The organism is Coprococcus sp. AM14-16 (assembly GCF_003434675.1).
Classification (GTDB): domain Bacteria; phylum Bacillota; class Clostridia; order Lachnospirales; family Lachnospiraceae; genus Coprococcus; species Coprococcus aceti.
In genome coordinates this window covers 902,370-959,449 of sequence record NZ_QTLL01000002.1, presented here as the reverse complement: position 1 = coordinate 959,449, position 57,080 = coordinate 902,370, and the positions used below count along the sequence as shown (strand labels likewise).

39 protein-coding genes and 3 pseudogenes (1 of these 42 only partly in view) are annotated in these 57,080 nt (G+C 40.1%); 5 read left to right on the top strand and 37 right to left on the bottom strand.

Annotated features, from left to right (window positions below; all coding sequences use genetic code 11):
* Positions 1-168: 168 nt before the first annotated feature.
* The 17 genes and pseudogenes from DW159_RS10250 to malQ all read right to left on the bottom strand — a co-directional run.
* The gene (locus DW159_RS10250; RefSeq protein ID WP_117550521.1) at positions 169-789 is read right to left on the bottom strand and encodes an alpha/beta fold hydrolase; all 621 of its coding nucleotides are present in this window, start codon (positions 787-789) and stop codon (positions 169-171) included.
* Between the two features lie 172 nt (positions 790-961).
* Entirely contained in the window at positions 962-1,330 is a 369-nt protein-coding gene (locus DW159_RS14145) for an AAA family ATPase (RefSeq protein ID WP_330410621.1), read from the bottom strand.
* Between the two features lie 50 nt (positions 1,331-1,380).
* Positions 1,381-1,842: an NUDIX hydrolase gene (locus DW159_RS10240; protein ID WP_117550519.1), complete on the bottom strand. Its 462-nt coding sequence runs from the start codon at positions 1,840-1,842 to the stop codon at positions 1,381-1,383.
* A gap of 198 nt (positions 1,843-2,040) precedes the next feature.
* A complete protein-coding gene (locus DW159_RS10235) occupies positions 2,041-4,005 on the bottom strand; it encodes an oleate hydratase (protein ID WP_117550517.1) in 1,965 nt (654 codons plus the stop codon).
* Between the two features lie 150 nt (positions 4,006-4,155).
* Positions 4,156-6,006, bottom strand: a complete 1,851-nt coding sequence (locus tag DW159_RS10230) for a GGDEF domain-containing protein (RefSeq protein WP_117550513.1) — start codon at positions 6,004-6,006, stop codon at positions 4,156-4,158.
* 61 nt (positions 6,007-6,067) lie between these two features.
* Positions 6,068-6,628 carry a TetR/AcrR family transcriptional regulator gene (locus tag DW159_RS10225; protein ID WP_117550511.1) on the bottom strand — a complete coding sequence of 187 codons (561 nt, stop codon included), beginning with the start codon at positions 6,626-6,628 and terminating at the stop codon, positions 6,068-6,070.
* A gap of 121 nt (positions 6,629-6,749) precedes the next feature.
* Complete coding sequence (locus tag DW159_RS10220; RefSeq protein WP_199412500.1) at positions 6,750-9,239, bottom strand: cation-translocating P-type ATPase; 2,490 nt, start codon at positions 9,237-9,239, stop codon at positions 6,750-6,752.
* 330 nt (positions 9,240-9,569) lie between these two features.
* Positions 9,570-10,370 (bottom strand): SDR family NAD(P)-dependent oxidoreductase, encoded by an 801-nt coding sequence (locus tag DW159_RS10215; RefSeq protein ID WP_004851555.1) that lies wholly within the window; start codon positions 10,368-10,370, stop codon positions 9,570-9,572.
* A gap of 379 nt (positions 10,371-10,749) precedes the next feature.
* Positions 10,750-11,448, bottom strand: a complete 699-nt coding sequence (locus DW159_RS10205) for an HAD family hydrolase (protein WP_117550509.1) — start codon at positions 11,446-11,448, stop codon at positions 10,750-10,752.
* A 2-nt stretch (positions 11,449-11,450) separates the two neighbouring features.
* Positions 11,451-13,160: an extracellular solute-binding protein gene (locus DW159_RS10200; RefSeq protein WP_117550507.1), complete on the bottom strand. Its 1,710-nt coding sequence runs from the start codon at positions 13,158-13,160 to the stop codon at positions 11,451-11,453.
* Between the two features lie 50 nt (positions 13,161-13,210).
* Positions 13,211-14,089 carry a sugar ABC transporter permease gene (locus tag DW159_RS10195; RefSeq protein WP_117550505.1) on the bottom strand — a complete coding sequence of 293 codons (879 nt, stop codon included), beginning with the start codon at positions 14,087-14,089 and terminating at the stop codon, positions 13,211-13,213.
* Positions 14,089-15,483, bottom strand: coding sequence for a carbohydrate ABC transporter permease (locus DW159_RS10190; RefSeq protein WP_117550503.1), 1,395 nt, complete (start codon positions 15,481-15,483; stop codon positions 14,089-14,091). The genes DW159_RS10195 and DW159_RS10190 overlap by 1 nt, the downstream gene beginning before the upstream one ends.
* 107 nt (positions 15,484-15,590) lie before the next feature.
* Positions 15,591-16,892, bottom strand: coding sequence for an extracellular solute-binding protein (locus tag DW159_RS10185; protein ID WP_117550501.1), 1,302 nt, complete (start codon positions 16,890-16,892; stop codon positions 15,591-15,593).
* A 285-nt stretch (positions 16,893-17,177) separates the two neighbouring features.
* On the bottom strand, positions 17,178-18,890 hold the full coding sequence (locus DW159_RS10180) for a sensor histidine kinase (RefSeq protein ID WP_117550499.1): 1,713 nt from the start codon (positions 18,888-18,890) through the stop codon (positions 17,178-17,180).
* Positions 18,891-18,948: 58 nt separating this feature from the next.
* Complete coding sequence (locus tag DW159_RS10175; RefSeq protein WP_117550595.1) at positions 18,949-20,466, bottom strand: response regulator transcription factor; 1,518 nt, start codon at positions 20,464-20,466, stop codon at positions 18,949-18,951.
* 172 nt (positions 20,467-20,638) lie between these two features.
* Positions 20,639-22,888, bottom strand: coding sequence for a glycogen/starch/alpha-glucan phosphorylase (locus DW159_RS14235; protein ID WP_242992672.1), 2,250 nt, complete (start codon positions 22,886-22,888; stop codon positions 20,639-20,641).
* 48 nt (positions 22,889-22,936) lie between these two features.
* Positions 22,937-24,415 (bottom strand): annotated as a pseudogene (gene malQ / locus DW159_RS14230) (4-alpha-glucanotransferase); the annotation flags it as partial.
* 175 nt (positions 24,416-24,590) lie between these two features.
* On the opposite strand from malQ, the gene DW159_RS10165 reads away from it, so the two are divergent.
* Positions 24,591-25,475 carry an AraC family transcriptional regulator gene (locus DW159_RS10165; RefSeq protein WP_117550495.1) on the top strand — a complete coding sequence of 295 codons (885 nt, stop codon included), beginning with the start codon at positions 24,591-24,593 and terminating at the stop codon, positions 25,473-25,475.
* A 61-nt stretch (positions 25,476-25,536) separates the two neighbouring features.
* Here the strand turns inward: DW159_RS10165 and DW159_RS10160 are convergent, their stop codons facing one another.
* The gene (locus DW159_RS10160) at positions 25,537-27,042 is read right to left on the bottom strand and encodes a C69 family dipeptidase (protein WP_117550493.1); all 1,506 of its coding nucleotides are present in this window, start codon (positions 27,040-27,042) and stop codon (positions 25,537-25,539) included.
* Between the two features lie 38 nt (positions 27,043-27,080).
* Positions 27,081-27,617, bottom strand: coding sequence for a VanZ family protein (locus DW159_RS10155; RefSeq protein WP_117550491.1), 537 nt, complete (start codon positions 27,615-27,617; stop codon positions 27,081-27,083).
* 392 nt (positions 27,618-28,009) lie between these two features.
* Between DW159_RS10155 and DW159_RS10150 the strand changes: the two genes are divergently transcribed.
* Positions 28,010-29,113, top strand: coding sequence for an endonuclease/exonuclease/phosphatase family protein (locus tag DW159_RS10150; protein WP_117550489.1), 1,104 nt, complete (start codon positions 28,010-28,012; stop codon positions 29,111-29,113).
* Positions 29,114-29,322: 209 nt separating this feature from the next.
* On the top strand, positions 29,323-30,804 hold the full coding sequence (locus DW159_RS10145; protein ID WP_022215939.1) for a nucleotide sugar dehydrogenase: 1,482 nt from the start codon (positions 29,323-29,325) through the stop codon (positions 30,802-30,804).
* Between the two features lie 99 nt (positions 30,805-30,903).
* Here DW159_RS10145 and DW159_RS10140 read toward each other — a convergent pair whose 3' ends face one another.
* Both DW159_RS10140 and DW159_RS10135 read right to left on the bottom strand, forming a co-directional pair.
* Positions 30,904-31,824: a hypothetical protein gene (locus tag DW159_RS10140; RefSeq protein WP_055223542.1), complete on the bottom strand. Its 921-nt coding sequence runs from the start codon at positions 31,822-31,824 to the stop codon at positions 30,904-30,906.
* A 120-nt stretch (positions 31,825-31,944) separates the two neighbouring features.
* Positions 31,945-33,624 (bottom strand): ATP-dependent nuclease, encoded by a 1,680-nt coding sequence (locus DW159_RS10135; protein WP_117550487.1) that lies wholly within the window; start codon positions 33,622-33,624, stop codon positions 31,945-31,947.
* A gap of 340 nt (positions 33,625-33,964) precedes the next feature.
* On the opposite strand from DW159_RS10135, the gene DW159_RS10130 reads away from it, so the two are divergent.
* Positions 33,965-35,302 (top strand): nucleotide sugar dehydrogenase, encoded by a 1,338-nt coding sequence (locus tag DW159_RS10130; RefSeq protein ID WP_117550485.1) that lies wholly within the window; start codon positions 33,965-33,967, stop codon positions 35,300-35,302.
* Between the two features lie 834 nt (positions 35,303-36,136).
* Here DW159_RS10130 and DW159_RS10125 read toward each other — a convergent pair.
* The 6 genes from DW159_RS10125 to DW159_RS10100 all read right to left on the bottom strand — a co-directional run bounded on the left by DW159_RS10125 (position 36,137) and on the right by DW159_RS10100 (position 45,639).
* Entirely contained in the window at positions 36,137-38,542 is a 2,406-nt protein-coding gene (locus DW159_RS10125) for a dCMP deaminase (protein ID WP_158547602.1), read from the bottom strand.
* A gap of 325 nt (positions 38,543-38,867) precedes the next feature.
* A complete protein-coding gene (locus DW159_RS13905; protein WP_117550481.1) occupies positions 38,868-41,603 on the bottom strand; it encodes an ATP-dependent DNA helicase in 2,736 nt (911 codons plus the stop codon).
* 771 nt (positions 41,604-42,374) lie between these two features.
* Positions 42,375-42,770: a hypothetical protein gene (locus DW159_RS10115; protein WP_242992666.1), complete on the bottom strand. Its 396-nt coding sequence runs from the start codon at positions 42,768-42,770 to the stop codon at positions 42,375-42,377.
* A 668-nt stretch (positions 42,771-43,438) separates the two neighbouring features.
* A complete protein-coding gene (locus DW159_RS10110; RefSeq protein WP_117550479.1) occupies positions 43,439-44,449 on the bottom strand; it encodes a DarT ssDNA thymidine ADP-ribosyltransferase family protein in 1,011 nt (336 codons plus the stop codon).
* Complete coding sequence (locus tag DW159_RS10105) at positions 44,449-45,321, bottom strand: macro domain-containing protein (protein WP_117550477.1); 873 nt, start codon at positions 45,319-45,321, stop codon at positions 44,449-44,451. Before DW159_RS10105 ends, DW159_RS10110 begins: the two co-directional genes overlap by 1 nt.
* 63 nt (positions 45,322-45,384) lie before the next feature.
* Complete coding sequence (locus DW159_RS10100; RefSeq protein WP_133302871.1) at positions 45,385-45,639, bottom strand: hypothetical protein; 255 nt, start codon at positions 45,637-45,639, stop codon at positions 45,385-45,387.
* A gap of 4 nt (positions 45,640-45,643) precedes the next feature.
* On the opposite strand from DW159_RS10100, the gene DW159_RS14225 reads away from it, so the two are divergent.
* Positions 45,644-45,838, top strand: a complete 195-nt coding sequence (locus DW159_RS14225) for an IS110 family transposase (protein ID WP_243104886.1) — start codon at positions 45,644-45,646, stop codon at positions 45,836-45,838.
* Here DW159_RS14225 and DW159_RS10090 read toward each other — a convergent pair whose 3' ends face one another.
* The 10 genes and pseudogenes from DW159_RS10090 to DW159_RS14215 form a co-directional block, all read right to left on the bottom strand.
* Positions 45,839-47,143: a hypothetical protein gene (locus tag DW159_RS10090; RefSeq protein ID WP_117550473.1), complete on the bottom strand. Its 1,305-nt coding sequence runs from the start codon at positions 47,141-47,143 to the stop codon at positions 45,839-45,841.
* A 968-nt stretch (positions 47,144-48,111) separates the two neighbouring features.
* Positions 48,112-49,359, bottom strand: coding sequence for an AbiH family protein (locus DW159_RS10085; protein WP_117550471.1), 1,248 nt, complete (start codon positions 49,357-49,359; stop codon positions 48,112-48,114).
* A 352-nt stretch (positions 49,360-49,711) separates the two neighbouring features.
* Positions 49,712-50,020: a DUF1653 domain-containing protein gene (locus DW159_RS10080; protein WP_117550469.1), complete on the bottom strand. Its 309-nt coding sequence runs from the start codon at positions 50,018-50,020 to the stop codon at positions 49,712-49,714.
* The gene (locus DW159_RS10075) at positions 50,013-50,762 is read right to left on the bottom strand and encodes a hypothetical protein (RefSeq protein WP_117550467.1); all 750 of its coding nucleotides are present in this window, start codon (positions 50,760-50,762) and stop codon (positions 50,013-50,015) included. The genes DW159_RS10080 and DW159_RS10075 overlap by 8 nt, the downstream gene beginning before the upstream one ends.
* A 68-nt stretch (positions 50,763-50,830) precedes the next feature.
* Entirely contained in the window at positions 50,831-51,331 is a 501-nt protein-coding gene (locus DW159_RS10070; RefSeq protein WP_117550465.1) for a hypothetical protein, read from the bottom strand.
* 953 nt (positions 51,332-52,284) lie between these two features.
* Positions 52,285-52,655: pseudogene (gene tnpA, locus DW159_RS14220) on the bottom strand (IS200/IS605 family transposase); the annotation flags it as partial.
* Between the two features lie 130 nt (positions 52,656-52,785).
* Positions 52,786-53,097: a hypothetical protein gene (locus DW159_RS10055; protein WP_117550461.1), complete on the bottom strand. Its 312-nt coding sequence runs from the start codon at positions 53,095-53,097 to the stop codon at positions 52,786-52,788.
* Positions 53,090-55,066 (bottom strand): metallophosphoesterase family protein, encoded by a 1,977-nt coding sequence (locus DW159_RS10050; protein WP_117550459.1) that lies wholly within the window; start codon positions 55,064-55,066, stop codon positions 53,090-53,092. Before DW159_RS10050 ends, DW159_RS10055 begins: the two co-directional genes overlap by 8 nt.
* A gap of 686 nt (positions 55,067-55,752) precedes the next feature.
* Positions 55,753-56,655: a sugar phosphate nucleotidyltransferase gene (locus DW159_RS10045; protein ID WP_117550457.1), complete on the bottom strand. Its 903-nt coding sequence runs from the start codon at positions 56,653-56,655 to the stop codon at positions 55,753-55,755.
* A 157-nt stretch (positions 56,656-56,812) separates the two neighbouring features.
* Positions 56,813-57,080 (bottom strand): annotated as a pseudogene (locus DW159_RS14215) (sugar phosphate nucleotidyltransferase) (its annotated part continues 174 nt past the right edge of the window); the annotation flags it as partial.

Here is a 57,080-nt window from a genome sequence, read left to right as displayed (position 1 = left end):
AAAATTAAAAAGTCTACTATCTGTTATTCCTTTTTGTATATCTATCACAAGTAGTTTCATTCTTTTTTCCACAGATTTGCCTCCTCAAATTAAAACTTACTGCACTTTTTCACTTAGTTTTAATTCCCTATGGTTTCATATCAAACACTGAACCATGTTCCGGGAATGTTAATTATCATAAAATCTCTGCAACACGATCGCCAACTCTTCCGGAGTTTCTATGTTTGCTTCATGACCTGTTTTCGCAAGTTCATGGAAACAGGCGTTGTTCAAATATTGGCAAAGTTCTTTTGAAGTTTTTTTGTTTGCAGTGTCCTTTTCCCCACAAATGAGCAATACCGGACAAGACACCTTATGCAGGGAGTCACTGAAATCCAATTCAGCCATCGTCCCGCACAGGCTGATAACATCCGCTTTTTTGAAACCCATTTTACTGAATGCCGAATTCGGCATAAGATGAAACAACATATTCTGAACTTTCAATAATTTTTGAGGCATTTTATACTGTGCTGCAATTAATACGAGCGACTTTACTTTATCTGGGTGGTCTATCGCATAATTAAGTGCCAAAACAGCGCCTAGAGAAAGCCCACATAAGACAATTTCATCGTTCACCTTGTCACATTCTGATGAGAATGCCGAATATAATTCCTTATATGTAGCAGATTTTCCTTCTAACATCTCTGCCAAACTTAATTTGACACTACTTTCCGATACCTTCGTTTCTTTTATTACTCTATTCCAACTGTCTGGTTTTTGTCCTAATCCATGCAAATATAAATACTTCATATATTGTTGCTCCTTCAACCCCAAATTTACAAATTACATACCGCATATAGTGGTATATTTACCATCCATTCCTGATCCATATACTTTAGAGTTGAAAAACGTACAGCTTTCTCAGGATGGAATTTATCGCAATATGCTTTTAGACTCTGCGACCTTATATTCGTTTCTGCCTTTACTTCAATAGGTATAATTGCTCTGTAAGCGCTCCCTTAAATTCTATAAAAATATCATTTCCTTCCAATATGGATGTCGCTGGCAACTCGCTTAATGCCCCCAGCAATCCGACATAATGGAATAGTCTTTTGTCTTTAATCCACCTGCAAGTTTTTTTCTCGCCCATAGCATATAAAAACGCTCTAAAGTTAAGAGGATATAGATCCAACAGGTCAACTTTACCAACCGGATACGACACGCCCTCATGAATTGCCACCCCAAGCAGCGAACCAGCAGCTATAATATGGTATTCTGGTACTTCTTCGCCGAAATATTTCAAGGATTCTAAGGCTTTTGGTGCGTTCTGGATCTCATCAAGAATAATCAATGTATTCCCTGGAGTAATTGTTACTCCTCCTCATGTGGGGACGTTCCTTCTCAATAGAATTCCAGCCTGTGCTCCACTAGCTCGCTTCCCTCATATACGAGCTTGAGTGAGAAAAATCTCTCCTCCCCTTCAAGCAACAGCTTCAGGAATATCGCATCCCCGCTCCACGTCGGAAGTATTGGCACGATTTCTTTATCTATCCATTGAAGATCCCCCTCATCGCATATCTGAACTTCCCCATCAAATCCATCTGCGGTGAACAGGCACATAAGCTCATTCTCACACTCATTGCTGATAAATGTCACCAGCCCTCTGAATCTATACGATGTAAGCGTAAGTCCCGTCTCCTCCTTTATCTCCCTCAGAAGGCAGTCCTCAGGGCTCTCACCCTCCTCGGCATGTCCACCTACACCGATCCATTTGCCTTTATTAATGTCCTTCTCCTTCTTTGTCCTGTGGAGCATCAGGTATCTTCCATCTTTCTCTATGTAACAAAGTGTTGTCATCTTCATATTAACCTCCCAGGAACGTCCCTTCTTATTCAATATCCAAAAGTATATTTTTATACACGGGAAAAGTCAATTTCTTTTCCATGAGGGACGGAGGGGACAGGTCCCTCCGTCCCCACTGTCTTCACCACATAAAAAGTTCCATGCATCTGCACCGTGCAGACACATGGAACTTTCTTATTACTCTATATTAACTTCAACCTACAGCATACCCTCTTTTATAATATCGTGGTCTCTCAGTACCTTTTCAATCACCGTGCCCTGGATCTTCTTAAGTATAGGTCTCTTAAGCTTGTTCAGAGGTCCAAGATTTATCTCAAGCGGAGATTTGCCATCCATGAGCTTCACGCTGCTGTCCAGCAGTTCACGGATATCGTACACACTTCCCCACACCTCAGGAACACCTCTGTCCACGCCGAGAAGTCCATACACAGCCTCCATGGCAGTTCTGACAGAATACTCTGTGGTGAACACTGTGTCACGAGGGGTGTCGGCGAACTGTCCGAGGAATGCAAAGTTGGTGCATCCGTCCGGAATTACATCTGGTCTGTCGCCCTTTGCTCTAGGCATGAAGAACGCGGTGATATATGGCATCATAGTTGGCACACAGACTGCGCTGTTTGTGGCCAACTCCTCGATCTCATCTTCTGGCACACCCAAATGGTAGAGCCACTCCTCCGTGATCTCCTTACCGGTACAATCCTTCATAGGTTTCTTGATATAATCGCCCGGAACATCTGTGAACAGGCCATATACCCATACACACACCTTATCCTTGTCCTGGGTCTTGAACTGTCCCTGTCTGTTGATGGTCCAGCTCATCAGCCAGCTTGAATCCTGACAGCTCACTATACCACCCGTCACAACCTTTCCTGTTCTCGGATCACGCTTGCAGATATCTACGATGTATGGGATGATCTTGTCGTCCAGTGTTGTTACTGTGGCCGACTCCCAGTTTGTCTTAGATATATCAGAACAGAACTTCTCAGGATGGCCAAATGAAGGATCCTGTGCAGCTATGTTCTTCCACAGGCTCCAGCAGCCGCTTGTCCTGACCTCTGCGTCACCATTTGGCGCATGGTTCTGATCACCGTAGATAGTTCCCTCCGTGCAGCTTCCATTTGTGACAAATACAAGATCGTTCTCAGTGAGTGGAATACCCTTCTCAGCTCCGTTTACCCTGCACTCTATGGTCTTTGCTATCTTCTTGCCGTCTCTCATGTCAAATATGACATTTGTGACCTCCGTGTTGTACTGGAATGTCACGCCCGCCGCCTCAAGATACTTCACCATCGGAAGGATCAGCGACTCATACTGGTTGTACTTTGTGAATTTGAGTGCTGAGAAATCTGGAAGTCCTGAGATGTGATGTATGAATCTCTGGAAGTAAAGTTTCATCTCCAGCGCGCTGTGCCAATTCTCAAATGCGAACATCGTCCTCCAGTACAGCCAGAATGTTGAATCAAATACCTCATCGTCGAATACATCCTCTATCGTCTTGTCATACAGATCCTCATCCCTTGTCATGAAGAGCTTCATGATCTCCATACAGCCCTTCTGGCTCAGATTGAATTTGCCATCTGTGTGGGCATCCTTGCCTCTGTTCACTGTTGCTCTGCACAGTGAATAATTTGGATCCTCCTTGTTCAGCCAGTAATACTCGTCAAGAACCGATACCCCCGGTGTCTCTATGGAAGGTATACTTCTGAACAGATCCCACAGGCACTCGAAATGGTTCTCCATCTCACGTCCACCTCTCATGACGTAGCCTCTGGCAGGATCAAATATTCCATCGCACGCACCGCCCGCTATATCCATAGCCTCAAGAATATGGATGTGTGAGCCTTCCATCTGTCCGTCACGTACAAGGAAGCAAGCTGCTGCCAGTGATGCAAGACCACTTCCCACTATATATGCGTTCTTGTCATCCACGCCCTCCGGCTTTCTCGGTCTGGCAAATGCCTCATAGTTTCCATTTGTATAATAGATTCCCTTACTGTTCTTCTCATGCTTTCCGCGCTCCGTATTGCGGTACTCAGCATGTTCAGCCGCAGCCTTCTCCTTCTGAACTTTTGCCTTATTACGATTTTTAACTGTGAGAGCTGCTGCTCCTGCGCCGGCTGCTGCCACCGCTGCTATCCCGATTCCCAATTTCTTCTTTGACATAAGCAATTCTCCTTTCAGTCTGCCGTCTATTTCCATCTCATGTCCCTATAATAGCTTACCCAATTTTTATTTCATATTTACAAAAAAAGTGGAATGATAAAAATTTTATCATTCCACTCATTTTGTATAACTTTATATTGCATATGTACTCTAGTGATACCTTCTGTCGACGCCCTTCTGCCTGTAATATGCCGCCTTGTTCTCGTACATTCTCTCATCTGCAGCCTTTACTATCTCGTCAAATGACTCCCAGTCCTTCTCATCACTTGACACATAGCCACATGATATTGATATGGATTTCACCAGCTGTCCGGACCATCCACCCACAACGTCATCAAATTCCTGCTGCACTCTCTTCAGCCTCCTGGTATTTACAAAGATGATGGCCACAAATTCATCACCGCCCATCCTGTACACCTTACCATAGTTTCCAAAACACTGCTCCATACAGTCGGCAGCACCCTGAAGCAGTTCATCTCCAGCCGCATGTCCCAGGGTATCATTCACTAATTTAAGCCCATTTACATCCATGGACACATACACATATACAGAATCTCCCGGCAGCTCCCTGACATCATCTATATATGCGTTCCTGTTATAACATTTTGTGAGCTCATCTGTATAAGACCGTCTTATCAGCTTCTGCTCCCGTTTCTTATCTTCATCTATGTTTCTGGTGGTAAATATGACTTTTAAAGGACGTCCGTCCTCGTCAACATCTATCGATATAAATGACAGTCTGAACCATCCAAGATCCTTCACCATGAACTCACCTGATACAATCTTTTTCCTGATCAGTCTGTCCCCCAGACTATCCAGATCCATGAATTCCTGGGCACTTGCCTGATGTTCATCCACAACCACCTTATGAACGATCTTCCTCATAAGTTCCTTCGCCCCTGCTGCCCGCTCACCAGCCCTAAGTATCAGGTCTCCTGCGGTATAGAGGGCAAATGTATCATGCCTAAGATCAAGCATATGCATGCTGTAATACATCCCCGACATGGATGTCAATATTGACAGCTGTTCATTTCTCTCCCGATTCGCATGTATCACCTTCATCACCATGCTTACCACCAGGCCGGCGGCAAAACACAGATACAGTGCCATGATAACCATGATTGCCATATTACTCCGGCTATTCACATCCATTCTATATATGACCCCGATCACATACTCTCCGGATCTTCGGAATACACATCTGTTTCTAAATCCATTAATCCTTCTTATGCCTGTAAAACTGTCTTCATCGTCCGGCAGCATATCATCAGTCACCGAAATGCCGATCTCATCAAGAGTAAGCCCTACTACCGGTTCATATGAACATCCATATATTTCTCCCGATTCGCCATCTGCCACTACAACACTCAGTCCATCATACATAGGCATATTGGCAACCACCGTGGATATCTCATTCTGTTTTACTTCATTCAGAAGTCTTCTCGGCTCGATTCCAACCTGTATCATCTTGGTTCCATCGTCGTTCCATGTTATTGCATACATCATCTTCTTACCCTTTGATGTGTTCGGAGTGACATCCTGACACATGGTGAGATTCTTATCATCCAGCATAGGCTTAAAATACGCCATCTGCTCCCCGGAATCAAAGCTATATCCAAAATATTCGGGATTGGTACCAGCATATATCACGCCATCCGTATTAAACAAATGCACCTCATCAACAGATATAAGTGCAGCAATCTTGCGGAGCTCCTCCACATCATTTGCCACCTCAGGCTTTGCATCAACTATATACGCCACAGCCTTAGCCCTGACCATATAATCTTCCTTGAGGGAGTCTATCAGATCTTCCTCACTTGCCTTATTCTTCTCGATTATATTGCTGACCTGATCCAACAGCACCTGCGAGGTCCTGTCAAAACCCCTGTTATTGATAAAGCTGAGTATGACCGCCTGGATGACCATCGCAACCAGCACGATTCCCCCCGTTATCAATATTATCCCTGGCAATCTCTTTTTCATATCTGATGTTTGACTCATAAGCGCTCTCCCCGCATATCTCACAGTAATAGATTTCTTTATCCTGATCCGTCCTCTGCTTTTACATCTCGATTTCAAAATTATGAATAGAATTTGCTATATTTCCACGAAGCGTGGTGCTAAGCTGCTCCACTATTTTATGATAATCGTCCTTCATCCCCTTGTCTACCCAGTCAAGCATAATCCCCACAAATCCATACTTGTAAAAGTCTGCTATGAACTGCTTATCAGCCTCCGAGAGGTTATCCCCTTCGCATTTCTCTTCTACTACATCCGCTATGAGCTGATACGACAGCTTATACAGATAGTTTTCTATCTTAGCCTTATCCACCGACCTGTATATATTTGCGATAAATGGCTTGTTCTCCAGCACAGCCTCAAACACCTGTATCATGCCCTCCTGCCAGGTATCGTAGGTCTTCTTATCCTTCAGTGCCTGCTTGCCATCCTCTATGCACACCCACTCGGCAAGCTCATATATATCCTGAAAATGATAATAGAATGTCATCCTGCTTATCCCGCAGTCTCCGGTGAGATCCGCTATTGTTATCTTGTCAAATGGCTTGTCCTTAAGAAGCTTTTTCAGAGATACCTCAAGTGCTTTTTTAGTTGAATTTGCCATGCTTACCTCCTGTTATCCAAGTTGTACATATCATCCTCATAAACAAACATACTCATAAAAAACAATATTGCTTCTTATGAGTATATCTTAATATTTATTATATTCTTTTTTCGACAATTCTCTACTTAAAAATGTTATATTTCCTTATCTTTCTTCTGATCTTACGTCTGTTCTTCTCGTCTCCAAAGAAGCTGCTGAGCTTTTCAACAAACAATGTCAAATACCTGAACATAGATTCCGCCGCAAATGCAAATACAACCATGAGCAGGAAACATATGTTGGATATCGACTCTATGGCAAACAGCCTGCCGAGGAAAAGGCCACAGAACAGCAGTCCGATTATGTTGATAAGAAGTACACCATACTTCATCTTGTTGAACGGATGGCTGATCTTGATTATTATCATGAATCCGACAACCGCAAGAAGCATTGTGCCGGCTGTGGCTATGTCCTCACTCGGGAGGTTGAAGACCTGTCCGCAGATTACAAGTGCTCCGACCGACAACACATCCGTGAGTCCTGCAGGCAATGCTTTTAACATGACATTTACCATAAAGTTTCCCTCTATACGATTCCTGTTCGGCTCAAGTGCCAGCAGGAATCCCGGCAATCCTATGGTGAACATGCTTATGAGCGATATCTGTGATGGCTCCAGCGGATATGTGATCGCAAATATCGCTGAGAATATGGCCATCAGCAGTGAGAATATATTCTTAACAAGGAAGAGGCTTGCTGATCTCTGTATATTGTTGACCACCTGTCTTCCCTCAAACACCACATATGGCATACGTCCGAAATCCGAATCCAGAAGCACCGTCTGTGCCGCCTGCGCAGCCGCTTCACTTCCAGATGCCATTGCAATACTGCAATCAGCATCCTTCATTGCGAGTATATCATTTACACCATCACCAGTCATGGCAACCGTGTGTTTCTGTTTCTGGAGCGCCCTGACTATGAGCTGCTTCTGTTTAGGCGTAACTCTTCCAAATACTGTATATTTATCCACAGCCTCAGTTATATCCTTCTCAGACGCCAAAGTGGAAGCATCCACATAGTTCTCCGCTCCATCTATGCCTGCCCGCTTTGCCACCTCTGATACTGTGGCAGGGTTATCTCCGGATATGACTTTTATGGCAACGCCCTGCTCTTTGAAATATGTAAATGTGCTCTCTGCATTTTCCCTTATTGGATTTGAAAGCACTATATAACCAATAGGAGATATGCCTCCTAATGGTCTTACCGAACCAGTGGAATCATCGCCTGACTCCGCCATAAGAAGGACTCTGTATCCCTTGCTCTGGTACTCCTCTATCTCTTCGGATATCTCCTCATACCTATCCTTCATTATAAACTCCGGAGCACCAAGCATATAGTCTCCCTCGACAAATGACACCTTACTGTATTTGTTCGCCGATGTGAAAGGCTGTGTCTTGAGCAGTGTCCTGCTGCCCTTCTCTATCTCATTCTTAGCCACATAGGCTCTGATCGCCTCCATTGTGGCATTGTTGTCCTCAATGACCGCCGAGTAATCCGCCAGCAAGTGCGCAAATGCTCTCTTGTCCATCTCGGCATCGCCGCATCTGCCGCTTATCACCAGCTCTGTAACCTGCATACCCGGCTCAGTGATGGTTCCGGTCTTATCCACACAGAGTACATCGACTCTCGCGAGTGTCTCTATACTCTTCATGTCATGCAGTAACACTTGTTTCTTCGCAAGTCTTATTGTGCTGAGCGCAAGCGCAACAGTTGTGAGCAGATAAAGTCCTTCAGGGATCATTCCGAGAACCGCCGCAACCATCGATACAACACTCTTCTTGAATGTCTCTCCATTCATGATATACGCCTGGCAGAACAATATGATTCCCACTGGTATGATGATGATTCCAACCCATTTTACAAGCTTGTTGATGTACCTGATCATCTCTGACTGTTCGCCGTCACCCATGGCCTTCGCCTGGGCTGTGAGCTGTGATATGTATGACTCATTGCCCACCTTATCAAGCTTGGCATAGCACTGTCCGGACACCACAAAGCTTCCGGACATGAGTCGATCACCTGATTTCTTCTTGATCTCATCCGACTCACCGGTGAGCAGGGCTTCATTTACCGATATACTGCCGCTGAGCACCGTAGCGTCAGCACATATCTGATTGCCTGCCGACAGAATGATGATATCGTCCTTAACCAGTTCCTCTGATTGTATCTGCTGCTGTTCTCCGTCTCTCACAACTATCGAATGCGGCGCATTTAACATACTCATCTTGTCAAGAGTCTTTTTGGCACGCAGCTCCTGAAATATTCCTATAACCGTGTTGCCTATGATGACCGGCAGGAAAGTCAGATTCCTGAATGAGCCAACGATACATAGCAGCACCGTAAGTATGAGGAATATAAGATTGAAGTATGTGAGCAGATTGGACTTGACTATCTGCCCCACTGTCTTCTGCGTACTTATATCCGTGTGATTGGTAAGTCCCTTGTCGATCCGTTCCCTTACTTCCTCCGATGTAAGACCAATGATCGGGACTCCCCGTGTATCCAGATTGTTTTCTGAGTTTGTATCCAAATAAAGCACCTCTTCCTGTGTATATGGTCGGCAAATGTTATGCATCGAGCAGTATTTTGCACCGACTGCCCATGACATCTCATGATTTCTTTAACAAAGTTCTATTATAAGTACTCCAAGTAAGGTTATTCAAGGATGATGGCAGATATTTCATATTTTTTTAAGAAACCTTGTTTCTCCTTAACGATAAACGGACGGCCATCTGGTTTGAGATATAGTTGATGACTGAGTCGGCTAAACAAAATGAGCATAACACATTTCCCATCTGGGTATTACTGTGTTACGCTCATTTTTTATGCAAGCCGCGAATCAGGATCCGCATCTACGTCATATTCTATTATCATAGCATAAGCCATATTTGATATATTGACTGCACTATGGTCTCTGTCCCATTGCGCCCTCAAGTGTGATCGTCTCACCACTCATGTACTTGAAATCCGGTGATGCGAGTGCCACGCATGCACGTCCGATCTCCTTCTCTACATCTCCGAAGTGTCCCATAGGCGGCATCTTTACATTTGCCTTGAACGCATCCGGATATGCCTTCTCAAAGTTCTCAAGCTGTGATGTCCATGCGAGAGGACATACTATATTGACATTTATTCCATCAGCTGCCCACTCTGTAGCTGCAACTCTTGTAAGGCCCCTAATGCCTTCCTTCGCTGCCGCATATGCGCACTGTCCGTAATTTCCAAAGAGACCTGCGCCTGATGCAAAGTTGATGACTGAACCCTTTGTCTCCTTCAGATATGGATAGCATGCCTGCATATAGTAAAATGCAGCGTAAAGACCTGAATATATGGCAAGGTCAAACTGTGCTGTTGTGTGATCTGCGATGGTAACGCCTGATGCAGATGCCTGCGCATTGTTGATGAGCACATCTATTCTTCCAAATTCCTTAACTGCCTGCTCCACAACGTTCTTGACGACGCTCTCGTTGTCCGCACCTGCGTTTACATCAGCCTGGACTGCAAGAACCTTGATCCCATATTTGCTCTCAAGCTCTGCCTTTGCATCCTCAAGTTTCTGGACATTACGTCCTGTAAGCACCAGATTGGCACCTTCCTTGGCATATGCTGTCGCTATTCCGTATCCGATGGATCCACAGCTTCCATCGCTGAGAACTGCACGTCCGCCTCCTGTTATTATCGCTGTCTTACCTGTTAAAAAACCCATATGTGTACACTCCTTCCCTGGCCATGACTATCTTCTTCACACCGCATAGATTTCTGTCAACCATAACATATATCTATAATTTCATAGCCCATGTCTATTATTATAGCCACACGGCCGCCCCAAAACAACACCTTCACATACCTTTAAATGAAAATATTTATGCATATCTTTCCTCAGAACACTGGTGATACAGCTTGCAGCGGTGTTGATGCTGCCTATGGTGTTTGGCATCAATGGAATCTGGTGTGCAGTGGCTGTGGCGGAGGCTGTGACCCTTGTCATAACTATCACCTTCCTTGTATGGAATTAAAAGAAATACGGATATTAAACAAAATAAGCCGGAGTATGTGATTGTTAATTATCACGCACTCCGGCATTTTTATATCGCCCTATTCACTATGTTCTTAAGTTCCGGATAGCTGGACACAGCCAGTACATCCTCGTCCGTCTTGTTCTGCAGCGACAAATACCACACCGGTGTCATTCCAGCATTTTTCGCTCCCATGACATCCTTCTTGTAGCTATCGCCCACATAGATGACCTCATCGTTCTTTACGCCCAGCTTTGTAGCTATCATATCAAACATCCTGCGGTTCGGCTTTTCTATACCAGCCTCCTCGCTTGTTATCATTGCGTCAAGTCTGCCCGTAAGTCCAAGTCTGTCTATCTTCCTGAACTGGATATGCGCAGTCATATCTGTACAGATACCAATCTTTATTCCTCTGGCTTTCATATCATCTATAAACTCCAATGCCCCGGGGAATATGGATATCTTGTTCAGGAAATTGTTCCAGAAATAGTTGTACACCTGCAGGTCATACTTAAATGGTGATACCCCCAGAATCTCCAGCATCTTCTGGAAGTACAGCACCCTATTGTGCTGCGCCGCCATATCCCAGGCAGAGAGCTGATCCTTTACCATGTCTCTGCCTTCTTCAAAGGCTTTCATCACTGTCACTTCATCTATATGAAGAAGTTCATTTGCCACATATCTCACAGTGTCATCCACTGCCTTATCATTCTCGTGAAGGCAGTCGTATAATGTATCATCTAAATCAAATACTATTGCTCTTATCATATCTACCGGCACTCCCTTCGAACTTCATCGGTGATCGTTGTTCCACCGGACTTATACCAGTTGTCCACAAAACTGTCAAATTCATCCAGATCTGCTTCACCTGTAACTATCTTCAGGTAAGTATTGCTCTCCAGATTCTCAAGGTGCCACCAGTCTGACACCATGGTCTCAGTCTCACCGAAGTACAGAGATTCGACTTTATTTGTACGCGCATCATTGAGGATCTTGCATGCAGTTATACGGGATGTATATGCCGCCCAGTCCTCCGATGACGCATTATCTTCATTCTTGAGATATGACTCACACGCCTCATAATAAGACTGTTCCAGCAGATTCAGATCATCCGGCTGCCTTATGCCAGAGAACACGTGGTTCAGCTCGCCATAGCATATCTGAAGTGCATTGTTGTAGTCCACGTTCATTGCAAGTGGTCTTGCGGTAGGATCCACATTGAGTTTGTAGTAATCCTTTATAGCCTGATTGTCTTTGTCCTCATATCTTACATAGTCAAACAGCACACTTATTATCTTGCACACTATCTCCGGGTGCTCATATCCCTTTCTGACTACCACGAAGTTGCCATATGGAACCTGAGTGTGATAACTCGTTGAGCCGTTTTCCTCTGTGGCAAGCAGATATGGTTCCCACTTTGCTGTTGGATCGGCCGCTACAGCGTCCATAAGAGGATTATTTGGCGCCCACCATGGTCCAAAGAATGAACCACACTGTCCATTCACTATGAGTTCTATTATGTTGCTGCTTGTCCGCATGAGGAAATTCCGATCCAGAATCCCTTCCTCGTACATCTCATGTATATGCTCCAGAGCCTTCTTTGCCTCCGGCTGTACAGAACCATACACGACATTTCCGTCCTCATCCTTTATCCACTGTTTCGGAAATGCCCCATATGCGGCAAATACAATGTCGAGCGTGTACTCGCTGCTATAACCACAACCGCCGCAGAGACTTGTGTCTGCCACCAGCCCTACGGTACTTCCTACACCATTATTTCCCGGATCTTTCTCAATAAACTGCCTGATGATCTCCTCCGCATCCGAAAGTGTTCTCGGAGCCTCAAGTCCCAGCTTATCCATCCAGTCTTTTCTAAGCCATATCAGATTTGGTCCATCTGATATATTTGTCTCAGGTATGGCCATGATACGGTCATCAAATGTGACCACATCCATGATACTGCTGCCATAACTCTTATATATGTTCTTTACCGTTTCACTCATGCAGTTGTTATAACTGTCTGTGAGATCCTCGATCATGTCATTTTCCACCAGATACTGCAGCTCATCCATATCTTGGACGATCATCACATCCGGAAGATCCTTCTGTGCTATCACCATGGATACATTGTCATCATACTGATCATCAGCAGCCTCAAATATATCCTGGTTCTGCACATTTAAGATTTCATTTAATATCTGTGTGTATGCGTTATTTTCATACGTTTCTCCCTGTGGGAGATTTGAATTATTTGCACCGGACAGCTTGCCCAGGGTATAGGTGAGCTGTTCCGGATACCTTCCAAGCGGCGTTGTCTCCGCAATATGCATGGCAGACTCATATTCTGCATCTGTGGTCGCCTTAGACGGGTTGGAGGGGGTATTATTGTCCTGGCAGCCACATATTATTATAAGGGTAATTGTTAGCACACATGTTATTATTTTTTTCAGATACTTGAATTTATATCTCTCTGCTGGCATATGCTTTCCTCATTCCACTTAGGTTTTGCAAATAATTTCATATATTATCCTTAACCCTTTACGCCTCCGGACATGCTGTCCTTGTAGCACTTCTGCATTAACATAAAGAGAATGATAATCGGTACGGATATCAGCACTGCACCAGCCGCAAATGAGTTGAACCAGTTGTACACATACTCTTTCTCGAGCATGTTCCAAAGTCCGATGGATACTGTGTAATAGTCCTTGTTGGCTCTGCATATAACCTTGGCAAACACGAAATCAATCCATGGTGCAAGGAACGAATTCAGAACCGTATAAACTATGATCGGACGGCTGAGTGGTATGATTATCCTTGTAAATGACTGCCATCTTGTAGCACCATCAAGGTATGCTGCTTCTTCCAGCGACTTTGGTATAGTATCAAAGAATCCTTTGGCGATATAGAATCCAAGTCCTGAACCGCCTGAATATACGAGTACCAGAGCAACCCTGATGAGTGAGCCTTCTGAAAGTCCCAGAACCTTAAGGATGTAATACACTGCTATCATAGCCATGAATCCCGGGAACATTCCAAGTATAAGTGCCACATTCATAAATGGCTTTCTCAGTCTGAAACGCATTCTTGACATACAGTATGAAACTGCAAGCACGAACGCTGTTGATATTATACATGAGAAAATTGCTATTATCAAAGTATTCTTGAACATCTGCATAAAGTTCAGGATACCTGTGTCTGTAAAAAGCTTTGTGTAGTTCGCCAGAGTCAAAGACTTTGGCAACAGAGTTGAAACATACTGTCCTTTCTCTCCTCTGAAGCTTATCATGATTATCCATGCGATCGGCAGTACCCAGATAACCGAAAGGATTACCAGTATGATATGAACCACGATGTCTCCCAGTGTCCATTTGCTTCTTGCTTTAATCTCATTATTATTTGATTTAGCCATTACTGAAATCCCTCCTCATCTTTATATGATGCGGTGTTGTGGTAAGTTACCAGTGACACAACAGCGAGAACTATGAATGTCATGATACCTATAACAGCACCTAAGTTATAGTACTGGTTATCAACCGTCAGCTTATAGAGCCATGTGACAAGAAGGTCTGTCTTTCCGGCAGTCTTTCCAACCGGAGTAGGCGCTCCATTTGACAGAAGGTAGATAACGTTGAAGTTGTTGATATTTCCCGCAAATGTTGTTATCAGATATGGTGCTGTGACAAACAACATATAAGGAAGAGTGATCTTGAAGAAGATCTTTACCGGGCCTGCGCCGTCAACTCTCGCAGCCTCGTATATCTCCTCCGGTATGCTCTGGAGAATTCCTGTGACCTGCATGACGGTAAATGGAATTCCTATCCAGATATTGATGACAATTACCATGACTCTGGCAAGTGTTGCATTGCTCCAGAATGGAATAGCATTGTCGATTATTCCGTTATTTATAAGTAATGTATTGACGATACCATTCTGACTGAAGATAGTCCTCATCAGAAGAAGTGATACAAACTGCGGAACCGCTGCTGAGAGCATGAAAATCGCTCTCCACATACCTTTTGCCCTGGTTCCCTTTCTGTTGATCACCATTGCGAGTATCATTCCAAGGAAGTAGTTACTGAATGTGGCTGCCACAGCCCAAACAAGCGTCCAGCCAAGCACTGACCAGAATGTACTTCCTATTGCATCACTAAAGTTCAATATCTTTGCAAAATTCTTCAGTCCAACCCAGTTGAATATAACTGTATGTGAATCAAGCTTGCTGTAATTCGTAAATGCCATAAAGATCATGAAAACCAATGGCAATATCGTAAATACAACAACTCCAAGTACAGGAAGAGGAAGAAGAAAAGCATGAAGATTGCTGTCAAACAGACTCTTCACATCGTCCTTGAACTTTGGAACCTTTTTGCCTTTATCCCACAGGCAATACGCTTTGTATGCGCTCTCTATACTTACTACCCAAAGGCAGATGAATGCGAAAATTATAAACAGTGTTGCCACACCGTACAGGAGCATGAGCAGAGAGTTGTCACCCTGTGTATATTCAAATACACCCTTTGCATCATTCCAGACCTTCTGCTGTTCCTGACCACCCAGATGGAAGAGATCCACCAGGAGTGATGCTCCGTGCTTTATCATAAACCATATAAACAGTACCTCAAGTACCAGGTACGAAAATCCCTTTACAAACTGTTTTCTGACTATGCTTCCAAACCCCAAGATCAGAAATGAAATTCTGGTAGCTATGTCTCCATTTGCCGCTGCCTGTGCAACGGTATATGGGTAATCAGATCTTCGTATTTTCTTTATTTTGCTTTTTTTATTTGTTATAGCCTGAGCCATCCTAACACCTCCGTCTCAAAGTAAATCATTATCTCTTCTTATTACAAGTGCTCCATCACCTGTAGATGAATGGAGCACCTGTTTTTGAAATATATAACTAGTATTTTTTACTGTGCTACATCAGTGTTAAGTGATGTGTTGAATGACTCTGTCATATCTGCTGCGTTGTCGTGTGTAACCTCACCATTTACGAGTGACTTACCAAAGTTCTCTGCTGGTGTCCAGTAGTTGCCCATCTTAGGAACAAATGGCTGGATGAATGCTGTTGTATCGAATGTTGCATTCTGAGCTGCTACAAGTGCATCGCCCTTAACTGCATCGCTCTCAAGAAGGCTTGTGTTACATGGAACGATGTTTCTTGCTGTGTAGTGTGACTCCTGTGATGCCTCATTTCCAAGGTAGAGTGCAAGTGCAACTGCAACCTGTGGATACTCACAGTTAGGATTTACAGCGATTGCCTTTGATCCTGCAAATGAGAGGAGCTGCTTGTCCTCACCACCGATCTTGGCTGTTGGCATAACTGCGATTCCGAGATCATCGCCAAGTGCATCGTGTAATGCTGCGTAGTCCCATGAGCCTGAGAACATTGCTGATATTGAACCATCTGTCATACCTGAGATACCAACACCTGACTCATCGTTTACAAAGTTCTTGTTGTTTACAAGATCTACAAGGTAGTCTGTAACAGCCTTGCCGTTGTCGCCACCGAAGTTGATTCCTGCATCATTGTCTGTACCATCACCGAATAATGTTCCGCCATTTGCAAGGTAGAATGCTGCGATGTACCATGAGTTTGTGAGTGGGAATGAAACCTTACCCTTCTCAAGCATTGTATCAAGGCTCTTTACATCATCCTCTGAAAATGTCTTCTTATTGTAGTACATAAACCATGTATTTGTTGTAAATGGCACACCATAGATACCGCCATCAACTGTGATAGAATCTACGATCGCCTGTGAATTTGTTGACTTAACGTAATCTGCTGTGCTTCCGCCGAGCTCTGAGATAGCACCTGCATCGATCAGAGTCTGTAACTGGTCATTTGCGAACATGTATACATCTGCTGACGCTGAAACATCCTGTGTAACAGTCTTTCCTGCATCACCCTCACTACATGTACCATACTCAAATGTGATATCCCAGTTTGGATGCTCTTTCTTGAATGCCTCACATGTTGTCTGTAACCACTCGCCGTAATCAGGTGACTGATCCTCAGCTGGTCCCCATACTGTAAGTGTTGTCTTGATTGCCTCTTCCTCTGAAGCTGCCTCTGTTGCATCTGTAGCCTCTGTTGCATCACTCTTTGCTGCTGTTGTTGACTCATCCTTTCCTGAATCTCCACATCCTGCCAGCATTGACATTCCCATTACACCCGCAAGTGCAACTGCTGCAAATCTCTTAACTCTCATAACCGTTCCTCCTTAAAAATATAGTTTTGATTGAATGTTTTTAACACCTTTGCAGTACCTTTACCTTATGTCATTATTATAAGAAAACGTTTCCAATCCGTATATATCAATGATTTTAGAATCATGTTGGATTTTTTAGATATACTCTGGTTTAGTCAAAAGAATGTTAGCAATTTTATTATGTCCACATATGTAGATTTTATTAACAGTATACAAAAAATGTACCTCTTGAGCTTTAATATGCTTCAAGAGGTACATCCACTCTTCGTATTTTTGTATGATTTTCTAGTTTTCTACTCTCTTTGGGAAATGGAGCATTACTTTCGTGCCGGCTCCCGGGGTGCTTTCGATCTTCACCGCGTACTCCTCTCCATAATATAGCTTGATCCTCTCGTTTACATTTGACACACCGTAGCCATTGGACGACTTGGACAGGATCAGGGCGGCCTGGGTCTTTGTCATACCGACACCGTTGTCAGATACGGTAAAGTCAATGAAATCTCCATTCTCCTTTCCCTCTATGCGTATCTCCCCTCTGCCGTCAGTCTTGACGTCAATTCCATGTCCTATCGCATTTTCAAGCAGCGGCTGAAGTATCAGATTCAATGTTTCATATTTTAAGATACTGTCATCTATGTCGTACACCACATCAAAGCTGTTGTCATGCATGGCAAGCTGGATATCAAGATACGACTTGATATTTGCTATCTCATCTTTGACAAGCAGGATGTTTTTGCCTTTATTCAAGGCTGTCCTGTAGAATGTGGACAGAGACAGGGTGATCCGGCTTATATCCTCCTGCTCCGCCTCAAGGGCTTTCCAGTTGATCATAGACAAAGAATTGTATAGGAAATGTGGATTGATCTGGGCCTGAAGTGCCCTCATCTCGTATTCTTTTTCCTTGATCTTGCTCTGATATACCTCATTGACAGTCTCATCAAGGCGCTTACTCATGCTGTTATAGCCGTTTATAAGATCTCCAATCTCATCAGTACTGTCATTTTCTATAACCATACCCAGATTTCCTGTCTCGGTGGCCTTCATAGTCTTCTGAAGATTTTTTATTCGCTTCGTTATAAATTCTGACACCATATGTATACATAATATACCTGCAAGCATACTTACCAGAAGTGCCACCACCGCTATTATAAGTATCGGGCGGACCGATGAGATTATAAGTCTGTTCGGTTTGTATACACATATGTTCCAGCCGGTCGCCTTGGATGTCTTATCTATGAACTGATACCCCGAATTATCCTTCTGCCTCAGAACATCGAATTTGTCCACATCCAATTCATATGCTGACTGCTCATCATCAAATGTATTCTTATTGAATATCATATGACCATACTCGTCCTCTATGATAAGCCCATAATTATCAAACATTGTCTGTGTGTAAAACGGTTGAAATACATTGTCATAATCCACTCCTACATACAAAACGCCCTTGGCGCCCTTCTGCTCCAGCATGGCCATCCGGCTGACTGAAAATGCTGTGCGGCTTTCCAGGTCAATATGCCAGTGTATATTGTTATCCAGATCATCATATGCATGCGTTCCATCCGCCAGATCTTTTAATGGTGCAACTGTTGACCCATGTTTCACATCACTGGCATCAGTATATATCGTGACCTGGTTTACATCCTCATGGAAATACATGATTGATGCCAGCAGAGGATCGATCACCGTACTGAACTGCTCATAATTCTGATATGCCGATTGATCTGCGCTCAGTATCTTTGCAATCGACTGGTTATACGATATATATTTAGAGAGGTTGTTGTATATCTCCAATTCATTGTCCATGGAATCCGTGGTCTGGCTGACATAAGATTCCAAGATTGTTGTCTCCCGGGCCCACAGGATCTTTTTCATCTCCATATATGTTATACCCAGTATTATCATAACAGGCACAAGTCCGGCCAGCAGATAAATAACAACCATTTTGCCAGTCAGCTTCATATCACGAAATCTCTTCTTGACTCCACCTTTGTTCATCTACGATCCCCCTGCTTAACGAGTTCTGCAATCGTCCTTTTCCAAGTCTGCTGTATGTCTACTCACCGCCTGCAACACCGCTCTCCCTGAATTTCTGAGGGCTCACTCCATAAAACTCCCTGAAACTCGAGCAAAAGTAGGATACATTCTGATAACCACACATCGCACCTATATCTACAATCTTCGCCATACTATTCTCAAGCATATCCCTTGCCCGCTCCATTCTGTATGACTTGATAAATTTGCTCAGGTTCTGTCCTGTCTCTTTCTTAAACACTGTGCTGAGATAACTTGGGGCAAGATATACCATATCCGCAAGCATATCTATGCCAAGCTCGCTCCCGTAATTCCTGTAAATATACTGCTTTACTATCTCCACTTCCTTATGTCCGGTCTGACTCTTGTCCTCAAAGCAGACCGCCAGTCTGTCTATCGCAACCTCAACGAGACCTGTAAGGCTCTGAAAATCCGTCGTCATATACATCTTTTCAACATCTTTGTTAAGATCCGCCTCACTGGTCCCATCTATACTGCCATATATGTCCTTCAAAAGATTTGAGTAGAGAAACTTTATATATATCTGTGAACACTCATTCTTGTGCCTGTACTTTTCACAGAATTTGTCAAAATGTTCCCTGAATGCCTCCACATCCTTCATCTTGATGTCCTGTTTCATCTGTTTCATGAGAGTGTCATCATCAAACTGGATCATTCCTGACGAATCGCTCTCCATATTTGGGTAGAACACCTTTATCTCCGGATGATAAAACTTATTGTCCATAAGCTCATCAAGCTCATCTACCTTCTGTTTCATATCCTCAGGGTTCTCTATATCCGATGAAACTGCTATAAAACATTCCTCATCGTAATCACTTTTAATTATCCTGGCAAGCTCCTGGGCCGTGTAAACCGCATCTGTTTCATCTCCCAGAAAAATAAGTTCCTGTTGTTGATTCAGATTGAGGTATCTCTGTATTCCAAGTGCCATTATCTTCTCATTTTTCTTGAAATCTACATCTCGTCTTCCAAAGAAATCGTGATTAAATTCAACCAGCAGAATTCTCTTAAATCTGGCGAAATTCAGGTTCAGACCGTTGTACTCTCTGCGTATACTCTCTATATCTTCGCCATTTACAAGCATATATAGCGCATGCTCATAAAGAAATTCCATACTCTTGCTCTTGAGCTCATCCGAGGCTTTAGCCGCCTCAAGTTCATCCACAACCTTCTCCAGCGTCTCCTTAAACTCCTTCGGATCGACCGGTTTCAGTATATAATCCACAACTCCCAGCCTTATTGCTCTCTTAGCATAATCAAATTCATTGCAGCCGCTGAATATCACGCATCTCATTTTCTTCTTCTCATTTACCACATTGTCAATGAGTTCTATACCGTCCATGAAAGGCATCTTCACATCGGTGAGGAGGATATCATAATCCGCCTGACGTATCTTCTCCAATGCATCAAGCCCGTTTACTGCCTCGTCGATATCAAATTCCATATTCAGCTTTTTCAGAAGGAATCTTATCCCATTTCTCTCTATTCTCTCATCATCAACGATCAGTATTCTATACATCTCTCCACTGCCTTTCTTTTTCTTGATGTGAACTGATTTCGTATCACATTCCAACTTTAGTATATTTAATTATAACCGACTTACTTCCTGTTCGCCACCAAAACCTAAATCAAAAGGGGACGGAGGTGCCTGACCCCTCCGTCCCCTGCTGTGAAATAAACTAAGTTTTATATTATAATCTCCAAATGTCCTTGTTGTACTCAGCGATGGTTCTGTCTGATGAGAAGAATCCAGCCTTGCTGATGTTGACAAGTGCCTTCTTTGCCCAAGTCTTGCGGTCCTCGTAGTCTACAAGTACGCCTTCCTTGGTCTTGATATAATCCTCAACATCCAGGAGTGTCATGAACCAATCCTTTACGATAAGTTCGTTGTGAAGTCTCTCAAGGCTTTCCTTCTGTCCGATCTCAAGGAGTTCATCGCTCACGATGAAATCAACAAGCTTCTTGATCTCAGGCTGCTCGTAGTAATCCTTTGACACATAATCAGCCTTTGCATAGTGGTCGATGACTGCCTCGCTTGACTCGCCGAAGAAGTAAATGTTGTCCTCGCCGACAAGCTCTCCAATCTCAACATTTGCACCATCTCTTGTTCCGAGTGTAAGCGCGCCGTTCAGCATGAACTTCATGTTTCCGGTACCTGATGCCTCCTTTGATGCAAGTGAGATCTGCTCTGAAATGTCACATGCAGGTATGATCTTTGCTGCCTTTGACACATTGTAGTTCTCGATCATGACAACCTTGAGGTATGGGCTCACCTCTGGGTCATTATCAATGAGCTGCTGCAGGCAGAGGATGAGATGAATGATATCCTTTGCGATGGTGTATGCAGGAGCTGCCTTTGCACCAAATATTACAGTCACAGGAGTCTTTGGAAGATTTCCTGCCTTGATATCGAAGTACTTGTGGATAACCCAGAGTGCGTTCATCTGCTGACGCTTGTACTCATGAAGTCTCTTAACCTGTATATCAAAGATAGAATTCTCATCTATGTCAATGTTCTGTGTCTCCTTAAGGTAATCCTTGAGAACGACCTTGTTCTGCTTCTTGATATCCATGATCTTGCCAAGGACTGCATCATCATCATAGAACTTAGCGAGGTCATTCAGTTTCTCTGCATCCTTCTTGTAGCCGTCACCGATAAGCTCTGTGATATAAGCTGCAAGCTGCTCGTTGCAGTGGAGAAGCCATCTTCTGAATGTGATACCATTTGTCTTGTTGTTGAACTTCTCAGGATAGATCTTGTAGAAGTTGTTCAGCTCAGAATCCTTGAGGATCTCTGTGTGAAGGTATGCAACACCGTTTACACTGTGGCTATAATGTATATCGATGTGTGCCATGTGCACTCTCTGATCCTCGTCAATGATATATACGCTCTCATCCTTGTATCTGTTACGAACCTTCTCGTCCAGCTTCTTGATGATAGGAACAAGCTGTGGAACAACCTTCTCAAGGTAAGCAAGCGGCCACTTCTCAAGAGCCTCTGCAAGGATAGTGTGGTTGGTGTATGCGCACACCTCTGTCACGATCTCTGTAGCCTCGTCAAATGATATTCCCTCAGCGGTAAGAAGTCTGATGAACTCAGGAATCACCATTGAAGGATGTGTATCATTGATCTGAACTGCTGCATAATCAGCCAGGTCGTGAAGATTTGAACCCTTTGCCTTAGCCTCATCAAGAATGAGCTTTGCACCATTTGCCACCATGAAATACTGCTGGTAGATACGGAGAAGATTTCCAGCCTCATCGCTGTCGTCCGGGTACAGGCAGAGTGTCAGGTTCTTTGCAATGTCTGTCTTGTCGAAGCTAATTCCGTCCGGCTCCATGATGGACTCGTCAACGCTCTCGATATCAAAGAGGTGGAGCTTATTTGTTCTGTTCTCGTATCCGGTTACATCTATATCGTACATTCTTGACTGGACTTTCAGGTTGCCAAATGTAATCGTGTTGGTAACGTCTGTCTTCTCAAGCCAGCTGTCTGCCTCAATCCAAGGATTTGCAGTCTCCTTCTGGTAGTTGTTCTCAAATACCTGCTTGAACAGGCCCATGTGGTAGTTAAGTCCGATTCCATCTCCGTGAAGTCCGAGGGTTGCCATGGAGTCGAGGAAGCATGCTGCAAGTCTTCCAAGTCCGCCATTTCCAAGTGATGGTTCCGGCTCAACCTCCTCTATGTCATAGATGCTCTTGCCATTCTCAGCAAGCACCTGTTTAACCTCGTCAAATACACCAAGGTTGATGAGATTGTTCGAGAGAAGCTTTCCAATGAGGAACTCTGCTGAGATATAATAAACCTTCTTCTGTCCCTCCTCTGAAACCTTTCCGTCTGCGAGCTTCTTTGTCATATCAAGGAGTGCGAAGTATATCTCCTCATTTGTACAATCCTTGATCTCCTTGTTGTATTTCTTCATGCAAATGTCCTTTAACATAATATCCTCCTTACAAATATACGTCTTCACCCTGTTTCTTCCATACAGTCTGGTGAGATCCCTTAATTTATCTATATGTTTCTGTGTAAATTCCCATGTTGCTCCCTTGGTAAGCCGCCACTTCCAGTTGCCGCCAAGCGTTGATGGATAGTTCATTCTGGCACTGTTGTCCTTGCCAAGAATATCCTGCATCTGAAGTATGACCGTGTCCGCTGAACTCATGTAAAGCGCGTGTATCATCTTCTCCGCCACATCATCCAGACTGTCAGCCATGAGGTATTTCATCATATATTCCTGAAGATCTTCACTCTGTCCGCTGATGTAGCTTTTCAACATGTCATTGTCGTGGGTTCCGATATATGCTACGTAGTTCTTGGCGTGATTGTGTGGCAGATACTCATTTGCCGTGTTGCCGTCAAATGCAAATTCCAGAACCTTCATGCCCGGATAACCTGACTCATTCACAAGCTTCTGAACCTCAGGCACAACCACACCGAGATCCTCTGCGATGACCTTGGATGAGCCGATCGCACTGTCTATCGCATCGATGAGCTTCTTTCCCGGTCCCTGTCTGTAGTAGCCATCCTTCGGCTCGCCATTTGCCGGGATGCTGTAGTATCTGACTATTCCGATAAAGTGATCTATACGGATCACATCGTAGAGCTTTGCCGATGCAGCAATCCTCTTCTTCCACCATGCGAAATCATCCTTCTCCATGACATCCCAGTCATAGATCGGGTTGCCCCACTTCTGTCCGTAGCTTGAGAACATGTCCGGTGGGCATCCTGCCACAACCGCCGGTGCAAGGCTTCCGGACAGCTGGAACTGGTCCGTGTTCGCCCACACATCAGCACTGTCCAGTGCCACATAGATCGGAATATCTCCAATGATGCTTATGCCGTTTCTGTTGGCGTACCCTTTTAATGGCATCCACTGCTCGTAGAACTTGAACTGAAGGAATTTGTAGAATTCCACGTCTTCACCAAGCTTTTCTCTGTAAGCTGCCATAGCCTCCGGCTTTCTCTTCTTGATCGCCGGTTCCCACGCAAGCCATTCTCTGTTGTTATGATCAGCTTTGATCGCCATATACAGCGCATAGTCATCTATCCACTGTTCATTTTCCTTTATGAAATCTGCGTAACCCCTGCTGTCTTTGTGCTCTGATCTGCCAAATGCTTTTCTGAGTACTTCAAATCTCTGTCTGTACAGTCTGGCATAGTCGATCTCGTCATCACTGTCAGCCCATTTGTAGGATTCTACCTCCTCCTTTGTGAGAAGTCCTTCCTCTATCAATGTATCCAGATCGATAAAATACGGATTGCCCGCAAATGCTGAAAATGACTGATATGGACTGTCACCAAAGCTTGTAGGTCCTATCGGAAGAACCTGCCAGTATTTCTGGCCTGCACGTTTCAACATATCGACAAACTCGTAAGCATCTTTTCCCATGGTTCCTATTCCGTACGGTGATGGGAGACTGCTTATCGGCAGGAGTATTCCTGCGCCACGCTCCAACGCTTTATTCATCTCTGATACCTCCTAAATAGTTCCTGTTATGGCTTGTATTTTATTAGCATTTCCCCTTTTATGCTTGCATTATATAAGCAATTAATTGTACAATTCTATCATCTTGATGATGTACAAAAGGTAAAAGCTGTAAAAAATCGTCGAATTTATGAACAAAAAGGAGGCACATGGTTATATGAACAGTCTTGAATACGAAAATCTTCTGGAGAATAAGACCCATGCGGACCCGATGTTTCCGTACAATACTTACCTGTGCTCCATACCACTTGACTTCAATTCTGTGTCTCTGCACTGGCATGAATTTATGGAGATTATCTATATCAAAAAAGGCAAGGGAAATGTGACTGTGGACTTCACAACTCACTATGTTGAGGAGGGTGACATAGTCATTATCCTGCCAGGACACATTCACGGAATCTCCCAGCACGAAGGCTATTCAATGGAATATGAGAATATTCTTTTCTCCGTCGACATGTTCAGATCCAGAAATCACGACTCACTGGACAGCGAGTTTTTCCTGCCTCTGCTGGCGGGCGACTTGGATATCAAGAGTATTTATGACAGGGACGATCCATTATATCCGTCTCTTTCCGCGTGTCTTAACAGGGTAGACAAGCTCTGCTCAGAGACGCCAAAGGGATACCACCTTGCACTTAAGGGATGCTATTTTGAATTCTTCTACATTCTCTATGCCAACTCCACCGCAAGGGATGAGGCAGACAGGAAGAACCGAGCCAGGGATCTGGAGAGAACAAAACTCATCCTCTCCTACATAGACGAAAATTACAAAGAGGCCATATCCATAACGGATATAGCCTCCTACTGTGGATTCTCTGAATCCCATTTTATGCGATTTTTCAAGAACACCATGGGGGTGTCATTTGTATCATATCTGAACGACTTCAGGCTGAATGTTGCCGCAAGACTTCTCTCCACAAATGATGAGAATGTGCTGTCTGTAGCAGAAAACTGCGGATTCTTCAACCTGTCATATTTCAACAGAATGTTTAAGAAAAAATATGGCGTGACACCGAGCCGGTACAGAGAAACTCACAACTGACAACAGAGCGTATATTCCCTACTGAAAAGTCACCACTCAAACTGCGCCATGCATACTTCAGTTACGCATCCGATCTGGAGTATGAATTTTTCATCTGATTGCTCAGCTCATAAAGCACCTTCCCAAGAGTGTCGCTTGCCGCCTGCCTTACCATGTCCGCCATCTCCTGATTGGCCTGCTGTCTGAGTTTCTGCCCCAACTTACTGACAGCATCCGTCTGCACATCCCTATCAGCTCCGAGAAGATCATCATACCTGTATATGATCTCATGAGCCTTAGACATGACCTTCTCGTCATATCTCTCAATATGGAACACCGACTTCGCATAAGATGCGTCCGCCATCGCCGCGATCATACGGCTGGTCCAGTAGAAGTTGTCCGTGGAAATATCCGCCCCTGTATTTGCCAGATACTCAGGAGTCGTGTCTACATTTGCATAGAAAGGAACCATGACATTGAATGCATTCGATGCAAATGCTATCCACTGTACAGTGCAGATCTCCTCTCCAACATATGGTCTCATCTGGATCGCCGACATGAAATCCGTCCTGTTCACACCTATCGATCTATATGCCCCGCGCATCTTATTGTCGCCGTAATTGCCGTACGGATCATACGGAGTTCCCTGATAATGCGAAGAAAGCACATACTTCACATCCTCCATGGTTACCTTCTTCTCTGGTATCATGCACCATGGAATGTCATCCGAAACCGGCGTAAAGTCCGCATCCGGTCCGTCCCAGACTGCCGAATTCGGGTTGAGCGTCCTCTCCATGAACCATGCCCTCGGGGTGTTGTACACGTGATCCGCGTCGTCGTGGCTGCCGAATATATCCCGTGGACAGATCATGTCCTCCATATTCTCCACGTTCAGATGATACTTCTCTATAAATTCTGGAAGATCTGCCGAGCACATGAACTCGCTCTGCGCTCCCATTGCATCTGCCATATCAAATTCGTCCATACCAAACTGGTTTGGCATGACAACATACACATCATCAGGAACTTTTCTCGCGACCCAATGATGTCCTCCGATGGTCTCAAGCCACCAGATCTCGTTCACATCCTGAAATGCAATTCCGTTCATCTCATAGGTTCCATATCGTTCAAGCAGGCTGCCAAGTCTCTTAACACCCTCCCTTGCACTCTTTATATATGGAAGTGTGATGCTGACTATATCCTCCTCGCCTATACCTCCAGCCTTCTCAGGCTTATCTCCTTCCGCAGGCTCATAGCACACCAGTGGATCCGCGCCGAGCACTCTTGGATTTGAGGTTATGGTCTCCGTCGCCGTCATAGCCACATTTGCAGAATTCACTCCGCTTGCCGCCCAGATTCCTTCGCCCGCCAGCGCATTTGGAACACAGGTGTAACGCATCGGATCATCCGGAAGTTCAATCTCCACATGGGATATCTCCGACTTGTATATTCTTGGCTGCTCCTCCGGCTTCACAACCACATATTTCTTCGGCGTGTACGAACCGGCACCCGAATCGTCATTTCTCGCTATTATTGTTGAACCGTCATAAGACGCATTTTTTCCTACCAGTATTGTTGTACATGGCATGATCTATTCCTCCATTTTTTTTATATTTTTCATCTTTTTTATGAAAAAAATATAATATATCCCGCAAGGCTTCCGAGGGTATTCATAACCACATCATCGAGCTGGCAGTAACCGCGCTCCGTTATAAGCTGAACCGTCTCTATGCAGACACTGCACAGAAATCCAAACAGTACAGTACATTTGGACAACCTGTCTACCGCCCTGCCATCGCCATTCTTACTTCCAGCCACCGCCAGCGGGAAAAGCACGCCGAACGGCACAAAGAGCAATATATTTTCTATGACAAATGCGTGCTCCTGGAGCGTCACTCCCCACGTCTGAAACAGCGTCATGTCAATGCCTTGCCTTGAGCCCGGCTCTCTGGACAGGAACACAGTAACTGCCATCACCGCCAGATACACCACCAGCAGAAACCACACTATTGACTTCTTCACACGTCCGCCGGCACTGACCTTTTTTCCTGCAGGACTCACTGTATACACGAGATAAGTAACGACTGCTATGCACCCGCACAAAATACCTATCGGAAGGTAGCCCGCGACCTCCATTATATCTTTTATAATAAGTTCAAACATAAATTCCCCTCAAAAATTTATACTATACTATGTCTCGCTGCTCATTATATCATGATTCGCACCTACGGTGCTTTCCGTTGCTGTCGCAACTATCATGATCCAATTCGCCGCTCGCCAATCATGCAAGCATGTTGGCTCACTTGTGCTCATTATATCATACGTCTCACATATGCGCGATGACCTACGTCTCATCAGCATGCTACATTATATCATATGTCGTCATGTGTCATCACGATGACCTGCGCACGCATCAGCGTGCTACATTATACCACGATTCCCAACATGTGTCATTTTACACATTGTTTACATACACCGCGTCTGATATACTTTACATGTCAGTCCAACTAACCATTTGGACGGGCTGAACAAATATAGAACAGGAAATATCCAACATGATAATAGCAAAAAAAATTCTAAAAATAACTTGTATCGTCCTCGGCGTAATCCTTGCGGCCGCCATAATATTTGTAGGAGTTCTCACTATAACAGAATACAAGCCAGACGATTCCGAATCCCTTGAGGTCACATCTGGAAGCACATTTGGCAAAAATGCAACCGACTCAGCCAAGCTTTCACCATCTGTCGGCGACTCCATATCCATCGTGACATGGAATCTCGGCTACGGATCCCTCGGTGCAAATGCTGACTTTTTCATGGACGGAGGAGACAGTGTGTACACTTCCACAGCCAAGCAGGTAAACGACAATATGGAGGCCATCACATCAGAGCTGAATTCACTTGCCGCTGACATCTTTCTTCTCCAGGAGGTCGATGCGCGATCATCCAGAAGCCACAAGATAAACGAAGCCGATATTTTGAGGGAAAAGCTGCCGTCATACACAAGCTCATACGCCTACAACTACAAAACACTCATGGTTCCATATCCACTTCCACCGATCGGCAGAGTGACATCAGGAATAATGACTCTCAGCTCATTTGAAGTATCGGATGCAGAAAGAATACAGCTTCCATGTCCATTTTCCTACCCGATCAGACTGTGTAACCTGAAAAGATGCCTGATCGTGTCCAGAATACCGATTGCCGGAAGTGAACACGAACTCGTCATAGTAAATCTCCACCTGGAGGCTTATGACTCAGGCGAGGGCAAAGCCGCCCAGACCAGGATGCTCGCCGACATTCTCCAAAATGAGGCTGCAGCAGGGAACTACGTTATCGCAGGAGGCGACTTCAACCAGACTTTTTCAAATGTGGATCTGTCCGCATACCCTCAGCAGTCCGCTGACCTGTGGGCACCAGGAAGCATAGATGTATCTGAATTTGGAGATTCCTTCACCTGCACCACCGATTCCTCAGCTCCGACATGCCGATCCCTGGACAAACCATACGAAGGACATGACCACGAGAGTTTCCAATATTATGTCATCGACGGATTCATAGTATCGAGCAATTTGCAGATCAACTCCACAGAGACCATAGATCTGGATTTTAAAAACAGCGATCACAATCCGATAAGACTCGATGTTGCGTTGAAATAAACTATATTTTCAGTTGTTTTATGCATGTTATTTTAATTAACATTAATTGTGTATGATTTTATGTTTAAAATACATTTTTCTCTTGATTTATGCCGTTTTTACATGTATTATGGCATTGTAAATGTTATAAATATTAACATTTGTTGCTAGTTTTGAATAATACTTCTAAGAATAATAGAGAATACTCATCAGAGAAAGGAATTTTGATCATGAAGAAATTATCACAGTCACGTCTCGCCGACACTGTCATGAACGGAAGAAAAGAAAAGGGTATGACCCAGGCTCAGCTCGCCGATGCAACCGGTATCAACAGAGCACTCATTTCCAGAATAGAGCAGAAGGATTTTGTTCCTTCTATAGAGCAGCTCGAAAGTTTGTCAGAGGTTTTGAACTTCGACCTCACAGAAATGTTCATCAATGCTGGCGCACACAAGCTCGAGTCTCCATCCCCACTGAACATTGCAGTGGCAGGAACCGGTTACGTTGGTCTGTCCATTGCGACCCTGCTGGCACAGCACAACCATGTAACGGCAGTTGACATCATCCCTGAAAAGGTTGATCTCATCAACAACAAGAAATCCCCTATACAGGACGACTATATTGAGAAATATCTCGCCGAGAAGGAGCTTGATCTCACAGCAACTCTCGATGGCAAATCAGCATACAAGGATGCAGATTTCGTAATCATAGCTGCTCCGACAAACTACGACAGCAACAAGAACTATTTCGACACATCAGCCGTTGAGGCCGTTATCGAGCTCGTCCTCAAGGTCAACCCGGATGCCATCATGGTCATCAAATCAACTATACCAGTTGGATATACCGAGTCCGTAAGGAAGAAATACAACACGTCAAATATCATTTTCAGCCCAGAGTTTCTTCGTGAATCAAAGGCACTGTACGACAACCTCTATCCATCAAGGATAATTGTCAGCACAGACAAGAATGACGAGAAGATAGTTAAGGCATCCCATACATTTGCCGCACTGCTTCAGGAGGGTGCCCTCAAGGAAGATATAGACACTCTGTTCATGGGCTTCACCGAAGCTGAGGCTGTAAAGTTATTTGCAAATACCTATCTCGCACTCCGCGTGTCCTACTTCAACGAGCTTGACACATACGCAGAGATGAAGGGACTTAACACACAGGACATCATAAACGGCGTATGTCTCGACCCAAGAATCGGAACACACTACAATAACCCATCATTTGGATACGGCGGATACTGTCTGCCAAAGGATACAAAGCAGCTCCTTGCCAACTACAACGACGTGCCTCAGAATATGATGAGCGCCATCGTTGAGAGCAACAGAACGAGAAAGGACTTCATCGCAGACCGCGTTCTCTCCATCGCAGGCTACTACGACTACAACAATAACGGGGATTACTCAGCAGCCCAGGAGAAGGAATGTGTCATAGGTGTATACAGACTGACGATGAAGAGCAACTCCGACAACTTCCGCCAGAGCAGTATACAGGGTGTCATGAAGCGTATCAAAGCCAAGGGCGCAACCGTCGTTGTATACGAGCCAACCCTTGAAGACGGAACCACATTCTTCGGAAGCAAAGTTGTAAATGACCTAGACAAATTCAAATCCATGTCCGACGCTGTCATCGCCAACAGGTACAATTCATGCCTCGACGACATCAAAGACAAGGTATACACAAGAGATCTGTTCCAGAGAGACTAATCTTTAAGAAGACCTTTAAGAACATTTTTATAACATAAAAAATAACCGAATGATACGAATTAAAACTTGTATCATTCGGTTATTTTTTGTCAATATTTCTTATGAATTAGCCTGAGCCTTGAGCTCCTCAAGCATCTGAGGAAGTCTTGTATCCATCTCGTCATCCTTGAACTGACATGTACCAACCTTCCTGTGTCCACCGCCACCATACTTGAGCATAAGGCTTCCAACATCCATGGTCGCTGTGCGGTTCAGGATACTGTATCCAACTGCTGCCGAACATCCCTGTCCACCACGTCCGCTTACTATCCACGCTGACACATTCTGTTCAGGATACATACTGTATATCATGAAACGATTGCCGGTGTATATCGGATCCACTCCGCGAAGATCGCTTATGATAAGATTACCGTCCACTATGGTATGTGCCTTGACCATCTCCTTGAACTTCTCTGTCTGCTCATTATACAGAACTATTCTCTCCTGTATATCCGGCATGGCAAGTATCTCATCAGTGGTCATGGTACGACATGCATCTATAAGCTTCTCCATGAGCTGATAGTTTGATATGGTGAAATTTCTGAATCTTCCAAGTCCGGTTCTAGGATCCATCAGGAATCCAATAAGTATCCATCCCTTTGGATTCTGTACCTCATCGATGGTAAGATTACCTGAATCAACCTTATCAACAGCCTCCATCATATCGTCAAACTGCGGAAATCTCTCTCTGCCTCCATAATACTCATAGATTATTCTAGCGCACGATGGAGTTATACGACTCTCCCCCTTGTATTTACCCTCAAGCGCCAATCTCTCATGCTCACTTGAATGATGATCGAACCAAAGTCCGCAGCCCTCAACAAATGGCACATTTGCAAGGCAGTCATCCTCCGTAACCTCAATCAATCCGTCCTGAAGATCCTTCGGATGCGCAAACTTCCAATGATCAATAATTCCCGCTTCCTTCAGCAGTGCGCCACACGCAAGTCCATCAAAATCCGATCTTGTAACCAACCTCATAGTAAATCCTCCCTGGTATTGAACTTCAGCCCTGTAAAACCGGGCTGAATAGTTCATTTTCCGCAACAAATATATTTTAATTATATAGAAGTGGGTGGGGGATTTCAAGGAGCATTTTTATCAGTGATAGGGCTCACCATTCCAATCAGATATCCGCTTACCGAGTTCCATAACTTGTTTCTTCACATCCAGCATACCAGCCATGTTCTCCAAGGTCATATGCTCCGCAACACTCCTTGCAAACTTGACCTTTTTGCCTGCAAAGCCTCTGTAATACGGCTCTATGTAACCAGGAAACAGCTCATACTGTCCACACGGCTTCTTCAAACTGATTCCCAGAACTTCCTCTATGACTTCCTTTGGGATGTAATTTTCTATCTCCTTGCCCTTAGTAACCCATGACATCATCCCAAGATCATCAAATTCCTGAATTATTCTCTTCTTGGTATCATTCAGCCGGGCATTCCTGTTTTTCTTATCACTATCCATCACAATGACCGCATTTCTGTTGGTCTTGATAACACTTATGAGCTCCGTCATCTCCTCAGCCGAGTACTGTGACAGCAGTCTTCCACCATAATACAGGAACTGGTAGTGCACGCCCTCCACGAAACGGTCCGGGAAATACATGTCTAGCCAGTGTTTTATATACACTCTGTCTGACGGTCCTTCCACCCATATAATCCCATTTGACTGAAGAAGATCGCTTGCCTTCACGTCCAGATCATCCAGTATCCGGGTCTTGTCCAGATACGATTCTATCCTTTTGACAAATGCTCTGCCGTCCTGCTTGTACACATGGAATATCACAGCATCGTCCTTGTCGTAGAATGCATTTATCGCCACATGGGAATGGGTCGTGATGAACACCTGAACATCATTCTTTTCAGCAAATTCATATATATACTCAAACAGTTTCCTCTGCATGGCAGGGTGAAGATTATTCTCAAGCTCCTCAAAACCATAGATCATCTTCTTATCCTTATACCCCTCCAGCTCCGGTATAACCAGCAGATTTAGCAGCACCAGAATGATCGTCTTAAGACCGCTTCCCATGCGTGACAAAGGGCACCTGCTCATGCCCTTTTCCTTGAGAAACACCTCCCACCGGATATTCCCATATCCATCCTGTACCTGCTGCACCCTTATGCTCTCAAATACAGCCTCCGGACTCATGATCTCATTTACCGCTTTTAGAAGAGTGTCCTCAATTATCGTCTCATCGTAACTGCTATTGTTCAGAAATGCCCTAATAATGTTGCTTGCACCACTGCCAGTGCTGGACAGATCCTCCAGAGTCTCACCAAGCTTCTCTTCCTCCTCGGGAACAATATTGCGCTCCGCAGCAACGTGTCTGAATACATATCTGTCCCTCTCATTACCTATATCAACTCCCACTCCATTTGCATATGAAGTATTCCATAGAGGCAGTCTGTCATTCCACTCCACTATGTAACCACCACTGTCCTCAGGCTCCACCCTGTATCCTATCGAACGTCCATTTGACAGGTTCCACATGGTTCCGCTTGTATAACCTTGAATTGATGAATACCCACGAAGCAAGCTGTCACACATCTCCCGGGTGACCGGTATCTCCGCGATGATCTCGTCCGCACAGGATGCGATCTGCTCTCTGAATGCATACATCCTGTCATACATCATCCCCACCACGTCGATGACACTTGATTTTCCGCTGTTGTTCTTGCCGATTATCACTGACACCCTTGGGAGGTTGTCAAGTTCTGTGTATGTGTCGGCGGTGAAGGCTTTGTAGCCTTTGAATCTTATTCCTTTGTACATGGGTGACTCCTTTCTACTACAATATATTTATGGTTGATAGATTTATCACTGTTTTATGTGCCAATATCGAATACGTATATACCGTAATTTTAATATGTTTTCTATTTAAATCAATATTTATGTCGTTTTGTGAGCAATTATAAAATTACACATTCACACATCATAATGAATATATGCAACGTATTGACATCTCCCCATACTGGTGTTATCTTCGCAATTATAAGCATCACATACCGTAATATTTTTTGTATTTGGTTGATATGTGTTATTTTAAATCACATCAAGGCATTGCACCGATTGTCTATCAACTTGCAATATAAATTTAGAGAGGACTCTACCCATGAAAAAAATATCAATAACCAAGATGGCCGAAGCCCTTGACTTTGAAGTTGTTGATCTGTTAGAAGAGAAAAAGAAAGCTGTCAATACAACAAGCCTCGACAGAGCATACAATATAGCAGTAGCAGGTACCGGTTATGTTGGTCTGTCAATCGCAACGCTTCTTGCACAGCACAACCATGTAACTGCGGTCGATATCATTCCTGAAAAGGTTGAACTTATCAACAACAGAAAATCTCCTATCCAGGACGACTATATAGAGATGTATCTTGCCGAGAAGAAACTGGATCTCACCGCAACCCTTGATGCCGAGGAAGCATACAGAACTGCTGACTTTGTGGTCATAGCGGCTCCAACCAACTACGACAGTAAAAAGAATTTCTTCGACTGCTCTGCAGTCGAAGCCGTTATAGAGCTTGTACTCAAAGTAAATCCTGATGCTACAATGATCATCAAATCAACCGTTCCAGTGGGCTATACTGCTTCTGTAAGAGAGAAATACAATACCAGGAATATCATATTCAGTCCTGAATTTCTACGGGAATCTAAGGCTCTGTACGACAACCTCTACCCATCACGAATCATCGTATCCTGCGATGAAGAGTCGTCCGAAAAGGCCCACACATTTGCGGCATTGCTTCAGCAGGGAGCTATCAAAGAAAATATCGATACACTGTTCATGGGCTTCACAGAGGCAGAGGCTGTAAAGCTCTTTGCAAATACTTACCTTGCATTACGTGTCTCATATTTCAACGAACTTGACACCTACGCAGAAACAAGGGGACTAAATACACAGGAGATCATCAATGGAGTATGTCTTGATCCGCGTATCGGCAATCACTATAACAATCCAAGTTTCGGATATGGTGGATACTGCCTTCCAAAGGATACAAAGCAGCTGCTGGCAAACTACAACGATGTGCCACAGAACATGATATCTGCCATTGTCGAGAGCAACAAGACAAGAAAAGATTTCATAGCGGACCAGGTACTGAATATGACCGGCTACTATGATTATAATAATCGCGGTGATTTCGCTCCTGAACAGGAGAAGGAATGTGTGATTGGCGTGTACCGCCTGACCATGAAGAGCAACTCAGATAATTTCCGCCAATCCTCCATCCAGGGTGTCATAAAAAGGATCAAGGCCAAAGGCGCCAAAGTTATCATCTACGAGCCAACTCTCAAGAACGGCGAAACATTCTTCGGCTCAGAAGTGGTAAATAACCTTAAGAAATTCAAAAAAATCAGCCATGCTATCATCGCCAACAGATACGACTCGTGCCTTGACGATGTGAAGGATAAAGTTTATACGAGGGATATTTTTAAGAGAGATTAATCTCTAAAAATTGTTAAAACATTCACGCCAATTCCTTTGCCTCCAAATCCTCATGCAACTTTGGGGATTGCCCTCTGCAATAGTTGGTATTTTAAGTATACAATAAACAGTATTATGCTAATTTAAGGAGTCAACAACTTATGTCCCCTTTTTAATTATCATTTCACTTTCTCATGTTTTGTTTTTAGTTCTTGCAATCAAGTAAAAAAACAATTGAAGAACTCAAAAAGGAACTCAAAAAATTGAGTTCCTTAAAAATCAAAAGACCCAACATGGTCCGCATCGTTGAAAGGCGTGTTGGGTTCTGTTGGTCTTAGTATATGCAATATCCATAAATATTGCACTAATATTTTCATGAATTTGCATTTATCATGCTGTAATTTCAATATCTTTAAGTAATTGATACGTATAATCATGCTTTTTTATATATTCCGAATAGTTTTGACAAAATTCGTCCAAATCATTACATTTGTGTTTTCCTATTCCCGGACAACAGGGACACGGAGCCCGGATTATTCACATTCTTCAATACCATATTTATTAACTAGCTGTAGTTGTAAATCTGATAATGGAAAGTGAAATGTACATAACAGTCTCGCATTTAACATTCATTTTGGTTTGGCATAATCGCTTTTGCCAAATCTCATGTGGCATTTAACTAAATATCTTGCTTATTTTAAAAGAAAAAGTCCACGACTCTGCCGTGAACTTTTTCTTGATTATGAGATACCAACCAATGTACCGATACCGCTCTCTTTAATTATAACTACCTCAGTCTCCGTCCATATAAAAATCCTCCTCATATACCTATGATAGTATTAAATAATTTGTTATTCAAGACTTGACTTTAATAAAATCCCATTCCATACTATATGTATAAAATAGATTCGGATTTTCAATCTGTAATTCATATATTATCTTATTATCTTTTTTTGTTTCTGTTACTTTATTTTCTTGATCAAGAAATTCATACTCCATTTTCATATCCGCATATCTTACATAACGCACATTATCAAGCAACGCATTCTTTTCAGGAATAATTACTCTTAAAATCAGATTTTCAATTGGATACTTTACAATCTGGGCCAAATACTCATGCATTAATTGAGATTCATCCTTTAAATAAGTTTTTATTCCGTATGAAATCCGCTGACCTTTACAAAACTTATTGTTTAGATTTATTTTATAATGATATGGGGATACTTGATCTTTCGAGTCTTCCAATGTGAATTTGTCTCCATCATCAATAAGCTCTGATTTATCATATGAACTTCCTGTCCAAGTTATACTTCTTTCCAAAACATCAAATTCACCATCTAGCACTTCTAAATCTACTTTTCTAATACTCTCTATGCTTTCTCTACTAACAAACTCTAATGAAACCTCCATCAATTTATACTTCAGATCCTTTGCAGATGTTTTTCTTGAGCTTGTATCAATAATACTCCGTACTTCCGCTTTACTATTTATCCCCGTTACTAATTCTAATTCATCTTTCTGAGCAAGCATAGGTCTGTACAACCTAACATATGCCTCTCCAATAGCTCCACTAAACAAATGCAATTCCGGATTTCCTTTACCTTTTCCAAATCTTAATATATGCGTTTGCGCAATTCCAGGATAAGGATCTATGTAGTAGATTTTTTTTATTCCTAATTGAAACGCCTTTTTCGAACATAATTCGCATGGGCTTGCTGTACAAAATAAATTTCCGCCTTCTATTCCCATACCTCCATATTTAGATATTTGCAAAAAAGCATTTTCTTCTGCATGAAGAGCCCTTGTAAACACCTGGTTTTTATCGCCTTTCCATCCATTATAAATATCCTTAAAACAATATGAAAACTTTCTTCCATGCAAATCGACTTTAGAAATCTCTTTATCTAAATGTTCAAATATCTTTTTTAATGTCTCATTATCATATTCAAACTGACTATAACATTCTCTCTGATTTCCTTTACAATATCCATGAACATCTCTGTATATACATTCCAGTTGCTTATTAGGAACATCGTTCCACCCTACTGATTTTACTGAGAAATTGCTATCAGTTACAATTGCCCCGACCTGTCTAGATAAACACCCTGAATTATACTTTAGATTATATGCAAGTTGCATACACCTTTCTACATCGTTTGGAACGACCAATCCCGGATGAATCATCAGTGTAATATATTTAACTAACTGCCTAGTTAGCATCAATCTTCTACCATTTTGCTCATCTAAATTAACTAGATGAATATCTGCCATTTCAAAACAATTCGCTATATTTTGATGATAAAATATTTCTCCATTATCTAGATTCGACTCATATTCTACATAATCTAAACCTCTTTGTTCTTCCACATCTAATTTGCCTAATCTTTTTTGCCGCATTTTCTCATCCACGCTTATAGATATCAAGAAGTATGATCGATAAACGTCTTTTAAATAGTTTGACTCATTCGCATTTCTAATTGCATCTATACATATACGTATTTTGTCCCCTTTTCTATATTTTTTTATTAACTCTATCATTAATTTTATTCGCTTTGCAAAATCTAATATTCTATTTTGGCACAATTTATCTTCATATGGAGTACCACTGGCTCTAATATTATTAGCAATTTTTTGCAATAAATATGTATATAAATGATATTTTACTGGAGGTTCATCTTGAAGTTTTCTCTTCTCTTCCTCATAACAAGAATATTTATAAAAAATTTTTTTAAATCTATTTTTATAATCAGCTAATTTCCTAATATACAATTCATAATACTTGTCCAACACATCTGTCGAAAAAGAATTTAGTTCCTCAATTGAAGGTATAGGAAATTCTGAAATTTCCTTAAACATATAATCCAAACCATTTATTTCATTTACAAGTTCATTAAAATTCAAAATAATAAATGATGTCTTATTATGATTACTTTGAAGATATTTCAAATATTCTATAAAGGCCTTTACCCCACCCTCTTGTTCTAAAATATATGACAGTATTATACAACTTCCTTCTATTACCTCGAACGGCCTCCATCTACTATCAGACTCCATATAATCCTTTATTATATCAAACTCTTTTCTTTCCCTTATCGAGTTATCGTCACTATCAAAATACTCATACTCCAGTTCATCAAATGACTTTTTTAAAATACCAGCAGCAGTACTACATCCTGCTCCTGTCCTGCCCGTCAAGCCTATTATAATCTCATTTTCTTTTTCACTATAGATTTGGTTAACAGCATCATTGTAATTCTCCATACTCAATCCTCCATCGTCAAAATTATTAAATATTATAGTCATTATTTAAAATATACTCTTCCTCATAAATAATATATCCACCCTTTCACTAAGTCTCCAGTAAAAGGGGTGCCCCATATTTGTTCAGTTCCGTTGATCGATGTCCTTCTCCACACATAATGGAAATAGGAGCATTACAATGACATTCGAGTTGACCTTTTCGATTAAACGTGAGTTGACTTCCACAGTTTGCACAATAATGCACTTCATATGTTCCGCCTTCATTACAAAATACCTGCGGAATTTCAGATATGGGCACTCAATAATTCTACACATAACTGATAGCTCATTCTTTAATCTTCATCATTTTTTTATGAGTTTGTGCTGCAAAGATTGTTGAATCACCTTTTGCATTTGTAATCTCAAAGTTATTAATAACTTTTTCCTGAGTCTCAGGACTCCAGTATATTTTCAGATTTTTCTTTGATCGAGTAATAGCCGTATAAAAAATATTATGCGTGATCATACGATCAACTTCCTCTGTAATTATTATTTTAACAGAATCATACTCCAAGCCTTGCGCTTTATGTATAGATATAGCATATGCAATTTGGAATGGCACATCTGTCTCATATGAAAAATCTGCATCATCATTATCAGAATCTTTTTTTAATGAATAAAATCTAATGACAGATTTTCCTGGTGTAATAGATTCCAATAGCTCAATATCCCATTCCATAACATCAAGTTCTGTAAGGATCTTATCAATTTCAAGTGTAAACCATATCTTATCTTCAGACTCTTTTTTTATTTCTATAATAGTACCTTTTAAATTATTATACAATAATGGCACAAACCTATCTGACTCATTAAAAAGGATTGGATCCCCCACTTTGTATGTCCACATTCCCCATCTCACTGCAGGATTAGGATTGTTCTCTTGAAGGAACCGATTTATATTGTTAATTCCATACAGTCCATCATAATTCAAGCAAAGTATTATTTCCTCTTCCGACTTCTTATCAAAAACTGAAGCCCCCAGATTAGATGCATACCTGTTCGCAACAATATGTTCCGTCAAATCTTCATCAAGCTTTCTAACCTTTTTCCACAAGGTTAATAAATCTTCATCCTTGGTTCTATATGGAGTTTCTAACTCGTACCATGCATATCTTGGAATAAAATACTTTGCCATTGAAAACCAATTACCAAAATCAATAGATTCTATCTGGTATGTATCTCCTACTAAAAGCATAACTTTACAATTTATCTTTCTTAAAACATCAGCCATATCTGAATTACTGACCATACTACACTCGTCCATTATCAAAATGTCGACATCTACTGGCACATTTTTCGTCAGAATATACTTACGAATAGTCATAAATTTACAATTTTGTGCCATCACATTTCGCCTTAGATTTTCAACTGCTGGATTAGTATTTGCAAGATATAATTTAGAATGTGAATCAAGGAACTGTGATACCTGATTAATCATATAGGTCTTTCCTGTTCCTGCAGCTCCATAAATCATTGCAACATGCGTTCTTTCAAACAGTCTTTGTAAAATCGCCTTTTTTTCTTCACTATCGATAGCCTGATTTTCATCCATCCATGCAGAAATAGCATTTGTATATCCCAATATACCTGATTCGGACACTCTCATCAGCTCTTCTATAATATACTTCGTATTATCAAAAGCCCCTTTCACATAAACACTCTGTCCAAATTTTGCAAGCTTTCGTCCTTCATGTTTTTTTATATGAATATTTCTGTTAAATGTATCTATAGCTGCATCTATGTCATTTGTGAACCCTTCTAACTCTTTTATAGGTGTATAAAGTTTAGAATTAGTATTCATATTGTTCTTAATATACTTAGCCATAAACTCGTGCTCTCTCCCTGACTGATCAATACTTTCAAATAGATCTATAGTTTCAGGATTATGACGAATCAACGATGTTGCAAATGGCATTTCATCAAAAGGAATGCATCCCCATTTAAGTCTAAGACCTGAAAGTACACTATTGTAATCTTTGTCCTTCTGCAACTTAAGAACTTTATTATTCATAGTATGAAGCAAGTATCTAATAACATTACTTCCTGGCTTTCCCGCCAAAATCAAACAACGTGCACTATCCAAAACCGGCTCAAAATGTTTTGCCTTACTCCGCCCAAACATTACATTCTTATACCTTATATAGTCACTCTCTGATGATAAAACAACATCCAGCAGACTTGCCCCAGAATAAGACAAATATTTCATCATACCTATATACTCTGCGCTCCCTGTTGTCATTCGTATTTTTTCATCAAACAGATCAGCAAAATTATTAAATTCACATGGCCTAATAGATACAGAGAATTCAGTCAAAATATTAACTGGCATTTTTTTGCCATTTACCTCAATATCTTCATAAAAAATTGCAGCTTTTATTGCATAATGCGATGGTAGCATATTTTCAGAGTAAACAATAAATCTATCAAATTTACTTGTAGAGTCATACGCAGGTGTAAGTACCATTTCATAATATGGAACTCCATCAACAATAAATGGAATAACCTTATGTACATACATCCTTTCAGTTCGACTGTAATCGACGAAATTTCTTTTTTCTTTCAACAATTCCGCTATTTTTTCACGGAATTCTTCTACTGTTCTATCTGTATTAAGTGGAAATTTTTCCAAATTTGATAATAACTCCATTCCATATTCATACTTAGCAAAATTTCTAATCATCGCAAAAAACTGATAATATTTTATCATCAGCCTCTCGGCGCCCTCATTATCTGGTGTGTAATGAGATTTTGATTCTTGCAGAAATGAATGAAATTTTCTCAAAAACAAATATTTATTATCTTCTTTGAGATATGCCAATGCTCTTGGCACAGTATCTCGATTAATAGCAATTTCTTTTCCTCCACCATAAGCTCTCACCGCAATATGCTCAACAAGGTTTCTAGATTGGGCTAATAAATTTTGAGATATGATGTCCCTTGTAACCATTGTGCTATCCAGCATATTCAAATTTTCACATATCACATTATCGATGTCATATATCTTTTCTTCAATTTTCAACATAACTACTATGCATCCCCCTTTTTATTTATACATATATAGATATGTCGTATATTTTATATGAAATTCAGCGCAGAAACAATATATATATGTCATTTTTTGCAATCTGAGATGCATTTTTTGTAGTATTTTTCTAGTTTTGTCACATTTTTGCAATCTTATCTTGAAGCAACTAAGAAAAGGACACTTCCGTTACGGAACTGGGGACAGGTTTATAGGGAGTTAAGTATAATATGCGAAAGTCAACTCCCGAAGTAAAGTTCAAAGCTTGTTTTACAGATGGTTTTATTCACCTGCCTTTAACATGCTCCCAACAACACTGTTATATATAAAACAATGGCTGTGAAAAAACTCGATTGAGTTTTTTCACAGCCCATTTTTATGCTCATCAATATTATTTATCTGTCTCTGCAAATTCCAACTTAACCTATCTCCAATAATTCCTTCCAATTATCAGTAAATCCCATTGTCCTTACATCTATTTTTTCATACTTCTCTATTAATGCTTCTATTTGGTCTACATATAAATTCCAGTGATTTTAAATTCTCCACCTGCTCATCAATTGACATTGATGGTTGATGTTGTTTCAGTTCCCCCATATATTTTCTCCTTAAAATTAAAAGACCCAACGTGGTCCGCATCGTTGAGAGGCGTGTTGGGTACTGTTGATATTAGTATATGCGATTTTCATAAAAAAACAATGTTTTTTTCAAGTATTTGCGTTATCCCAAATTATCATAGTTATTGCTACCCATAGTTTTACGAAGATCCATTCAGAGCCAGAATGCATCTCTCAGCTCCTCGACCTCATCATACGGAAAACACTCGGCAGCCCTTTCGTTTTCTTCCAGATAATTGATAATCTCTCCTGCCAATTCAATCCCCTTCCGACTGTGTATCACGCCACCGTTCTCTTTCTGAACGCTCTCTTCAACTTTTCTTGCCACCCACACCTGGTCATATATTTCCAGCTGAGTAATTATTTTTCTTACGCCAGAATGATAAACCAATTCATTACTTTCCGTCGGCTCGCCGAGTGCGCCATAGAGAGCGTAAAGCTGACGCATAATGCCATCGTCATTCAAATCCATCGGCACATATATTCTCACATTGTCATCTGGTAGAATCCCACCCTCAGACTTTTTCTTTCCAGTGACTGCTTTCTCCATCTCGTCTTCCGTTTCATATGGTACTTTCACAGCCAATTAAGGGTCATTGACATAGAGCATTTCTTCCGGTATTTGATGGATATCTAATTTGTGGTGCATATAAATCACGCTCCTTTATCGAAGTGGTAAACTTTTTCGCTAGCAGCCGAGTTTTCACGAAGAAATCTCAAACGTGCAAATGCAAATGTTCGTCTGCACCTGGCACCTCTAGTGTCCTCTGTCGCACAAGAATATTCAATTGCTGATTCAATCGGTTTAAACAAAACAAACTAAACCAATCCTAAACCGATTAATCTTTTAATATCCAGTTAGCTTTACGTTGGTTTTCTCCATACTTTTCAATAACATTCTTATTTTTTAAGACCGTTAATAATGTTCCGTCCGCACCATAGATACGTCACATAATACTTGGAGCGGCTGTGAACAAATAGTCAAAATCAGAATTTCCCAACAAAAGCATTGCAGCATTTGTAACCTTGCCACCTATTAACAACTTCATCTTCGTCAAAAACTGTTCATCTGACATACCATCAACTTCTTTAGAAATGAGCTCTTGTGCCATGAGCTATTTTATTTAGTTAGTGTCCAACTTCATTATACAATCGGCGAATATATATTTTTCGACATTGATAACTCCATTATAGCAATCGTTATATGTATTCTAATTTCTACAACATTGCAGACTCTGCCAACTGCCAGCACACTAAACACATGCTTTTATTTTCAAATGATATTTCCATATACAATGCAGTCGCACCTTCTGGTTTCACCATTCCGCTAAATTGTGTAGAACGGGGATTTTCATAATCTATAGCAAAATCACAGTACTGCCTAAATATCACCTGTTCAGATCGTTTCCAAATAAACTCTGCATGAGCACGTACCAATAACTGCTCATCGCCATCTTTATACCTGCGAATATAATATTTTTTATCCTTCGTATCTGAATACACTACACCAATTTTATCTCCATAATAATTACATTGTTCTATAAATAGTCCATTACATTCAAAACAGCTACGATCAACTTTTATACGATTTCTGTATTTTACAAACAAGTTGTAATCTACACAACGCAGTTTATTCAGCAAAGACTGACGTTCTATATCATTTCTACAAACTATACAGCAGAGTGTATCTTCAATAGGGAATTCCCCAGGGTACACAATTTCTGCCTGTCTATATTTCTTTTCCAGATTCGGATTCTCCATGTAACCAGTCTTATATATTTGTTGAAAATTCAAGTTAGCAAAGGCTTCCACTCCGTTCTGCAGTTGGTCTCCAAATCCGGCTAGAGATTTCTCTGAAAACATAGTTCCTTTCTTTTTCAAAACAGATGCTAGATCAAACAAAAAAAATACAGGAACTGGTACATTAGCCTCCTGATCACGGCAATATCTTAGTCGAACATGTTTATATCCCTCATTATGATACTGTGTAGGCGTATGTGGTCTGAAATACATTCTCACATATGACTCAATATCTGAATTGGTCATATTGATTACCTGCATACTTGCATTATCATTACTCATATTTCCATATATCTCAGCGTCAATCCTGCTATATAAACAACCATCGCGAAGAATATTAACAGCATTTGACATATCAGTATAATGAAATGCAAATTCCGCCCACCATTTATTCAAATAATTCTGTGCGATAATCTCCTCATATGTCATTACTTATCCCCCTTAACCAGAAAAGCTTGTCCCTTCCATGAATTCAACTGATATCCCTTTTTTAAACCAGCTTTCATGTTATCATCTATATTTACTTCATCCAGATATCCCATATGAGCTAATAAGATATAAAAAAGGTCATGAATCTTATTATCATCCGTAGCAAAAACCCTCTTTTCACTTATTTTATCCCAAATAGCTCGGGCATCCTCATCGCTAAGTTTCAATGTTTCCTCGCCATTCTCAAATATTAGAAAATCTTCAGCGTTCCAACTTGCCGTCCACTTCATTCCTTCTACTTCAAATGTTATAGGAACCAATGCACTGCTATATGATATATCATCTTTCACACCGGCAAATGACATATCTTTTGCATTTTGTCTCAACCACTTTGTCATTTCCACTGTTTTCTTATGCTCTGGCAGCTGCTTGTCTAACGGTCGTAAATATACATACACATCTATTGGTAAATCATTAAGATATTTCTCCATGACAATCTTAACATCATCCCAGTTTAATTCACCGTTCCCACACCCTAGCTTAGGAAAAGCTATAGATGAAATATTGTAATCTGCGTATTTCTTTACAAATGAAGCAAGACCTTTCTCTATATACTCGATTTTTGAAGGATTTCGCCAATTTTCTTTAGTTGGGAATTGCAAAAGCCAATGATCCTGCTCATACCATAGCATCAGTCGACCTATTGTAAGTTTATGTTCGTCACACATCTTTTTATACTGTTTAAACATTTCCGGATATCTTTTTTTAAATTCCAAAGCAATTCCTTTTCCCATAACCCCCACGGTATTCACCGTATTAACCAGTACCTGTGCCGGACTATTGAATAAATCACCTTCTATATATGTTATCATACTTCACCATTCCTAACTTTTGAATATATATGCACTATAACACATTTTCCCTCACCAAGTATATTAATTACAGACTTTCATTTCCTGAAAAGCTTTTCTTGCCTCCTCAAATCTTTTGAATTTAGTATCCCATTCCATGCTTTTATCAGATTTATTTATAACATCATCAAATGATATGTCGTCAAAATATGTAATATCATCATGGCTAAAATATTTTTTACAATATGAATTGAACAGTGCTACAACATTGCATTGGCATACTTCTGCCTCAAATTGAGGGTCATTTATATTTACTATACATCGTTTCTCCAGCTCCAACAAGTTGCTTGCATATGCTGGTTTAGATCCTTCTGTCTATCAGTCTGGAAACTTTCAGGCTAATTTGCTTATATCTGGTAGTCCACAATACTTTTGTACAGCAGCCTGTTTTGTAAATCCGGCGCCAACCCACGTTCGATTAGGAGTGTCAATACAAACTCATCTGATTATATCTTGGATAAATTTATATAATTTGTAATCACTCATAAATACCAGGACATCCTTTCAAAAAATTACATATATCCAAATAATTATTTCGAGTAGATTCTACAGAATAATCCAGGTTCAGAATTTTCTTGCACCTTTCTACTAATTCATCTGTTTTTATGTTAGATAATTTTCCGCACTTTATCATCATTAAAATAATCTTTACATAGCCTCTATATTTATTAAATTTTCGATAGTCAAAAGTGTCACATTGTTTTACACTTCCCCAGCTTGTTACATAGTAATACAACTGTTTCTCCATTTGTTCTAGGATATCATCTATTTTATTTGAGTTTATAATCATATCCATAATATCTTCACTCATTTCAAACATTTCTTCACTTCCTGCAATAGTCGTAAAAATCTCCCACCATTCACTAAACTGTTTATTAGAAAATATTTTTTTTAGAAGTTCATCATTTTTTTTATACTTTCCTAGAGGAATTACAATTGACAAGAAGCGATTTTTATTGAGAAATACATATTCTTGAAGATCCTCCTTAGAATATTTCAACTCAAACGAATCTAAATTGACAAATAAATAGATTTCTATATATATATTATTTATCCAATCATATTCATTAACATTATTTTTTTGAAAAACCTTTGCCATTAAAACATCAATGCACTCCATCCCTTCATAATCATTCGTATGTATGCATTCCTCCAAATAATTTATAATACTTACAAATACTTCCTTCCTATCATCGTATTGTAGCAAAATGTATTGTTTATAAAATATATCAATTTCTTCTTCATAATCTTTTTGATCCGTAAACTTGATAATTTTCTTAAACTTATTTATTAACATTTCAACCGTCCCATTTATTACTAATAATGGCTTGACATAAGTAATAAAATCCCATAAGTCTTCAACTGTTGCAGAAGAAACATCTCTTTTTTTATTATGTACACAGGAATTTCTCAAATTCTTTTTTTGGCTGAATTCAACCCTAACACTATCTGTTAACTTAAATATATTAGTTTCTTTTCCTTCATTAATAAAGTTCCATGTATTTTCTTCCCATTTATCATCTAAATTCAAATCGTTGATTTTCTTTTTCCATATGGCCTTCTTATCATTGTCCGTTTTTCCTTTAATTTTTTCGAGAAAAGGAATTGGTATTCCGTGATAGCCAATAATTATCTCTTTAATATAATTTATCAAGGCTAAATAAGAATACAAATATGCTGCTTTGTATGCTTCTATTTGAAAACACTTTATTGATTGAACAAAAAGCTCATCCTCTTCGTACTCATTTTCAATCAACCACTGCTTAAATTTCTTTATTTCCATTTACTATATCCCCCTTTTATTTTATTATAAATTCATTGTTGTTTGTCCAATTATCTCTGCCATGCTGTATCGTAATGGATTATCTCTCCCTTTTAATATTGGGAAATTCTTCACTTTTAAATAGTGATAATACTCCTCTTGTGTTTCGTCGCTATCCCCTTATCATTTTGTACACAATTAAATTGTTCCCCTGTTAAACCACATTTTCCACCTAATTCTGTTGCTGATAACCACATACCAATACCATTCTCCAACAAATACTGGAAGAATAAGAAACTTCACCTTAAGTGAATATGTAGAAAACTCCATCTCAAAAACGCCGCAAATTCTGTCTCCACATGTTCATAGCGTAAACGGTAAACCACTCGTAGGCATAAAAAAACTCTTATACACTTTTCTTTCCTAACCTAATGCCTTTATTCTTAACTGCCTCTATCTTTTTTCCCATATATATGTTCAATTCCAGAAACATGAAAAATCTCAGATGTATCTTAAAAAAACAATTTGACTTTTTGTCCATCTGCTAATTCAAACACCCAAAATCGCTTACAAAGATATTGTTCATAAAAATTCACCATGAGTATAAGCGATATGTCAGTTATTTCTGGTATATATTGAATATTTATCAAATCCGGTACTGTTAACATTTTCTTCTCCATATACGAATAAAGGCTCAGTTCAATTGAACCGAGCCCTAAGTCCTAAATAAGGATAGCGACAACATATCACCTATTGCCGAGCATTCATGGTATATTTATTGTCCCCCACTAGGGAAAGAGGTGCTATCCGTATCCTCTCAAAGAATTTCTTCTTTCACCTATATTATATGTAAGATTTTAAAATGTATCAAGTCTTTTTTCTTTAACTCCAATAATTCATTCACTTCGGAATCACTTGCACACGGCAACTCTTATTGCCTCTATCTTTATGCAACGCAGCCATATAGACACATGGTCTTCCAAATACAATCACTTTTTCCACTTAGAAATACATTCATCTATACTTGGATATAATTGATAGTTACTACAACCCAGCTCTTTCATCACAATTTCTTTCCATTCCTTATCCGTATCACCGAAATAAGAAATATGCCACTTCGCATCTTCTGTTCTAGGAGCAACCTTTACGGAATCCAGTTCCGTCTTTGCGGGCTTACCAAACATCTTCAGGAATTCTTTGCTATATTGCTCGTTTCTCGCAGCTTGTTCCCTTTGCTGCCATCTTTCCATGGCATTTGCGGCATTTTCATTCGCTGTATTGTGATATCCAATCTCATCAATTATGAACTGCATTCGCTGATTCAGTTCATCCAGCTCATCCAATTCATCTTCTGCCTCAAGTTCACCTGATTTTTCTTCCGTATTGTCCAAGGACGGCACTTTACTGCATCTCATCAGGAAATCAAAATACTCAATATCCACAGGACTCATCGACTGTCCCAAGACATAGATGTCTTTAATCTCCTCACACATTACTCCATTCATTGCCAGAAACATGCACAGGATCTGGACATTGTCCTGACAATGCTTATCTGTTTCACATAAGATTTCATCCACCAAATACAATCCCCCAAAGCGTCCACCCATTGTTGCAAGCAACGCTTCCGGTTCCTGTGGATGTCGATTGTGTCCAAAAACAATAGATTTTTTATCTGTTGCCTCACCATGTATATGAAATTCTCTCATTTCATCGACGCCAAAGCGTTTTCGTAGCGTATCTGTATAGTTAAAATTGATGAACACACAGTTATCTCCAAACTGATACCCTGCATCTTCCTCTGTGATAGAAATTGTGGCGATCCATCCACAAAAAGCCTCTGTTAAAATTCTTTTTGCATTGCGAAGTGACCTTCGCATGTCTTTTAGATCACTTCTCTCTTTTCCAAAGAAAAGATTAAGTCGTTCTGCATCGATATCAGCCAATGAATTTTCAAAATCATTCCAAAATTCATTATCGAGTTCACCTGGTTCAAATGGGTCTCCATAAACCAACTCTACATCTGACCATTCTTCGGCCGTACCGTCAGGACAGACATACCTGTGCTTTTTGATATGGAGCTTTTTCAAAATTTCATCCAAGTGTTCATGGTAATATGTCTGAAAATCCGCATAAGATGTATTCAGTCCTTGCCACCTGTCAAATCCGTTTCCAATAACTACAATTGTATCTATTGGGGATGGGCTTTCAGTTGTTTTCTTCTTTTTTCTGAAAATCATCTCATCCACTTCTTTCTTAAATATATTGTAGATAATAAAAATGTCCTACTTCTATTTCTTTCTCCTAACAAAAAGAGACCTCACTCTAACAAATGAAGTCTCGAAACATTTGAACTCGACCTTATTTCAGTTGCATACACACCAGAAATAATCATATTTTTATAATATCAGTTTCTATACATCAAACAGAGTTTTCATGAAATTTTCTAAGCCCTATTAGCACGGATATTCACGGAATGTTCACTGGCATCTCAAACATCCATACTTATTCACTCTACCCACGAATATTTTTTACACAGAACTCTTTATCGAACACTTAGCTTAATGGGTATTGCCTCTTACCCAAAGCCAATCATAAAGTCTTCTCCAAGGATAAAGCACAATCAGGCCACATATCAGTTTTTACTTTCTCAAACCTATACTTTTGTTTTACATTTGGATATTTTTCTGAATCAACCTTACTAATAAACATTTCATATGGTCGCGCGCAGGTCTTATATGGCGGATAAAGTCCCTGATATATAACTAAGCGCTCATTATTTTCACTATGAATTGCAAAAGCAATTATTCTATAAATATACATTGAAGAATTATCTGTCACAAATTCCCGTTTAAAATGTCTAACTATATCTCCTATGTCAAAATGTCTTTCCTCAACCATTCCCATTCTCCTTTGTTAACCTAACTGTATTTTCCACATCTCCCCATAAATCCTCAAAATACTCGCTGTAAATATCAAAGCCTTTCTTGCCTTTTTTAAATTTATACGTGATTGTTTGTTGACTTCCATAATGATACCAGTATGGTCCAATGTAAATCTCATCATCTACGCGCCAATAAAAATCCAAAGTCATACATTTGTAACCTTTAACAAGTACTTTGCCAGCATAATTACGCGAATTCAATTGATTAGCCCATCTAACCAATTGAATTATACTATTTAAAATTTGGCCATTTGTCTCCTGCTCTTCTACCTCTCGTTGCTTCAAAAATAAATTGTTTTCATCTGGATTCATTGTCAGTATTCTGATATTTACTCCTCTTTTTAAAACCTTCTCTACTTTTTTTGTACTCCTTGAACGAAAAGCTTTCAATACAAAAGCTACCGCATCAATTTGCACTTTCGCTTTATCCAATTCCGGATCGGATTCTTGATTTTTTTCAGCTCTGGTTTCATATATTTTCTCCAATCCCCATTTTTCCAAAGGATTTTCTTTCCTATCTTCTATTAATAATACTTGAGCTAAAATAACAATACCAGATGCAAGTAACGAACACCCAATACTAATCCAAATACTACGGTCAGTTTTTAACCAAAATAAATCAATAAGAATTGCTACTACGCCTCCAATAATAATTACTAATACTGCTATTATAGATTTTAAATCATTTCTTTCCTCCACGCCATCACCTCCTATTTATTTTACTAATTCATCCATGTAAGCTATTAGCCCGCAACTGTCTTAACTATTTAATTATATAAACTATTATATATCTTTGCAGAATATGAGTCTGTCATACCTGCAATCTGATTACATATAGTTCTCATTAATGTAAATTTATCCTCTATATTTAACTTGTCGCCCTTAACTAAATTATAAAATCTCGATCTTAATTCTCCAATTCCATTATTTCTAATTATCTCCTGAATATCGTTAGATTCCAGTTTTTTAGTATTCAAATAAAGCTCTATAATACAATGATCTGGCAATTGAGATGGAGTTTTATATAATGCTGCGAATATCTTTCTAATAATATACTGTCCGCGTGCATCAGATTTTTGAATATCATAAGAAGACAATACTCTAGTTGAAATACTGTTTTCAAACTCTTTCATTGCATTTTTAAAGAGTGTTTCATCCCCTACATAATCATATGAGATAATCCGCTCCACATCTGGTTGTGGATTATTCAATAAGAAATAAGAAAATTTCTTCTCATTTAAATTATTATCGACAATAAACTTGTTCATATTATATATTGAACATCTTATTATTCGAGTAACAAACAGATTAACAAGTAACCTTGAAAGTAAAGTTATGCTAGTCTCTACGTCATATGTATTTTTTATTTCTCTTAAAATTTTTCTTTCACTGGAGCGAAAAAACGATCTAAAGCAATTAGTGATCTGTTTTACAACTTCTTCCTTTTCTTATTTTTCCAGTTTTCATTTTTCATCTTTATTCCCCTCCATTTTTCTTTTTTACAATGAATGAATATTTGTCTACAAATTGCACTTTATCATTTATCTTAACACATACTTTGATAGTCAATATTATATCACATAGCCTTTTTCATATCCATATTGTATAGCTAAACACAACTCATACTTTTATCCCCCCATAACTACTAATTGCCAGTCCTTATGGACTGGCAACCACAAAATCACTATAACTCCACACACAACAAAATTCAAAATAAGCACCGCCAAAACTGACGATGCTTATTTATATTTCATTTCTCATCAAATATAGCCTGCCTTCAGTAAACACTCCACAATTCGTCTTCAGAGGTGGCCAACCCTATATCATTATGTCTAAGGACATCCGGACGTATAACTACCGGAATATTAGCAAGTCCCACCGCTTCGAGACTGGACTTGATTGCATCTCTCACCTGTACAGAAATCGTATAATCATTATTTCTTTCAACCAAAATCCACTTTAAGCTCTCTGGCGTAAGTTCCACTCGATCCTGATCCCATAGGGTAATGTGCTTGTCAAGCCTGGATCTAAATGGGTAATTGTTTATTTCGTTTCCGATGCAAAATCTTTTATAATCAAATAACTCATTATAAGTGGTAAAATATCTATCTTTATAGGACATATCTTCATTCCAATGTATTGGATTGGTCTTAGTTATTCTTTTGCAATAATTGTCATTAAGCAAAATATTCTCTGCATCCAACACAAACGATACAGGACCGTAAGGGCTCATTCGTTTCGTTATCTGTCTACCAATTGTTTCCACGTAATATCCTTTTGCCCCAAACGCTTTATCTCATTTACTTTGTAATTTGGGATGTCTGTCATAGATCATCAATGTACTCTTTCCCTTTAAGTACCCCATAAAATTTGAAATACTTATTTTGGGTGAAATTGCTACACTGAGATGTACATGATCTACACAAACTGCTCCAGCTATTATTTCAACGTTTTTATATTGACATAAAGTATTGATTATTTCTCTTACATCTGTTCTAATTCTGCCATACAATACTTTTTTCCTATATTTTGGAATAAAACTATATGGTACTGGCATTTCCATCGTGTATGCGATAAACTTTTATTGTTCATTTGGGTCATCTCCTATGCTTGAGTTTGGCTTGCGACACCATTCTCAATATAGCATAGGATTTTTTTATTGTAATCCTCATCGTTCCCACTTACACTATTCTCCCCAGCATAGCTGGGGGGCTAGGATTTTTCATTCACTTATTTTTATAAAGGTTCTTTTAGGTAATTTTCTTAAGTTTTTCTTAAAACATATTTCAGCATCAGCTACATCCATTAAAACATATTTTGGTTCCATTTCATATTCTTGAAGTTCAAAATCGGAAATAGCTCTGGATAAAATCGACAACTCTGGTTTTCTCTTGGGATTTCCACTATATTTTGCTATCTGTATATATATTTGAGTTACATTTACTCCCACTTTTCTTTTAGGAAACCATGAACTCATATTCTTAATATCAAAATCCTCCAATAATAATGCATCTGAGCATACAAATCTATTCATTGATATCCCCCTTTTCCAGTTCTCTTTGTACCCAAGAGCAAAATTTATTAATATCTATTTTAAATATATGTATATATGTATTGATTATTTCTTCTAACATCACATTTATAGAGAAATAATCCATACAATATAACACGGGATTAAATTTATCTGAATTAACTGTTACTCCAAAAGTAATATATGGATAATCTCTGTGTGAAGACTCAGAATAATTCCTTTTATAATTATTACCATCAAACAATGGAACTACAGTCAAAAAGTTTGTCCACTTATCCTTCAATTTGCTACTACAAAAATCTTTGTTTACTGAATATATTAATCCCTTTCCGGTTTTATATGCAGCATCAATTAAATCTCCGTATTTAATCTGTGACAAATCATAATCTGTTGGATCTATCTGCTCTGGAAATGAAACGCATAACTTTAAATATAAAAATGAATTTCTATCTGCCAGGTATCTAAAATGAATCCTAACTATATCTCCATTCTGGAGCTTATCATATAATAAAATTTTTTGTAATTTTTGGCACAGTCTTTGCAAGAAACCCAAAAACATATTAAAGCGGATATCAATACAATCGGAAAATATTTTATTGATTATCATATCTACAAATTCATTTTCTTTCTCGGTCCAAATATCAGCAAATAAGTAATTATATAATATTTCGTCACTACTTGTTTCATTCCCATCCGTCTCTATTCCATATACTATTTCTTCATATTCATCTGAACATTGAATATTGTCATATAACTCATTCCTGTCCCCCTCTATCATCATTCCTGCACTCTGCCTAAATTGTCCTATCCTTAAAACATATTCCCCAATATACTTCATAAATTCATCTGATATATAATATGCCTTCGACGATCTTTCGGGGCCTGCACCTAATGAAATATACGTTTGCGCTTTCTCAGCTTTTATAGGAAATATAATCTTTTTATTACTTTTATGTTCCGTATTTGTATATATTCTAAAATCTGGACTAAAATCTCCGCCATCATCTGTACTTCTTACGTATATATCTATTGAATTCGCATCAATATTAAAGACATACATCGAATAGGTATGAGCTCCAATATGATAGCCGCTATTATTTTCAGGCCAACCAATTCCCGTCATAAATGTATTTATTGAATGCCTATTGTTTACCCAATTTATTACTGTTCTATCATGCGTATGTCCACATAAATAAGCATTAGCATTCAATTCCTCAAAAGATATCATTTCCGAAAATATCCGATCTTCTTCTTTACCCAACAATGCACCTATAGGATGATGTCCCAATACTAATGTCAATTCTATACCCTCATCCAATAGATTGTCCACCAAATTGTGATACTGCCTCTTAATCTCATCAATTTGGAATTCTCCTAATATTAACTGTCTTGTATCATCTTCATCAATACAACTCCATCCAGTATTGAGCATTACAAAACAGTATTTCTTTCCCAAAACTTCAACCACATCAACACCAAATGTATTATTTATATATTTTCTATTTTCTATATTGGTAATTCCAAATATTTCATATATCCTTTTGGTTAACTCTAAATACCCCGAGCCTTTATCATCACCATATGTTTCTTCTTGATATTTCCAAAAAGCTTTAAAAAATTCTTTATTAAATTTACTTTCTCCACTCAATCCAATTGTCCGATATGCTGGTATCAAAAACTTATTTTCCTCTGTTCTAAATTTATCATGGTTCCCTGGCACAATATATATAATCACAACCTTCTCTTTTACAACTTGGTATAAATCTTCAAAAAATCTTATAGCTACTGGAACCGCTTTTTTATCGCCTTTATGAATAATATCACCCGTTACTGTAATTACAACACTCTTGTCTGGGACCAAAGTAATTTCCCTTTTTATATCTTTTATTAACCCCTTTAATAATCTAGAATAATTAGGTGACGAACTATCTATATGTAAATCTGATAAATGTAAAATTACAATATCATTCATATGTTATCTCCTCCCAGCAAATCCATGTTTATATTAACTATTATAGCACATATCTACATAATTCGCCAAAATAATATATCGTTTTCAATATATTATTCATAATTTATCATTATGTATTACTGTATATACATAAACGCTCTACTATGCTTTAATCCACAGCGGAACATTTACAAAAAGCATTGAACTACATACATAATAGGCATTAATATTTTTCTAGGAACATCTTTTACATCTTCTCAATAAGCATCACCTCCTATAAAATTATTCTAACAACAAACAAATGGGAATCGACCGAAATCGTAAGTACAATCTACTTTCCTAGCCAAAGAAAAAAGAAACAATTGATTATAACCTATACAACGATTAAGATTAATAGGGTAATGTGTTAACTTTTTATTCAAATTTATTAATGCTCGTAGTCCTAAGAGACTACTGTGACCCCTTTCTCAAAACTTTTTAATTATTGTATCTCCAAATTATTAGCGGTCAAGCAATTTATTATATTTTGATTCAGTTTACGAATTATCAATTATTGGATTTTGCACTCAATTATAAAGTCTGCAATTTTTCAAGCTCTGTTTATGTTCCTTTAGTACTGGAAGTTACTTTTCTAAATCAGTTTCATAACCACCAATTGCCAGCCCTCCCGGGCTGGCAATCACATCACATCCATATAAACATCCTATCTACAAATCCCCAAACAAATCCTTCTCATACATACCGTCCTCAATCATCCCCTTAAAGCTCTCCTTAACAGCCTCAACATCCTCCTTATACGTCATACCATACCAGGTATCATTCGTCCGGAGAACCTTAACCGTCATCTTCTTCTCATCCAGAAGTTCTCCTATAAATGTAGGAATAAGGAACTCTGCCTTAAGTGGATCAGTCGGAACCTCCGTCTCAAAGAACTCCGCAAATCCTGCCTCCAACATATCCAAGAATTCCAGTGTCAGTCCCCACATGTTCATGGACACCAGAGACTCCGTATCAATGGCTGTGCCGTCCGTCTCTGCACCGTCCACAGTCTTGACGATATTCTTGGTCTCCACCACCTCTGTCAGATTATTCTGATCGTCCATCTTGCAAATGCCTCTGGTCACACCACAATTATCAGACAATGTATTCTTAAGTACGAATCCAGCCATACATGACTGTCCTCCATTCACCAGATACTCATGAACCAACCTGAAGCCTTCCTTGCCATAATAATCATCTGCATTTATCACGACAAATGGTGTCTTCAGCACGGCTTTAGCTGCAAGCACGGCCTGTCCTGTTCCCCATGGCTTTGTTCTGTCTGTCGGCAGCTCCCCTGGAATATCCTCGATATTCTGGAATGCATAATCAACCGTAACGCCAGATTTCCCGCAAATGGCGGCAATCCGATCACCTATAACAGATCTAAATTCTCTCTCGATATCCTTGCGAATAATAAATACGACATGATTAAATCCTGCCTCTATGGCATCATGAATTGAATAATCCATGATAATGTGATTACCATCATCTACAGGCTCCAGCTGTTTTATTCCTGTTCCAAACCTTGAACCGATTCCTGCCGCCATTATAAGTAAAGTTGTCTCCATTTGTTTTCTCCTCATTAGTAAGTAATAAGTTTATGTTCATCTTTATTATCTACAAATAAACTCAAATAATGATATATACTATTTGTTACTATCGCAACTGCCCCAATTATTTAGTACAGCACAGGCATATTTAAATAAATATATTCATTTGCACCTGACACCTCAGACTGCCTATCACCAGATATTCGTGGACAGCCTTGAAGCCTTCTTTGCCATAGTAATCATCTGCATTGATCACAATGAACGGGGTATCAATCACATTTTTCGCTACAAGCACAGCCTGTCCAGTTCCCCCTCGGTTTTGTACGGCCTGCCTGAAGTTCTCCCGGAATATCGTTGATATCCTAGAAAGCATAGTCCACAGTTACATTATGAGAGGAGCAAATAGAGGCAATACGATTACCGATGACCTCTTTGAACTCCTC

Excerpts from the sequence above, each read along its gene's own strand:
- DW159_RS10220 (WP_199412500.1), bottom strand. The coding sequence starts at position 9,239 with ATGCATAACATTTGCCGACCATATACACAGGAAGAGGTGCTTTATTTG.
- DW159_RS10165 (WP_117550495.1), top strand. The coding sequence starts at position 24,591 with ATGAACAGTCTTGAATACGAAAATCTTCTGGAGAATAAGACCCATGCG.
- DW159_RS10145 (WP_022215939.1), top strand. The coding sequence starts at position 29,323 with ATGAAGAAATTATCACAGTCACGTCTCGCCGACACTGTCATGAACGGA.
- DW159_RS10055 (WP_117550461.1), bottom strand. The coding sequence starts at position 53,097 with ATGAATAGATTTGTATGCTCAGATGCATTATTATTGGAGGATTTTGAT.
- DW159_RS10175 (WP_117550595.1), bottom strand. The coding sequence starts at position 20,466 with ATGTATAGAATACTGATCGTTGATGATGAGAGAATAGAGAGAAATGGG.
- DW159_RS10130 (WP_117550485.1), top strand. The coding sequence starts at position 33,965 with ATGAAAAAAATATCAATAACCAAGATGGCCGAAGCCCTTGACTTTGAA.
- DW159_RS10160 (WP_117550493.1), bottom strand. The coding sequence starts at position 27,042 with ATGCCATGTACAACAATACTGGTAGGAAAAAATGCGTCTTATGACGGT.
- DW159_RS10140 (WP_055223542.1), bottom strand. The coding sequence starts at position 31,824 with ATGAGGTTGGTTACAAGATCGGATTTTGATGGACTTGCGTGTGGCGCA.
- DW159_RS10195 (WP_117550505.1), bottom strand. The coding sequence starts at position 14,089 with ATGGCTAAATCAAATAATAATGAGATTAAAGCAAGAAGCAAATGGACA.
- DW159_RS10115 (WP_242992666.1), bottom strand. The coding sequence starts at position 42,770 with ATGGAGAAAGCAGTCACTGGAAAGAAAAAGTCTGAGGGTGGGATTCTA.
- DW159_RS10235 (WP_117550517.1), bottom strand. The coding sequence starts at position 4,005 with ATGTCAAAGAAGAAATTGGGAATCGGGATAGCAGCGGTGGCAGCAGCC.
- DW159_RS10200 (WP_117550507.1), bottom strand. The coding sequence starts at position 13,160 with ATGCCAGCAGAGAGATATAAATTCAAGTATCTGAAAAAAATAATAACA.
- DW159_RS10070 (WP_117550465.1), bottom strand. The coding sequence starts at position 51,331 with ATGAACAAGTTTATTGTCGATAATAATTTAAATGAGAAGAAATTTTCT.
- DW159_RS14235 (WP_242992672.1), bottom strand. The coding sequence starts at position 22,888 with ATGTTAAAGGACATTTGCATGAAGAAATACAACAAGGAGATCAAGGAT.
- DW159_RS10135 (WP_117550487.1), bottom strand. The coding sequence starts at position 33,624 with ATGTACAAAGGAATAAGATTCAAAGGCTACAAAGCCTTCACCGCCGAC.
- DW159_RS10085 (WP_117550471.1), bottom strand. The coding sequence starts at position 49,359 with ATGATTTTCAGAAAAAAGAAGAAAACAACTGAAAGCCCATCCCCAATA.
- DW159_RS10155 (WP_117550491.1), bottom strand. The coding sequence starts at position 27,617 with ATGTTTGAACTTATTATAAAAGATATAATGGAGGTCGCGGGCTACCTT.
- DW159_RS10105 (WP_117550477.1), bottom strand. The coding sequence starts at position 45,321 with ATGATAACATATATAGAAGGTGATTTATTCAATAGTCCGGCACAGGTA.
- DW159_RS10230 (WP_117550513.1), bottom strand. The coding sequence starts at position 6,006 with ATGAGTCAAACATCAGATATGAAAAAGAGATTGCCAGGGATAATATTG.
- DW159_RS10205 (WP_117550509.1), bottom strand. The coding sequence starts at position 11,448 with ATGATAAGAGCAATAGTATTTGATTTAGATGATACATTATACGACTGC.
- DW159_RS10110 (WP_117550479.1), bottom strand. The coding sequence starts at position 44,449 with ATGACATATGAGGAGATTATCGCACAGAATTATTTGAATAAATGGTGG.
- DW159_RS10045 (WP_117550457.1), bottom strand. The coding sequence starts at position 56,655 with ATGGAGACAACTTTACTTATAATGGCGGCAGGAATCGGTTCAAGGTTT.
- DW159_RS10125 (WP_158547602.1), bottom strand. The coding sequence starts at position 38,542 with ATGGAGAATTACAATGATGCTGTTAACCAAATCTATAGTGAAAAAGAA.
- DW159_RS10150 (WP_117550489.1), top strand. The coding sequence starts at position 28,010 with ATGATAATAGCAAAAAAAATTCTAAAAATAACTTGTATCGTCCTCGGC.
- DW159_RS13905 (WP_117550481.1), bottom strand. The coding sequence starts at position 41,603 with ATGTTGAAAATTGAAGAAAAGATATATGACATCGATAATGTGATATGT.
- DW159_RS10190 (WP_117550503.1), bottom strand. The coding sequence starts at position 15,483 with ATGGCTCAGGCTATAACAAATAAAAAAAGCAAAATAAAGAAAATACGA.
- DW159_RS10240 (WP_117550519.1), bottom strand. The coding sequence starts at position 1,842 with ATGAAGATGACAACACTTTGTTACATAGAGAAAGATGGAAGATACCTG.
- DW159_RS10185 (WP_117550501.1), bottom strand. The coding sequence starts at position 16,892 with ATGAGAGTTAAGAGATTTGCAGCAGTTGCACTTGCGGGTGTAATGGGA.
- DW159_RS10180 (WP_117550499.1), bottom strand. The coding sequence starts at position 18,890 with ATGAACAAAGGTGGAGTCAAGAAGAGATTTCGTGATATGAAGCTGACT.
- DW159_RS10080 (WP_117550469.1), bottom strand. The coding sequence starts at position 50,020 with ATGGTTGAGGAAAGACATTTTGACATAGGAGATATAGTTAGACATTTT.
- DW159_RS10050 (WP_117550459.1), bottom strand. The coding sequence starts at position 55,066 with ATGAATGATATTGTAATTTTACATTTATCAGATTTACATATAGATAGT.
- DW159_RS10090 (WP_117550473.1), bottom strand. The coding sequence starts at position 47,143 with ATGGAAATAAAGAAATTTAAGCAGTGGTTGATTGAAAATGAGTACGAA.
- DW159_RS10250 (WP_117550521.1), bottom strand. The coding sequence starts at position 789 with ATGAAGTATTTATATTTGCATGGATTAGGACAAAAACCAGACAGTTGG.
- DW159_RS10215 (WP_004851555.1), bottom strand. The coding sequence starts at position 10,370 with ATGGGTTTTTTAACAGGTAAGACAGCGATAATAACAGGAGGCGGACGT.
- DW159_RS10225 (WP_117550511.1), bottom strand. The coding sequence starts at position 6,628 with ATGGCAAATTCAACTAAAAAAGCACTTGAGGTATCTCTGAAAAAGCTT.